This is a genomic window from Desulfomicrobium apsheronum (assembly GCF_900114115.1).
GTDB classification, from domain to species: Bacteria; Desulfobacterota; Desulfovibrionia; order Desulfovibrionales; family Desulfomicrobiaceae; genus Desulfomicrobium; species Desulfomicrobium apsheronum.
Genome location: NZ_FORX01000007.1, coordinates 1 through 56,900 on the forward strand (window position 1 = coordinate 1; position 56,900 = coordinate 56,900).

The window sequence follows — 56,900 nt, forward strand, 5'->3', positions numbered from 1 at the left end:
AACTGACGAACGTCTGAAAGACATCAGCGACCTTTCGGATTCTTTTCAGCACACTGGCACCCACCAGCCTTTTTTTCGTTCATGATACGTTCAAAAATTGTAGATTTTCCTTTTTGAATAACATCCTGCTCAATATCGTCGGATGTATAGCCAAAACAATAGCATACGAGTTCTGACATAATCAAACTCCTTAAAGAAATTTTCCGATGAATGCATGATTTTCTCTGAATTGATTACGGCCAGGATGACGGCGATGTCAATTTTTGGCTCTGACGTCGGAAGGAATTTTTCAACACGCTGTTAGGACGTCATCCGGCATGGAAACGACGGGGGAATCCGTTTCCTCGCGAGACATGTTCGCCAAGGTTGCAAACGCTGAGTCCACCTTTGAACGGATTATGCGAAAAGCTGGCGGCGCCCCTCTGGCGACCGTTTCCGCGACAGATAGAGCTGCGGCCTCCCATCTTGTCGAACTGGACGAGATGCAGCGCCAAAGCGCCATCCGCGAGCGCCTGAATATGGCCAAAATCAAATTCGACAATCCGTCATGATCGCTTTTCTCCTGTCTTCGGAGAATCTCCCTTTCACCATCGCGTTGAGCGTAATGCTGGGTGTAGCTCTTCTTGAAGGGGTAAGCGCATTTTTTGGCATGGAATTTTCGGAAGCCGTCGAAACCATAATTCCTTCGGACATTGGGGTGGATGCCACATCCGGGGACGCCTCATCGGGGCTTTCGAAATTTCTTTGCTGGTTCAGGATTGGGCAGATGCCTGTCCTGATTCTGATTATCGTCCTGCTCACCTGTTTCGGCTTGATTGGCCTGGCGCTTCAAGGAGCCTTCTTCGGCATGACTGGCCGTTTTCTCCCGGGATTTCTTTCAGTTCCAGCAGTCTTTGTCAGTTCTCTGCCAGTGGCCCGGACGCTGTCCGGCTGGCTCGGCAGAGTTCTGCCACAGGATGAAACGGAAGCCGTTTCCGAGCAGACCTTTATTGGCCGCATCGCAGTAATCACTCTTGGAGTCGCGGCATCCGGCATGCCCGCGGAAGGCAGACTAAAAGATGCGCATGGGCTCACGCACTACATCCAGATTGAACCCATGGAGCCAAGCGACCGATTCAAGAGAGGCGACGAGATCCTTCTGGTCACACGCAGCAGTCACGTTTTCAAAGGAATACCAAACCCCACTCCAATGCTTTCACAAGCGCAAACCACTCTCTCAAGGAAATAGCCATGGACAACCTCATTTTCATCGCTTCCGTGTCGGTTTCTGTCCTCGTCGGCATGATCACCATCGGCCTCATCATGGCCCGCCTTTACAACAGAGCCAGCAAGGAAGTGTCTTTCGTGCGCACTGGCTTCGGCGGCCAGAAGGTCATCATGAATGGTGGCGCGCTGGTCATCCCGATCCTGCATGAAATCATCCCTGTAAACATGAACACCTTGCGCTTGGAAGTCCGCCGCTCCAACGACCAGGCCCTGATCACCAGGGACAGGATGCGCGTCGATGTAGCTGCGGAATTCTATACGAGAGTCAAGCCATCCGAAGAATCCATCGCCATGGCAGCCCAAACCTTGGGATACAAGACTCTTGAGCCCATGCAACTCAAAGAGCTGGTCGAGGGCAAGTTTGTTGATGCGTTGCGCTCGGTCGCCGCCGAAATGTCCATGGAAGAACTGCACGAAAAAAGAACGGAATTCGTGCAACGCGTCCAGAACGTGGTTTCAGAAGATTTGACCAAAAACGGGCTGGAACTCGAGACGGTCTCGTTGACTGGGCTGGACCAGACTTCGCGCGAATTCTTCAATCCTGACAACGCCTTCGATGCTGCGGGTCTCACGCGATTGACCATGGAAATTGAAGAAAAGCGAAAGACCCGCAACGATGTCGAACAAGACACGAATGTAGCCATTGCCAATAAAAATCTGGAGGCAGAGCAAAAGCAACTTCAGATCGCCAAAAACATGGAATACGCGCGCTTGGAGCAAGAGCGAGAGATCGAGATTCGTCGCGCATCGCAGGCAACGGAAATCGCAAGAGAGCGAGCCCAGAAAAAGCAAGAGGCAGATGAGGCGCAAATCCAGGCCAAACGGCAAGTGGACATGACCACTATATTGGCCGAGCGGGCCGTAGAAGAAGAGCAGATCGAAAAGGAGCGCAATGTCAAAGAACGCGACATCTCGCGAATCAAAGCTTTGGAGTCGGCAGAAATTGAACGCATGAAAACCGTGGAACTCGCCGAGCAGGACAAGGAAATCGCGTTGGCGGAGAAATCCAAAGCTAAAAGCGAAGCGCGAGCTGAGGCTGATAAAGCCCTGGCTCTGGCCGTAAGGGAAGAAGAAGCGGTCAAGACAGTTCGTGAAACAGCCGAGGCAGAACGCGTCAAGGCCGTAGACTTGGTGCAGGCAAGAAAGCTTGCCGAACGCGACGCCATAGCGGTTTTGGTTCAGGCCCAAGCGGATAAAAAAGCTGCGCTCGACAGGGCGGAGGCCTCGCGCATCCAGGCCACGGCAGAAGCCGACAGAAAACGCATTGAAGCTGAAGGCGAGGCCGAGGCGATGATTCTCTCCGCCAATGCCGCTGAAAAGCAATACCAGGTGGACGCCGAGGGCACTCTGGCGCTGAACGAAGCTGCCAACAAGCTCTCCCAGGAACAGGTCAGATTTGAACTAAAGAAAAAGCTCATCGCACATCTTCCTGAAATAATAAGAGAAAGCGTACGACCCATGGAAAAAATCGAGGGCATCAAAATCTTCCATCTGGAGGGTATGCCCGGTTCGAATGGCCACGTTCAAGGGGAAGCCTCAACAAACTCAACAAATCTGGCAGACCAGGTCGTTAACAGCGCCTTGCGGTACCGCGGACAGGCACCTCTCCTTGACTCCCTGCTGGCCGAAATCGGTCTTAAACCCGGCGATATCAACGGACTGACCGCCCCAATCGGAAGTATGGCAAATGATTTCAAAGACTCGGCTGCCTTGGAAATCAAGAATGTCGAAGCATGATTTCCGCGAGGGCTTCGGCCCTCGCCTTATCAATGATCATGTTACTGTAAAAGGATGTCACCCCTTTAGAGGATTTATTTAGACTATAAATACATTGAGAAAAAATGATAAAAAAACTTTTTTGGCTAAACAAAAAAATTACTAATCATATAATTAGAAAATGAATTATTCTGAAAATATAGAAGTAATTTATAGGAATTGATCAAAACAATATTACTAAAGATGTTAACATGGATTCATTAATACAATTAAAAAATATTTTGATAATAATAAAAATAGTTTTAGTTATATCATTTGTTTTTGTCATGCTTTGGAACAACAAAAATAAATAATACATAATAAAAAAAACTGCAACTATTTCAAGAAAAAGAGGATTCATAGTCAGAATATTGTCATGGCCTCACGAAACACCGGCACGAAACAACACTTTACGACTAGACAAATAACACTAGACACAAAACTATTGAAGCAGAATTGCTATCGTGCAAAAAAATTCATCCATGTATCAGCAACAATCTGCATTAAAAGCAACTTCATGTTTTAACTTTGCCTTAATTTTTTAATGGAGATTCAGAATGACATATTTTACTCAAATAATATTCTGTATTGTTTTGATAGCAACCATTTTATTATTAATTATATATTTAACAAAGACTAAATCTTTAAATACAAAAGCATATCAAATATTAAATAAAAATATTAAATTAAAAAACGATAATAAAAAATTTTTAATATTACAGAAACAAAAAAGTGATATTAAGACAAAACAAATCAACGCAAAATCAATAAAGAAAATATATGAATTAAATAGTTTCAAAAATAATAAAACTGAAGTTAAAGTAAAATGTAATATGTCTATAAAAAATTCAAAAAGTGAAACAATAGCGATCTTGATAAAATTCTTGAACGAAGAACCATTTGCATCTTTTATAAACCCTTGGAAAAACCTACTTAGTCACACAAAAAAATCTTATAGTATCAACTATACAAACTATATAGTTTACCAAATAATTTTCTTGTCATTTATATTAATGTTTGAATTAGCTATATTTGGTAAATATACAGTAACAAATATATACATCGTAACTTCTGCATTTTCATTAATACTCTCTGAAATCAAAAATTAAAATGATACACATAAAGGAAAAAACAGACGCTGTACATGCAATTCTAACAAAAAAATTAATGCTCAAATAATTAAAAATTCAAAACAAAGTTATCATTTTATAAAACTAAGCATCTGACTCAGTTTTATAAAATGACAATACAATAGATGAAAAACCAAAGGAGCAACAAGATGGACAAGACATTTCTCATATTAATATGCGCATTCTCAATGGTAGCTCTTTTGATGATCTTATCAAAAATAAAAAAAAACAACACATCTATAAAAAAATCATATTTATTCGATAAAAACAAAACAGAAAACTATATAAATTTCAAAAAAGATTCTTCAAAAAAATCAAGAAAATACGATATTTCAAACGCAAAAGAAGCATCAAAAAGCAACGATTCAACTTTTACAACTTCTATCTGTAAAGAAAAAATAATAGAACTTACAGATACAGATATTTTACAAGAAGATGAAGCAAAAACAAGAGACAACATATATACAAGTAAAAAAAGTATAAATTTAAATATAGAAATATCTAAAACAAAAGATTTCATCAAAGTCCTGACACCTAAATTTGCTAGCGAATTCTACACCATGGCATACGGACCTTCACCCGATATCTTACCATCTTCTATCACTTATTGCCACCATGCTAAAGACAATAATACAGAAGACACAGACTTTCTTATACGAGAACTCGTGACAGATGGATTGAATGGAAGTTTTTATGCTCTAAGCATGGCTGCAGTAATACACGCAGTGACACCAGACTGCCCGCAGCGTTCAAGAATTGAACTCATCGCTCCTTGGATTATCCGACACGTAGGCGAATCCGAGGGGCACTGGCTTCTTGGGGTTTTTGCGTTGCACTACCTCGCGTCGACCATTCAGAACGGCCGGGTTGCAACAGCCAGTTTTGCATTGGAACACCTCTCCAAAAGTTCGCTCGCCGGAAACTATAAAGGCATACTTTTCCCGCCGTATCTCAACGCCCCAGGCGCTGATTACCCGTTGCCACCGACAGACTACAGCCGACTCCTTTTGCCTAGCGACATGGACAATGAACTTCGGTCCTTCTGGCACTGGTGCCATCGCGCGGCAGATCTTGGCAATCCCTGGGCCAACGAAACAATTGCCAGCCTGCTCTACGCAAAACCCGACCCTGACCGTCCGATCAAAGAGCAAAGCCGCTTGGCCGTGTACCATCTTGAGAAGGCAGCCAGGAGCGGTCATAAACTCGCCGCCCTGACTTTGGGCGGCTTGTTTCATACTGGAAAAATAGAAGAAGAGTATAATACGTTGCTCATAGCAAACCGTGACATCCACAAGGCTTTTTTCTTCTATTCCCTGTTTACACGGCTTAAATGCGGCGGCGCGTACTTCCGACACGATGACGTTCGTTCGAACCTGCTGGCCGAAATGCATGCGCAAAAATATCTTTCCGACGATCCTTTGACCGGGAACCCACCGGAGATGACCAGTTTCGAGTACGAATCCATCCTCAAAGACACCAAAACAGTCTATGAAGAGTTCGAGGCCAAGAAGTTTGAAGAAAACGCAGCCCAAGAAGACCTTTACAACAAGGCCCGAAAAGCCCTGCCTGAACTCAGAGCCGAATTGGAAGCTGTGAGTGTGAGAGTCGGGGATGTGCTGTAGACCAACCCGTTCCTGTATCCCTGTTGATGTCGGAGTAAGCAATCGGGTCGCTAGAAAAATATTGTAGTGCTCATCATCAATATCAAGCAAAACAATGGAAATATTGTCCTCCGTCGTCCGGGACGGTGGACAAAAGGCCGGGGGAGCTCCAAAAATTACACGCCAACGCGCTTCATTAGCCCGGCCGCAGGGCAAAAAAAAACCCTGCCAGGCAGGGTTTAGAGGCTCAGATCGACGCGACTACCATCTGGGCCGGCGCTCACGCTCGGGACGGGGACGGGCTTCGTTGACCTTCAGGGAACGTCCGCCGTAATCGGCGCCGTCCAGAGCAGCGATGGCTTCTTCAGCGCCGCTCTCCATTTCCACAAAACCAAATCCGCGGGCTCTGCCTGTCTCACGGTCGGAAATGAGTTTAACGTTTGCAACTTGGCCGTACGTTGCGAACAGCGTTTCCACATCCTGCTCGGTGGCACTCCAGGGCAGGTTTCCGACATAAATGTTCTTCGACATGATGCACTTGTCTCCTGTAAAAAAACTGAAAAATCCAGGTTGAGTCTCCCATCGGATCTGTCGCGCCTTTGGGCCAAAACCCTTCCCGTCTCCTCGTACCTCGCACCAACCGAAATGGTTGATACATGGCTATGGAAAATACGTATTTCTAAAAAAAGAGGCAAGAGTTTATTTGAAAAGTTCTCTTGAAAAAGATGCCTTTTTTCGATCTTTTCAAACACGCCCGATTCCGGCATTTCCCCGGGAGCATTCTCCATTTAAAATTGTAAAAAATAACGATTTTCATTACCGATTAACAATGCCAAGCGCTGCCTCACCTTCCGGCACTCTTTTCGCCATCAAACGCTACGCCCTGCATGACGGGCCGGACTTGCGCGTGACCATTTTCCTGAAGGGCTGCCCCCTATCCTGCCTGTGGTGCCACAACCCCGAAGGCATCAAGGCCGCTCCAGCCATCCTGGCCCTGCCGGACAAATGTGTCGGCTGCGGAGAATGCATGGAAGCCTGCCCGCAAGGCGCCCTGCGTCCCGGACCGGTCGGCGTGATCAGAAACAGCGAGATCTGCACCGTCTGCGGCACCTGCGCCGAGGTATGCCCAGCCCTGGCTCATGAAGCCGTGGGCAGGACATGGACCGTGTCCGAAGCAATGACAGAGATAAAAAAAGAGATCCCCTTTTTTGCCGGAAACGGAGGCGGGGTGACGTTTTCCGGCGGGGAACCCTTGGCCCAACCCGATTTTCTTGAGGCCTTGCTTGTGGCCTGCGGGAACCTGGACCTGCACCGCGCCGTGGACACCAGCGGCTTCGCATCCGCCGAGACGATCTCGCGCATTGCCCGGCACACGGACCTTTTCCTTTTCGACATAAAGCACATGGACCCGGACACCCATCGCCGGGTGACAGGCGTGTCCAATGCCCCGATCCTTGCCAATCTGCGCCTGCTGGCAGAATTGGGGGCGCGAATCGGGCTCAGGCTGCCGCTCATACCGGGAATCAACGACGACGCGGAGAACATCCGCCGCACAGGTCTTTTGGCCGTATCCCTGCCGGGGATACGCGATATCGCCGTGCTTCCCTACCATGCCTCGGCCCGGGGGAAATACGCCAAACTCGGAATGTCCTATCCCGGAGCCGCCATCAAACAGAGCGATCCGGACAGCGTGGATCGTGCCGTGGATATTTTGCAGCATTGCGGGCTCGAGGTCCGCATCGGAGGATAGGCAGATGAACCAGAGAATCGAGCACCTGCGCGAAGAGAGCTTCGCCGCCGAACCATCCATTTCCATCGAACGCGCCCTGCTCGAAACCAAATTCTACCTCGAGAATTACGGCAAGCATTCCCTGCCCGTGCTGCGCGCCCTTGTTTTCAAGGATCTGTGCGAAAAAAAGACCATTTATCTTGGCGACGGCGAACTGATCGTGGGTGAACGCGGTCCCGCGCCCAAGTGCGTGCCGACCTTTCCGGAACTGACCTGCCACTCGGCCTCGGACCTGCGCGTGCTCGCGACCCGGCCCATGACCCGCTACCATGTCAGCGATGAGGATGTCGAAACCTACGAACGCGAGGTCATCCCCTACTGGACCGGCCGTTCCATGCGCGAACGCGTCTTCTCCCAGATTCCTGACGAATGGCGGGCAGCCTACGAAGCCGGCCTCTTCACCGAGTTCATGGAACAACGCGCCCCCGGCCATACGGCCCTCGACGGCACGATCTACGAATGGGGCATGCATGATTTCAAGGCGCGCATCGCCGAACGCATGAGCCGCCTGGACTATCTGAACGATCCCCTGGCCTCGGACCGCGCCGAGCAGCTGAAGGCCATGGACATCGCCTGCGACGCGGCCATCGTCTTTGCCCTGCGCCATGCCGATCTGGCCTGGGAAAAGGCCAAGACCGAGCCCAACCCCGCGCGCAAGGCCGAACTCACGCGCATCGCCGAGGTCTGCCGCCGCGTCCCGGCCCAGGCCCCGCGCGACTTCTGGGAAGCCCTGCAAATGTACTGGTTCGTGCACCTGGGCACCATCACGGAACTGAACGGCTGGGACGCCATGACCCCCGGCCATCTCGACCAGCACCTTACCCCCTTCTACGAGAAAGGCCTGGCCGACGGCACCCTGACCCGCGAAACGGCCAAGGAGCTGCTCTGTTGCCTGTGGATCAAGGTCAACAACCACCCCGCCCCGCCCAAGGTCGGCGTCACGGCCAAGGAGAGCGGCACCTATAACGATTTCACCAACATCAACCTCGGCGGCCTGAAACGCGACGGCTCTGACGGGGTCAGCGAACTCTCCTATCTCATTCTTGAAGTTGTCGACGAGCTCAAACTCCTTCAGCCCCAGACCAGCGTGCACATCAGCCAGAAGACGCCGGACCGCTTCCTGAAAGCCGCCGCCCGCGTCATCAAAAACGGCTACGGCTACCCGTCGATCTTCAACACCGACGCCGTGGTCATGGAACAGATGCGCGTCGGCAAAACCGTGGAAGACGCCCGAGAAGGCGGCTGCTCTGGCTGCATCGAGACCGGGGCCTTCGGCAAGGAAGCCTACATCCTGACCGGCTATCTAAACGTGCCCAAGGTGCTGGAACTGGCCCTGAACGACGGACGCGACCAGCTCACCGGCCGCCAGATCGGCCCCCGGACCGGCGACGCCCGTGATTTTTCGAGCTTCGACGACCTCTACGACGCCTTCACCCGCCAATTGGACTGGGTCGTGGACCTCAAGGTGCGCGTCAACAACTACATCGAACGCATGTACGCCACCCACTCCCCCGCACCCTTCCTTTCCACGGTCATCCACGACTGCATCGAAAAGGGCCGGGACTACGACGGCGGCCCGCGCTACAACACCAACTACATCCAGTGCTGCGGCATCGGCACGGTCACGGACAGCCTGTCCGCCATCAAGACCCAAGTCTTTGACGCAGCGACCGTCTCCATGCCCAAACTCACCCAGGCGCTACAGTCCAATTTCGAAAATTCCGAAGCCCTGCGCCTGAAACTCTGGAACAAGACGCCCTTCTTCGGCAACGATGACGATCGGGCCGACGACATCATGCGCCGCGTCTACGATTCACTCTTCACGGCCATCGACGGCCGCCCCAACACCAAGGGCACCGAATACCACTTGAACATGCTCTCCACCACCTGCCACGTCTATTTCGGCAAGATGCTCGGCGCCTCGGCCAACGGCCGCCTGGCCGGGCTACCCGAATCCGACGGCACCTCGCCCTCCCACGGCGCGGACAGGAACGGCCCCACGGCCGTGGTCAAGTCACTCTCGAAAATGGACCAAATCAAATCCGGCGGCACTCTCCTCAACCAGCGATTCCTGCCAGACGTCCTCAAAACCGATCAGGACCTGGACAAGCTCGCCCAACTGGTGCGTACCTATTTCCGCCTCGGCGGCCACCACATCCAGTTCAACGTGGTCGACACGGCCACCCTGCGCCAAGCCCAGGCCAGCCCCGACCAACACCGCAACCTGCTGGTCCGCGTAGCCGGATACAGCGACTACTTCGTGGACCTGGATCTGGACCACCAGGAAGAAATCATCCGGCGCACAGAGCAGGAAACGGCGTAGGCTGAAAAGATGCCTCCGGCGGGCAGGGGACTCGTCCCCTGCACCCCATTCACATCCTCCTCAACCCATCAGCATCGCCCCCAGACCCCGTCCCCATCCTTCTCAACCCATCCGCATCGCTTCAACCCGTCCGCATCGCCTCAAGCGGGTCGGCGTGGTCCGGGCGAGGACTGTCGGCTGTTTGACTGAGCCAGGCATCGTTTGCTTCCCGGCCGCGTGCCGGACAACGCGCGCAAGGATGCCAAAAGCTCAAGGACGGGAAGCATTACGAGGCCCGCGAAGGAGTTCCGGCAGACCTCGCCCGAACCGCACCGACCCGCGCCCCCCCCAACCAGCGTCAAATCCACACCGCCTACACACGGAAACTTCCCCCCAGCACCCCGCCCCCATCCTTCTCAATCCTTCCACATCACCTCAAGCGGGTCGGCGTGGTCCGGGCGAGGGCTGTCGGCTGTTTGACTGAGCCAGGCATCGTTTGCTTCCCGGCCGCGTGCCGGACAAAGCGCGCAAGGATGCCAAAGCTCAAGGACGGGAAGCATTACGAGGCCCGCGAAGGAGTTCCGGCAGCCCTCGCCCGGACCGCACCGACACGCGCCCCCCGCATCCAGCGCCAAATCCACGCCTTCGACAAACAAAAACCTCGCCCCCCAGCACCCTTTCCCCTTCCTTCACAACCCATCAGCACCCCTCTCAACCCGTCCACATCACCTCAAGCGGGTCGGCGTGGTCCGGGCGAGGGCTGTCGGCTGTTTGACTGAGCCAGGCATCGTTTGCTTCCCGGCCGCGTGCCGGACAAAGCGCGCAAGGATGCCAAAGCTCAAGGACGGGAAGCATTACGAGGCCCGCGAAGGAGTTCCGGCAGACCTCGCCCGGACCGCACCGACCCGCGCCCCCCGCATCCAGCGCCAAATCCATGCCTTCGACAAACAAAAACCTCGCCCCCAGACCCCGTCCCCATCCTTCTCAACCCATCCGCATCGCCTCAACCAATCCGCATCACCTCAACCGTGTCGGCGTGGTCCGGGCGAGGACTGTCGGCTGTCTGACTGAGCCTGGCATCGTTTACTTCCTGGCCGCGTGCCGGACAAAGCGCGCAAAGATGCCAAAATCTCAAGGACGGGAAGCATTACGAGGCCCGCGAAGGAGTTCCGGCAGACCTCGCCCGGACCGCTCCGACACGCGCCCCCCGCATCCAGCGTCAAATCCACGCCGCCACCTCCCCGACACGCGCTCCAGCCCGTTCCGCCCAGAGAATCGATCGTTCCGATTCCGCCAACCTTCTTGCATTTTCCGGCTTTTTGGCCCATGCCAAGGACGATTTTTCGCCATAGTGGCCAAACCCGTTTCTTCTCATCCATCATCAAGGAGGCTCCATGAAACGCATCCTGCTTTTCGCCGTTTTAGCTCTGGCTCTGTGCGCGACCACCGCTTCAGCCAAAAAGCTGGTCGTGGCCACGGATACCAATTTTCCGCCTTTTGAATTCAAGGACCCCGAGAGCGGCAAGCACACCGGCTTCGACGTGGAGCTTTGGGACGCCATCGCCAAGGAAATCGGCGCCGAGTACGACCTGCAGCCCATGGACTTCAACGGCATCATCCCCGGCCTGCAGTCCGGCCAGGTTGACGTTGGCATCGCCGGCATCACCATCAAGCCCGAACGCGCCGAAGTCGTCGACTTCTCCGACCCCTACTACAACGCGGGCCTTCTGATCCTGGTCAAGGCCGACAACGAAGACATCACCGACGTGAAGGCTCTGGCCGGCAAGATCGTGGCCACCAAGCTCGGCACCACCAGCGAAGACTTCGCCAAGAAGGAAGCCGGAGCCAAGGAAGTGAAGCTTTTCCCCAACAATGACGCCATGTTCATGGAACTGCTCGCCGGCGGCGCTGATGCGGTCATCTTCGACTCCCCGGTAATCTCCGAATTCGTGCGCACCGTGGGCAAGGGTCAGGCCAAGATCGTCGGTCCCCTGTACATGGGCCAGTCCTACGGCATCGGCTTCCCCAAGGGCAGCGATCTGGTCACCAAGACCAACGCCGCGCTCCAGAAGCTCAAAGACAGCGGCGCCTACCGCGAACTGTACATCAAGTGGTTCGGCACCGAGCCCAAGTAATCCCTTCAAATCATCCATGGAGGCAGGATCTTCCTGCCTCCATTTCGAGACACCCATGGCCTTTCAATTCGAACCAAGCGTCGTTGTCGACACCTTGCCCATGCTCATGCGCGGAGTCTGGTACACCATCTACCTGACCGTCGGCGGCCTGTTTTTCGGCTTTCTTCTCGGAGTGGCCACGGGCCTCATGAAGCTGGCCCGCCCCTTTTTCGTCCGCAAGCTCGCCGATCTCTATGTGGAACTCATTCGCGGCACGCCCATGCTGGTGCAGGCCATGTTCCTCTATTACGGCGTGCCCATGGCCGTGGGTCTGCGCATCCCGCCGCTCATCGCCGGAGTCATCGTCATTGCCATCAACTCCGGAGCCTACATCGCCGAGATCGTGCGCGGTGCCATCCAGTCCATCAATGTCGGACAAACCGAAGCAGGGCGCTCCATCGGCCTGACCCGGGCCCAGACCATGCGCTACATCATCTGGCCCCAGGCCTTCAAACGCATGATCCCGCCGCTGGGCAACCAGTTCATCATCAGCCTCAAAGACACCTCGCTGCTGATGGTCATCGGCGTGGGTGAGCTGCTGCGGACCGGCCAGGAGATCGTGGCTGTCAATTTTCGGGCGTTTGAAGTCTATATGGCCGTGGCCATGGTCTATCTGGTCATGACCATGAGCATCGCCAAGGCCCTGAAAATCCTTGAGAACAGACTCATAAACAAGACCAGCGGAAAGCGCGCATGATTGAAATAAAGAACCTGCACAAGAAGTTCGGTGATCTGGAAGTTTTGAAAGGAGTCAACCTGACCGTAGCCTCGGGAGAGGTGGTCTGCATCATCGGACCGTCAGGCTCGGGCAAGTCGACCGTGCTGCGCTGCATCAACCGGCTGGAGACACCGACTGCGGGCACGGTGATCGTCGACGGGCACGATATCATGAACCCACGGACAGACATCAATTACGTGCGCACCGAAGCGGGCATGGTCTTTCAGCAGTTCAACCTCTTCCCGCACATGACCGTGCTCGACAACGTGATCCTCGGACCGGTCAAGGTCCGCAAAATGCCTCGTGCCGATGCCGAGCACCTGGGCCATGACCTTTTGGCAAAGGTGGGCCTGGGCTCCAAGGCCCTCGCCTACCCGGAGCAGCTCTCGGGGGGCCAGAAGCAGCGCGTAGCCATCGCCCGCGCCCTGGCCCTGCAGCCCAAGGTCATCCTCTTTGACGAGCCGACCTCGGCCCTGGACCCGGAACTTGTCGGCGAAGTGCTGGAAGTCATGAAGAAGCTGGCCGCCGAGGGCATGACCATGATCGTGGTCACGCATGAGATGGGCTTCGCCCGCGAGGTGGCGGACAGGGTCATCTTCATCGACGAAGGAGTGATCCAGGAAGAAAACACCCCGCAGGAATTTTTCAACGCGCCCAAAAATCCCCGCCTGCGGGACTTTCTGGGCAAGATCGTGGGTACCTGCCGGGAAATGTAGGTTCAGGGCAACTGGGCCCGGCCCACCAATTGCGCAAAAATGGTCGGCATTGGCGCTTCAAGGGTCATGCGTTGACCCGAGAACGGATGCGCGAAGCTGATTGAAGCAGCATGCAGCGCCAGGCGGGAAAAATTGTCGCCCTTGCCTCCGTATTTCCGGTCACCGGCCACAGGATGCCCCAGATCCGCCATCTGCACCCGGATCTGGTGCTTGCGTCCAGTCAGCAATTCAATCCTCAAAAGCGAATATCCTCCCTTCTCCTTGACCACGGTCCAGGCGGTCTGCGCCAACTTGCCGAGCCTGGCGTCGCGAGTGGAATAGACCTTGTGCACACCGCTCTCCACCAGATGGGAGATGACCGTGCCCGAGGCCTTGTCCATTTGCCCGTGCACCACGGCAGCATAGATCTTGGTGGTATCCCCCCACTGATCCTGCAGGGTGCGCTTGGCCGCCTCGGTCTTGGCGAAGAGCAAAATCCCCGAAGTCTCCCGATCCAGGCGATGGACAATGAAAATCCTGTACCTGGACTTGGCGTTGCCCTTGCGCACGTAATCGGTCAGGGCGTAATAGGCGGTACGCGTCTTCTCCGCCTCCGTGGCCATGGTCAGCATCCCGGCGGGCTTGTCCACGACGATGATGTCCCGGTCCTCGTGAATGATATGAAGCCCCGGAGGCAAATGCCTTGAGCCGGAGCGAGCTTGTCCACTCATTGGTTGTCCTTGAAGGAAAGTGTTGCAGAATTTTTTGACGCCAAGGCCAGCTTTGCCCACGATGCGCGCCAACCGATCGGAAAAAGAGGCAAAAGTCCAGGCCAAAACCCGTCAACTCTCGCGCACGAACCCCTTGGACTTGAGTTTGTGGGCGTATTGGGAGTGCAGAGGCCGGATCAGGTTGAGCCTTTTTTCGGCTCTGGAGGCGAAGATGTTGTCTCCGGCGGCCAGGACCACGCCGGTCTGGCCGTCTTGGGTCAGATAGACATCCGGGGCCGCGTCGAGGACCAGGATGCGCAGGTCGTTCTCGAACGGCAGGACCATGGGTCTGAAGGCGTGCAGGAATGGACAGATGGGAGTCAGGGCGAAGACGTTGAGCTCCGGGTAGATGAGCGGTCCGCCTGCGGAGATGGAATAACCCGACGAACCGGTGGGCGTGGCCACGATCATGCCGTCGGCCCGCACAGTGCCAAGGTGGTCGTTGCCGTACCACATGTCCAGCCTGATCATGCGCGCCAGGCTTCCGCAGCTGATGACCAGATCATTTATGGCGTAGCCCCGATAATACTCCTGACCGCGCCGGAGCACATGAAAGCTGATGACCAGCCGCTGGGACATGTCGTACTCCCCACGCAAAATGAGCGTCAGGGATTCGCGCCAGTCCGTGGGCGAAAGCTCCGTAAGAAACCCGACTTTGCCGAGGTTCAGGCCCAGGATCGGGATACCCATATCCTGCACGGCCCGGGCCACGGCGAGCAGTGTGCCATCGCCGCCCAGGGTCAGGATCATGTCCGCATCCCCCCAGGTCGAGACGCAGTGGACCTCTTCCTTGGAAGATGCGACAATCCGTGCCGAGCGCCCCTCGCCCACGAGCCAGCGCCGGATTTGCCGGGCCATGTTGGCCGCCAGCTCGTTCTCGACGTTATGGACAATGACTATTTTGCTGATGATTTTTCCCATTTGCGGGAGTGTAAGCAAAAGGTCTCGCGTATTCAAGGAGAGGGGCAATGTGAGTTTGCGGCGAGCCTTGGGCGTGGACAAACTTTTTTGCAAATAAAACTAAAGTTCGCTGACAAGTGGCCGATAGGGAGAAGTAAGAGGTATGCCCTGTGACAGTGAATCCCTTTCTCGTCAAAAACGTGATGCGCACGTACGACCAGCACCAAGAAGCGGGTCGACGCATTGCCAGGTTCAAGAAATACATGGACCGCGCCGGGCAAGAGGATTCCGTTTCCATTTCCAAGGAAGCCAAAAGACGCCAGCTGGTCGAAAAGGTCGCAGGCGAGATCGTGAACAACCTCATCGGATCGGACACCACGAACCCGGTCGTTCGTGAAATCAAGACACAGATGGCCAAGGAATTCGGACAGGATGTGCTTTTCAGGTACCCGTCCGACGGAAGCGGCCTTCAGATACTGAAAAAAACAGACCAGGGTGTCGCGGAATTGACCAACGGCGAAAAGGATGCTTTCATGCGCCGGTTGTGGGAAATCGCCTTGACCCGGGTCAACGAAACAATGCTCTAGGCCTTGTTCTTGGGGGGCGCGTCTCGTCCACGTGAGGATAAAGCCAGTGCGGCCGGAAACCCCGGCAGGAGCGGAAAATGTCGATCAACACCATCAAATCTTTCAGCGGCTACGAATCGCAACGACTGGACCAGCTGGAGCAGCAGCGCCAGGAGCACCAGAAGACCGTTGCCAATCAGGACAGCGGTTCCGACCGCATCTCCATCTCCGATGAAGCGCGGCTCAAGGTGAGCATGCTCAAAACTGCCCAGGAAAGCGACGGGGTGCGAGCCGACAAGGTCGCCGACGTGAAGGCCCGGATAGAGGCGGGAGAGTACAGTGCTAACGGTAAGGATATCGCGGCCAGCCTGCTCAGACAGGAGCTTGACATCTGGGGCTGACCCATTTGCGACTCGACAGAAAAAGCCTGACCGGTGACCCGGCCAGGCTTTTTTTCATGAATTGGCCAAACGCCTGTCCTCGTTTCCAAGGTCGCGCAGCAGGACCTGGGACGGAAATCCCGATTCCACTTGCGGGGACTGAAGCCCCAGGCGTTCCTGGACATTGACGCAGATGGGCCCGGTCAGATTGAGGGTACTCCCTTGCGGGTCGCCCTTGGGCACGGTCACGCTGACCAGGATGACCAGGTCGTGGATGCTGCGCACCTTCAAAATCCGCTCTTCGGCCGCAGCCAGCCGAATCTCATAGTTCGGTAAGAATGAGAACGGATCGGCGAGCATCATGCCCATGCTCGGCATTTCAATGCATTGTAAAAAATGAAAGGGTGTTCCGGGCTTGAACTCCACCAGGGCGAATTCCCGCAGGGACTCGAAACCGATGATGCCGCGCGGAAACCGGATGGTCTTGTCTGCGGAAATGACCAGCTGCCCGATGCGTGAATTTATTATTTGTCTTTGCTTGTCCATATTGCTGCCGCCATCATCAGATCGTTGTTGTCGAGTTCCAGGGCCGAGGCGTTCTGGGTCTGCACCTTGAGATAAATTTCTTCCCGGTAGACCGGCATGTGTTCCGGCACTTCAAGGCCCAGTTTGATCTGCTGTCCCTTGATGCTTAAAATCGTGATCTTGATGTCATCACCCACATGCACGCTTTCTCCGGGGCGACGAGAGAGTATGAGCATAACCCCTTCCTACAGATAATTGACCAGGCTCATCTTCATGATCATGGACGAGGATTTGAGGACCGCCTCATAAGACAGCTGCTGGTTGGCCAGTTCCGTCAGAAGCGTGGCCAGATCCGCATCCTCCACATTGCTCATGCGCTCGGTTTCGTTGAGTTTAAGGCCGGAGAGGACAGTGTCGGCCACGTCGAGCCGGTTTTCCCGCGCACCCACGGAGGCCAGCTGGGTGGTGAAATACTGATGACCCGCCTTCAACCCGTCCAGAGCCTCGGCACATCCTTGCTGGTTGTTGTTTTCAAGGGCGGCCACCAGCTTTCCCACGGTGACCATGATGTTCTTGCCCACGTCGGAATCCGAGAACACCGGCTGCGTCCCGTTTTCATAGTAGCCGCCAAAAATTTCCGCACCGATATTGTTGAGCTGCAAATACTGCCCGGCGGAAATCTCCACGTTGTGGGCCGCCGTCTGGGGGTGGATGACGAACTGGTCGCCAGCCTTCAGGTCGGACGCACCGGGCCTGTTTGTAAGAACAAGCTTGCCTCCCGGTACCAGAAGCTCGGAGGCGTTGGTGCCAGTCAGAGACGCGGAACGATCGTCGGACCAGCTCGTCCCGCCATCCGTGCTGTATTTGTAGGTAATCTTGGAATCGCCAAAATCGACCTTATTGATGCGCACCATCACGTCATTATCGAAAAGCCCGCGCCCCTCGGCATTGATCGTGGAGCCCATCTGCAACACGCCTGTGGAGCCGGCCTTCACATCAAGTTGTGTTCCGACAAGATTTGTTCCTGACAGACTCACTGTTCCGTAAGGCGTTTCGACCACACAGGATGATGTTGCCGGTATCGACGTAATCAAAGGATCACCAGCCCCGTTGCCAAGGGGAGTTGCGGTAATCTTTAAATTTGCCGCATTGTCGGGATCCACCACCACGGTCACTCTTACATCCCGCTCGAACCCACCAAGAGGCTCCGCCACAACATCAAGGCCTCCTGCGGTATAAACCACCGCCGACTGGGATTCGTGATCCCCCTTATACACCGCCGTAGGCGCGATGGTCAGCCAGGATCCCGTTTCGGTCGAAACGTTTGTTTCAGGCGATGGCCAGACTTGATATTTCGGCCCCAGATTAAGATCAATCCCGCCCAAATCCAGCGTGCCATCCGCACCCACTGTTCCCTTTGTCCAAGTTGTGCCGCCGTCTTTGCTGTAGCGGTATTCCCCTCCAGCTGCGTCGACGGGACCTGGACCCGCCCCCAAAAACTGGACCGCAATACTACGACTACTCTGGCCCGTGACCAGACCAAGACTTTTTCCGTCCTGATCATAGACCATGAGCGCCTCCTCGAAGGCGCTCCCCTCGAACTTCTGTCCCCCGAAAATGGATTTGCCTTCGAAACGGGTGTTGCCCAGATTGACCAGCTGGCTGAAAAGCTGACGGACCTCGTAGGAGGTGGCCTCGCGGTCTGAAGCGGTCATTGTGCCGGAAGCGCCCTGTTCGGCCAGACCCTTGAGTTTGGTCAAAATGGTGCTGACCTGAATCATGGATTCATCGGCCAGGCCGAGCCAGCCCTTGGCCGTGTCTATATTGGAGCGATACTGGTCGATGGAAGCCAGGGAAGAACGGTAATTGAGCACGCGGGCAGTGCCCACCGGATCGTCGGAGGGTCTGTTGATACGCTTCTGGCTGGAAGCCTGCATGTTCAAATCCATGAGCTTAGACTGGGTGTCCTGCAGGTTGTACAGAAAATTGCTGTACTGGTTACGAAGAGATACGCGCATGTCCCGCCTCCATTAGTTCTTGAGCCCCAGCAGCACTTGCAGCATGGACTCGGCGGTGGTGATCAGTTTCGCAGCCGCAGTATAGGCGTGCTGAAACTTGATCAGGTTGGTCATTTCCTCGTCCAGATTCACGCCCGAGACGGATTCCTGCCGCGATCTCAGGTCATTTGCCAGGGCCTGCTGGTATTCATAATTGAACTTTGAAGACTGCGTGTCCGAGCCCGCTTTGGCCACCAGTGTGGAATAATATTCCCCCAGGGTCTGGCGGGTCGTACCTTCGCTTACGGTGCGCGTGGTCACGGCCTTGTTCTGCAAGGCGGCAAGGGCGGCGGATGTGGTGTTGTCGCCCTCGTTCATCTCCCCGGCGCCGTTAATGTGACCGGTATTGATGCGCGCAGTGTTGCCGCGCACATCATTGTTGAGTGACAGGCTCCTGGCGTTGGAACCATCGAAAAAAGTATTGATGCCCAAGGCGGCAAGCAGGCCGGTGGAATCGGAACCAAAGGCGAAATCATAGCCGTCTGCGGCTTCGATCTGCAGATGGTTGTCCAACACGGAGGCCGTGAGCTTGCCGGGAAAAACTCGCTTTATAGCTTCAACAACACGGTCGAGGGAATGATCTTGGGCAACGAAATTTTGCACCCCGTCATCCGCGCTGAAATCCAAAGCCGAAAACTGCACCAACGCTCCGGTATTTTTGTCGTAAACCCCGATCATGAGGTTACCGTCTTCCAGTTTGTCGCCAAATGCCGACCCAGCACCGGTTTGCAGGGAAAGCTCGCTGCTCGTCACCCCGTAGGTTCCAATGACTTCTTCGAAGCGTTCAAGCCCAGTGCCCTGGGAATGGATACGGTTGACTTCCCAGGCCAGGCCCTTGGCAAAGGCGTCCAGCTTTTCGATATAACTACCCACGCTCGCATCACGAAACTGGAAGTACCCGGCCAGGGTGCCCCCGGTCAGACGACGTTCGTTATCTTCGCCGTTGGGCATGATCTGGGGAGTGATGTTGATCCTGGAAGAAGTGGTCTCGTACCAGAACAAAGACTTGTTGGGCAGTATCTGAAAACGATCGTCTTTCTGCAATGTATCCATACCGACGTCCCCATCCGGAAACGTCAGAGTGCCCTTGCCGTCGGGCAGCAGAAAAGCCTCTCCTGTGTAAGTAAATTCACTGCCACCCGCTTCATTAGTCATCCAAGTCTTACCGCCATCCACAGACACACTGAACTTCAACATGTCTTCTTCCGCAACAGGCGGCACTGGGGGCACAGACACATTGTTCAAAATTTTTATAGTGTATTCGCTGGAACTTTCCCCGTCAAAAGTCGGCAACCCGTTATAGGTAGAGGTGCTTTTCAAATTCGGAATAGACGACGGAGAATCGAAAGCCAACCGAAAGGCACTGACGCCGTCAACCAGGGTATGCCCGGCCTGGGTGGTGATGGTCACATTGCCAAGGCCGTTGTCGATATATCTGATATCGATCTTTTCGGCCAACTTCCGAACCAGAGTCGCACGCTCGTCGCGCAGTCCGTTGGCGTTGTTCTTGCCAGTCTCCTCGGTCACGGTGATCTGCTTGTTCAGCGCGGCAATGCTTTCAAGAAGTGTATTGATCTCGGAAACTTCAGCACGAATGGTATCATCGGTCTGAGATTGCAGACGCTGCAGATCGCCGTAGACAACCCCTATGGCCTGTTCCAGATTTGAGGCATGGCCGAGCAAGGCGGCCCGCACGCTCTGATTGTCGGGACTGGTGGCCAGGGTCTGCCAATCCGCCCAAAATGCGGACAAGGCCGAGTTGACCCCTTGCGCGTTGGATTCGTTGAAAATCATTTCAACGTTCTGCAGATTCTCGTAGAGCTTCTGCCAACGCTGCTGCTCCGAACTTTTGTCATTGTACATGATCTCGGTGAACTCATCGAAATAACGGATGACTTCGGCCGCGTTGACCCCTGTACCGAGCTGGCCCGGAGTATAACTGATGTAGTAGCCATCCTCGAAGCGCACCGCCTGACGGCTGTAACCTTCGGTATTGGCGTTGGAAATGTTGTTGCCGACGACCTCGATGGCCGACTGGTTGGCAAAAAGGGACTGCTTCCCGATATTGAACAGGGATGCGATGCCGGGCATCAGAGCCTCCCGCGCACCAGAGTCGCCGTGGCCGTGCGGTCCTGCCACGTCCCCTTGGCCGAGTAGGTGTTGCGCTCCCTCGGTGCGACCTGATTCTGAAAATGGCTGAGCAGCACGCCGCTCTGCTTCCAAAGGGCCATGGCCAGATCGGCGTTGATCGAGGCCAGCTGGCCGCTGTCCTGCTCATGCGTGATGATCTTGGCCCGCCACGTTTCAAAGATGCGCCTGTCCGCAGCAGACAGGGTCTCCAGAAAAACAGCCAGATTGGTCATGCCCGCCGATTGCAGACGATGGACCAGAGCCTCGCGTTCGCGCACGAGCTGCCTGATCAGGTCCTGGATGCACATCTCAAGTCCCGTCACCTGATCCGGCGCGCCCGCCCGCAGCAAGGAGTATTCCTCGCGCAGGAGCTGGCAGAGAAGCTCTGTGCCTTTTGCCTGACGAATGAGACTGCCGAGAATGATCTGTTGCATATCGTGCTTCCTTAAACATGAGCGGTAGTGAAAATTAAGGCCGAGGCAGGAAATCCCTGCTTGGCGCACCCTTCATTTTCCTGATCATTGCAAAATGCCGACCAGCATGCATCAGGCCCTCCAAAGACGGCGTCAGAAGCCCTTTCCCGCCCCGGACGCAGGCTTCAGCGCCCGGCCCATCGGCAAGAATTTCCCCGTGGCCATGCGCACTAGGGGCCGTCCTCGCCGTCCATGCGCACAACGCGCAGGGCATCCTCAAGGTCAGTGGGCATGATCTTCGCCTGAGCCTCTCCGGACGGCGACCTCTGCTCGATACTTCGCGCCAGCATTTCGGCCTCGTGCTGAGCCGTGATCGCGGCCAGCGTGCGCGGGGGCACTGCCGCAGCCTGCGCTCCGGACGGGGCCTTGCCGCGATCCGCCATGTTCAGGGGATGCAAAGGAGCCGTCGAAGTCGTGTCCCGACTGGCATTGACCAGACGCTCGGAAAGATTCGCATAGAGCATGTCGGACAAGCCGATGCCCCCGCTTTGCGACATCTTGACCGAGAGCTCCTGGTCAAACATGGACAGATAGCTCTCTTCTTCCTTGGAATGGAGCATCCCTTCCTTGGGCACGGAAGCGCGCATCTGCTTCCAGATCTGACCAATGAACACGGCCTCGAAGTCCTGGCAGGCCTTCTTGAGCTTGACCTCGTCCAGGCCCTTTTCCGGCTGCACCCGGGAGCGCAGATCCCGCAGGCGCTCCTGCAGGCTTTGCGTCGAATCAGGTTCGGGCAGGGCCGTGGTGATAATCTCGTTCATACCGCCTCCGCTGGCTAGAGGACCTCAAGATCGGCATGCAGGGCGCCCGCCGATTTCATGGTCCGCAGAATGGAAATGAGGTCCCGGGGCGTGGCGCCAATGGCATTCAGGCCATCCACCAGCTCCTGGATTGAAGCCCCGGCCATGAGGACGAGTCGCCGCTGCTCTTCGCGCACGCCGATCTCGGTGGACGGAGTGATGGCCGTCTGACCCGGGGAGAACGCTCCGGGCTGGGAAACCTGGGGCTGCTCGGACACGACCACGTTCAGATTGCCGTGGGAAACGGCAACCCGGGACAGGGTGACGTTGGAACCCAGAACCACGGTGCCGGTCTTTTCATCGACAACCACCTTGGCCCGGCTGTCGGGCTGTACTTCCAGATTTTCAAGAGAGGCCATGAGCGCGACGATGTTCCCCTGATACTGGGGAGGAATTCCGAGCCTTATGGAAGAGGCGTCCTGGGCGTGGGCGTACTGGCCGCCGATGGCCTTGTTCAGGCTGTCCGCGACCTGCTTGGCCGTGGAAAAATCCTCCACGCCCAGCTGGATGGTGATGTCCTTTTGCTCGTTGAAGCTGAAAGGCACGCTGCGCTCGACCACCGCGCCGCCGGGGATGCGGCCCACGGTGGTGATGTTCTTGGTCGCCGTGGCCGCGTCTCCTCCGGCCGAAAACCCGCCCACGGCCAGGGAACCCTGGCACAGGGCGTAAATACTGCCGTCGATGCCCTTGAGCGGGGTCATGAGCAGCACGCCGCCAAGCAGCGAGGACGCGTCCCCCACGGAGGAGACCGTCGCGTCGAGCCGGGACCCCGGTCTGGACGAGGCCGGCATCTTGACCGTGACCATGACCGCTGCGACGTTTTTGGGCTTGAGCGCTGCCCGGTCGACCTTGACCCCCATGTTTTCAAGCATGTTGGCCATGGACTGGATCGTGAACTGCGAGCTGCTCTTGTCTCCGGTTCCCGGCAGGCCGACCACCAGTCCGTAGCCGACGAGGTCGTTGGAACGCACCCCGCCGAAGCTGGCGATATCCTTGAGCCGCACGGCCCCGGCCGGCATGGCCAAGCCCACTGCCAGGCCAAGGGCAAGAAGCAGGAAGGCGAAGCGTCTGGTTTTAGAATGGCCACACATTGTCAAGTATCCTCGCAAGCCACCCGGGGCGTTGTTTGTCGGCCAGGACCCCCTCGCCGTAAAGTTCGATGCGCGCTTCGGCCAGGCTGGTGGACATGATGGTGTTGTCGGCGTCGATGTCCCGATCCCGGGCCACACCCTGCACCAACACGATCTGGGTCTCGCCGTTGACCCGCGTCTCGCGGGCCCCGACCACTTCCATGAGTCCGCCGCCGAGAACCCGGGTCACCCGGGCGGCCACGGTGGTGGTGAGGGAACTTTCGCGCTTGGTTTCGCCGTCGCCCTCGAATCCGCTGGTGGAACTGGCGCTGACCAGGGACTCCGGTCCCACGGTCGCATCGGGAATCAGCGGCAGCTGTTTTTGACCCAGATAGGCGCTCACGCCCAGATCCATGGAACTCGCCCTGTCGGCCGTGGTCGAGGCCTTGCTCTTGGACAGCGTAGTCTCCACCACCTTGATGAGCAGAATGTCGCCGACCCTTTTGGCCCTGGCGTCGGCAAAGAGCATGGTCGCCCCGTCCGGATCAAAGAGCGAGCCAGGGTTCTGGGCCTCTGAGACCCGCTCCTGAGGAGGAGGCGTGACCACGGCCGCAGGCATGGGCGGACGGCTTGTGGTCCGGCATCCGGTCATGGCCAGCACGGCCAACGTGAACATCAAAAATCGTTTCTGCATATTTCCTCCCGGCCTACGGCACACGCACCGTTTCGGCATCGACAACCTGCGCGGCCACCACTCTGCGGCTCTGCATGTTTCGGACCCGGATGGTGTTGCCGATGCCGCCGTCCTCGAGACTTTCGACCGGCACGGTCAATTTGAGTGTCTGCCCCGCATAGACCAGGGTCAAAATCTGTCCCTTGGCCACCACAGGAATGAATTCCACCGCGTCGGCGCTGATGACCTGTCCCTCGCCTACCGCAGCGGTCATGCGCAGGGGCAGATTGCCTCCATCCCAGGGTGCTCGCGCCATGTAAGCCAGATTCTTGCGCGCAAAACCCACCAGTCCCGGCTCCAGGATGTCACCCCTGTTCAGGACGCGGGCGGCGCAAGGGACGGTCTTCCAGACATCGGCGAAAACCGTACCCGTGAAGCTCTGCACCGGGCGCCCGTCTTCAGTCACGGCCTCAAGGCGCAGGCTGATCCGCCCCGGTGCGGGAGTGCCCACGGGAACGACACGAACCTGAACCGGCCCCTTTTCGGAGAGAAAGAGATAATCCGCCATGCGATGCTCGCGAATTTCCACTTCGCCCCCATGATGGGCCAGGGCGTTCGTCAAAATTTTGTCGATGGCCGGACGCAACGCCAGGGTGCTGAGCACCTGCCCTCCGCGCTGGACTTGAACCTGATCGGGAACATCCACAGGTGGCAGGGCCGTTCCGAAGCGCTGCACGATCAGTTCCCGCAATCTGGATCCGTTCAGGTTGGCCCTGGCGCCATCGAACTTTGGCGAGGCCAAAAGGGGCACCGTGCCGATGGCGGCCAGCAGGGTCTTGGCGTCCTCGCCCTCGGCCTGGGCCAGGTCGTTCAGGGTGATGGCCGGTCCGTCCACGCACACGGCCCCGGCCACGATCAGCCGGCCCTGGGCCACGGCCAGGCAGGGGCAGAGCAGAAGAACGAACAGAGCCACAAATAAACGCATGAGCTACCTCTTCAGCTGATTGGCGGTCTGCAGCATCGTGTCGGCCGTGGTGATGGACTTGGAGTTGGCCTCGTAGGCGCGCTGGCCCACGATCATGTTGACCATCTCCTCCACGATCTCCACGTTCGACATCTCCAGAAATCCCTGAGCCAGGGTGCCGGCATTGTTCTCGCCGGGCACGCTTTCCACCGCCTCGCCGGAGCCGTCGGTCTGCACATAGAGGTTGCGCCCCATGGCCTTGAGACCGGCGGGGTTGACGAAGGTGTAGACCGGAATGTCCGTGCCAGCGATCTCCTCTCCGGCCTTGTCCACGCAGGTCAGGCGGCCGTCCTCGGTCACGACGATGTTCTGCGTCTCTGGCGGGACGATGAATTCAGGCTGCAGGGGATGCCCGTTGTCGGTCACGATGCGTCCGTCGCTGTCGAGCTTGAAGGCCCCGCTTCTGGTGTAGGACTCCTCACCGCTGCGATCGACGCGGAAAAAACCGTCGCCCTCGATGACGAGGTCGAGCTGGTTGCCCGTATTCTGGAAATCGCCCTGTGAAAATATCTTGTGCACGGACACGGGCCGCACGCCCATGCCGACCTGCATGCCCACGGGCAAGCGATCGCCTTCCTGGTTGGAAGAGCCCGCGATCTTCATGTTCTGGTACATGAGATCCTCGAACTCGGCCCTGTTCTTCTTGAACCCGGTGGTGTTCACGTTGGCCAGGTTGTTGGCCGTGACATCGAGATTGAGCTGCTGGGCGATCATGCCCGAGGCGCTGGTCCATAAAGCGCGAATCATATCTTCTTCTCCTTGCGGGATCACCCGCGCCCATCCTGCGTCCCGCGATCAGGTCGCGGGCGGCAAGCCTAGGGATATTATCTGGGCGCACCGACCTCTGCGATGGCCTTCTTGTCTTGCTCGAACGAACCGCTGATCATCTTCTGGTAGGCCTCGAAAGCGCGCATGGCTTCGATCATGTTGACCATCTCCGAGACCACGTTCACGTTGGCCGCCTCCAGAAAGCCCTGCTCCACGGTGGAATCCTCGGCCGGAATGGCCTGTGCGTCCGCCCCCGGGCGAATGCGCAGCAGGGAATTGCCCACCTTTTCCAAAGCGCGAGGGTCCTCGACACGGACCAGGTCGATGGTGTCGACAATCTCGCCGTCAACGGAAAAACCGCCATCGGCGTCAATAAGCACGGCACCCCCTTCCGCTATCTGCAGGGGACCGCCTTGGCCCAGGAGCTGATTGCCATGGGCGTCCACGACAAAACCCTCGGCCGAGCGATGGTACACGCCCTGACGGGTCAGAAATTCCCCTTCGGGCGTCTGGACCCGGAAAAAACCGTCCCCCGCGATGGCCAGGTCAAGCGGGTTGCCCGTGCTCTTCATGGGTCCCTGGGACATGTCGATGACCGCCTCGGAGATCCGGGGCTGCGCCAAAAGATTGGGCTGCGGCCAGGGTACCTTCTCGTTCAGGGTCGTGTTAGGGTCGACCATGTCATGGGCATAGCGGCGAAACGTATCCCGAAAGGCCAGTTTTTCGCTCTTGAAACCCGTGGTGTTCACGTTAGCCAAATTATTGGCGATGCTATCCAGTCGATGTTGCTGTGTAAGAGCCCCGAATACGGCGCTATAACTGCTGTCTTGCATGGGGGGTCCTCCTTGGTAACGCTCATTGAGCAAATACCAGGCCACTTGAAATGCATGACCGCCTGGTCCACAAGGGCCTTGGGAAAAAAACACTTGACTGCCATCCCCCCCCTCATGCAAGGGAAACGGTTGCAGAGCGGGTGTAGCTCAATGGCAGAGTACAAGCTTCCCAAGCTTGGAGTCGCGAGTTCGACCCTCGTCACCCGCTCCACTCCTGTATGTGGTCATACTGATTTTCGGTAGCTGATGGGGGTGGGCCTTTTCGTGGTCCACCTTTTTTTTTCCGATAGGCTTATACGATGGACAAAAACGAAATACACGCGCGGCTCATGGAAATGGTGACTCCCCTGTGTCAGGCCCGGGACCTCGAAGTCTGGGGTATCGACCTGCTTTTCGCGGCCGGGGGACGGCACAGGATCGTACGAGTCTATCTGGACTCCGAACACGGGGTCGGCATCGACGAGTGCTCGGAGGTCAGCAAACATCTGAGTCTGGCCTTGGACGTGGAGGACATCATTCCCGGAGCATTCACCCTGGAAGTGTCCTCGCCCGGTCTTGAGCGGCCTTTTTTTTCCTTGGAGCAGATGCAGGCCTATGTGGGACAGACGATGCGCATCCGCCTGGAAAACCCGCTTGAGGGCAGAAAAAATTTCAAGGGGCGCCTGCTCGGTATGGAACCGCCCATGTTTACGCTGACCGACGACAGCAATACATTTGAATTGAACTGGGACGATGTGGGCAAGGCCAACCTCGTCTACGAGCCCTTTGATCAGGGCAAGAAACGATAAATTTCGGAATACGGCGGGTTGTTTCCGCACGGAGAACGGAGGACGTTCATGAATTTGGAACTCAAAAAAGCCATTGACCAGATCAGCAAGGACAAGGGCATCGACCGTGAAATGCTGATCGACACACTGGAAGAAGCCATTCGGGCCTCCGTGACCAAAAAATACGGCGACAAGATGGATATCGAGGTCACCTTCAACGAAGAGACCGGCGAGATTGAAGTCTACCAGTTCAAAATCGTGGTCGAAGAGGTCGAGGATACCGACACGGAGATCCTCATGGTCGAAGCCATCAAGCACGACCCCAACGTCGAGCTTGACGACGCCATCGGATTTCGCCTGCAGGTCGAGGATCTTGGCCGCATCGCCGCCCAGAGCGCCAAGCAGGTCATCATCCAGCGCATGCGCGACGCCGAACAGGAAATCATCTACGAGGAATACAAGAACCGCAAGGGCGAAATCGTCAGCGGCATCATCCAGCGCCGTGACCGTTCCGGCTGGATCATCAACCTCGGCCGCACCGAGGCCCTCCTGCCCAAGGACAAGCAGATTCCGCGTGAACGCTTCCGTCAGGGCGACCGGGTCGAGGGACTCATCATCGACGTACGCAAGGAAGGACGCGGGCCGCAGATCATCATCACCCGCTCCGACCCCGAGTACATGACCGCCCTTTTCCGCCGTGAAGTGCCCGAAGTGGCCGACGGCACCGTAAACATCATGGGCGTGGCCCGTGACCCGGGCCTGCGCGCCAAGGTCACCGTCCTGTCCCAGGACTCCAATGTTGATCCGGTCGGCGCCTGCGTCGGCATCCGCGGCTCGCGCATCCACAGCATCGTGCAGGAACTGCGCGGCGAGCGCATCGACATCGTGCTCTGGAGCCCGGACATCGCCACCTACGCGGCCAACGCCCTGTCTCCGGCGCGCATCTCCAAGATCGCCATCGACGACGAGGAAAAATCCCTGGAAGTCGTGGTACCCGAGGATCAGCTGACCCCGGCCATCGGCAAGAAGGGCCAGAACGTCAAGCTCGCGGCCAAGCTTCTGGGTTGGAAGATCGACATTTTCACCAACAGCCGCTTCAATAAGGTGCACAAGAACCGCCACCTGCTGGAACAGCTGGCCAGCGCTGCCCAGGTCTCCGTCGCGGACTTCACCGAAGCCGGCTTCGATTCCCTTGAAGCCATGGCCGCCTGCACCAACGAGCAGTTGCTCGACATCCAGGGTATCAGTGAAGAAAACATCGGCGCCCTGCGCGGAGCATTGAACCTCCTCATCAGCCAGAACCGGGAAGAAACCCCGGAAGAATCCGAGGAATCGGAAATAAAAGGCGCGGTCGAAGGGGAAGATGCTGATTACGCGGACGGAGACGAAGCATAGATGATCCCAGCGGACGACAAGACCGCCTGCGCGCAAGGACCGATACGCATGTGCGTGATTTGCAGGCAGCGCTTTTCCAAAGAAGAACTATATAGATTTACCTGCCCTGTTCACGGAGAGCTCACTCTGACCGCTGACAGCACCGGAAAAACACCGGGACGGGGTTTTTATCTTTGCCGCGATGCGGCGTGCCGGAACAAATTCGAGCGATTCAAGGGCTGGCAGAAGAAATGTAAGGGGGTTGGGCATGTCCACTAGATTGCGGGTGAGAGACCTTGCCACGGAGCTTGATATCTCCAGCAAGGATTTGATGACGTTATTGCGGGAACTCAAAATCCCGGCCAAGAGCCATATGAGCAGCCTGACCGACGAAGAAGTCGGACAGGTCCGCAATCACCACCAGAACCGGGCCACCGCGCCCCAGGTCGTGGACACGCGCGCCACCTCGGGCGTCATCGTGCGCAAGCGGCACAAGGTCACTGCCGCCGAGGCCGAAACCCGGGAAACGGACGGCGAAGCACAGCCCAAGGACGAAACTCCCGCCGAGACCTCGGCAGAAGCGCCAGCCAAGACCGTGACGGAAACGGCCGAGGCGACCGAAAAGCCAGCGGCGCGCAAGCCTTCGAGGGCGGTCATCGTCACTCCGGCGCGCATCATCGAGGAAGTCCCCAGCGCCAAGGCCGCTCCCGAGGAATCCGCTAAGGAAGAGACGCCTGTGGCCGAGGCTCCGATCGTCGAAGCTCCGGCTTCCGTCGAAGAGGTCCCTGCCGAGCCGGTGGCCGCCGAATCGGCCGAGGCTGGTGACGCAACCGCCGAAAAGACCGCCCAGGCTTCTGCCGAGACTCCCGGTGAAACCGGAGACGAGACAACTGCGGAAACCGAAGGCGAGTCCGAAGAAGCCAAGCGCGCCCGCAAGAAGACCAAGAAAGCCAAGCCCGCTCCTCCGTCCGTTCAGGTCAAGATCATCTCCCGGCCCACCATCGTTGAATTTCCCGATACCCGAGTGGACGGCCAGCCGGTTCGTCCCATGGGACCGGCAGCGCGCCCCATGGGTCCGGCAGGCTATACTCCGCGTCCTTCCGGACCGGGAGGACGTCCCTCCGGCCCAGGTGGTCCCGGCGGTCAGCGCCCGAGTGCACCACGCCCCTCCGGTCCGGCCAACGTCGGCGCTCCGCCCCGTCCCGCCCCTGAGACCGAGGGCGCCAAGGACAGCCGCGGCAAGAAAAAGAAGGGTCGCCGCACGGTGGAGGCAGCCGATCTGTACCGCAAGGAAGAATTCTCCATGGGCAAGGGCAAGAAGGCCCAGCGCGCCGAGGCACGCAGAGCCGGTGGAGCCAGGGCCCAGGCGCAGAACACGCAGCCGCTCAAGGCGTCCAAGCGCAAGATTCGCATTGACGACACCATCAGGCTGACAGACTTGGCCCATCAGATGGGCATCAAAGCCCAGGACCTGATCAAAAAACTGTTTTCCCTGGGTGTGATGGCCACCATCAACCAGTCCCTGGATTTCGACACGGCCCTGCTCCTGGCCGCCGAATTCAAATATGAAGTGGAAAGGGCCGGATTCTCCGAAGACGATTTCCTGCTGCCCAAGGAGGCCGACAAGGCAGAGGATCTGAAGCCTCGTCCTCCTGTCGTGACCATCATGGGCCACGTCGACCACGGCAAGACCTCGCTCCTGGACGCCATCCGCTCGACGAGCGTGGCATCGGGCGAAGCCGGCGGCATCACCCAGCACATCGGCGCCTACCACGTGGCCACGTCACGCGGCGAGATCGTCTTCCTGGACACCCCCGGCCATGAGGCCTTCACCACCATGCGCGCCCGTGGCGCCAAGGTCACGGACATTGTCGTCCTGGTCGTGGCCGCCGATGACGGCGTCATGGAGCAGACCAAGGAAGCCGTCAGCCACTCCAAGGCGGCGGGCGTGCCCATCGTCGTGGCTGTGAACAAGATGGACAAGGAAGGGGCCGACCCCGACCGCGTCAAGCGTGAACTGTCCGATCTTGGGCTCATGCCCGAGGATTGGGGCGGTGACACCATCTTCGCCCATGTTTCCGCCAAGAAGCGCGAAGGCCTGGACGAATTGCTCGAACTTATCCTGCTGCAGGCCGAAGTGCTCGACCTCAAGGCCAACCCGGACAAGCCCGGCCGAGGCCACGTGGTCGAGGCCAAACTGGACAAGGGTCGTGGCCCCGTGGGCACAGTTCTCATCCAGGAAGGCCAGATCACCCAGGGCGACGCCTTCGTGTGCGGCCTGATCAGCGGCAAGGTCCGCGCCATGTTCGATGACCAGGGCCGGCAGATCAAGACCGCCGGACCGGCCATCCCGACGGAGATCCAGGGCTTTGAAGGTATCCCCGAGGCAGGCGACGAGTTCGTCATCGTCAAGGACGAGAAGGTTGCCCGCAAGATCGCCGAAGAACGCCGCGTCAAGCATCGCGACAAGGAACTGGCCAAGGAATCCAAGGTCACCCTCGAAAGCTTCCTGGCCACCAAGGCCGGCGAAGAGGCCCAGAACCTGAACCTGCTCTTGAAAGCCGACGTGCAGGGTTCCCTTGAAGCCATCTCCGAGGCCTTGCGCAAGCTGTCCACGGACGAGATCAAGATCGCCCTCATCCATGGCGGCGCTGGGGCCATCACCGAATCCGACATTCTGCTGGCATCGGCCTCCAACGCCATCATCATCGGGTTCAACATCCGCCCCACGGCCAAGATCAAGGAAGTGGCAGAGCAGGAAAAGGTCGATATCCGCTTCTACGACATCATCTACAAGCTCGTGGATGACATCAAGGCGGCCATGTCCGGCATGCTCTCTCCCGACATCAAGGAAGTGTACCTCGGCCAGGCCGATGTGCAGCAGGTGTTCAGCGTGCCCAAGATCGGCAACATCGCGGGCTGCATGGTCAGTGACGGCAAGCTCAAGCGCAACGCCAACGTCCGTCTGCTGCGCGACGGCGTGGTCATCTACACCGGCAAGCTCAGCTCCCTGAAACGATTCAAGGATGACGCCAAGGAAGTGACCAAGGGCTACGATTGTGGCGCTGGCCTTGAAAACTTCAATGATATCAAGATTGGAGATATCATCGAAGCCTTTGAACTGGTCGAGGAAGCCCGGACCATCTAGGGCCGGGCGGCCGTGAGGACCGACTGCGGTCCTCACGGAACTGAAACCGAGGCATGGATCCCCGCCTGCGCGGGGATGACGCAAAGGCCGTGCGCGTCACATTCATGTCATTCCCGCCCAGGCGGGAATCCATGCCTTTCATTTTTTTTGCTTGTTGGACTCACGAACGGTACGCGGCCATGATCATCGGCACCCTGCGCCTCGAATTCCGCCTGCACGGCGTTTTTTCCTTGAAGGAAAAGCGAAAAAGCGCCAACAGCCTGAAGCAGAAGCTGCGCAACACCTTCAATGTTGCCGTGGCCGAAACCGAATCCCAGGACTCCCATCAGATCCTGGTTCTCGGGGTGGTCACGGTCTCCAACGACACTGCGCACGTGCACAGCCGACTGTCCAAAGTCCTGGCCATGGTGGAAGCTTCCACCGCCGACGAGCTTGTCCATGCCGACATGGACGTATTTGGAGCCTGATTTTTTATGCAAAGAAGCAATTCGAGACGCGCCATCCAGATGGGCGATCAGATCATGCAGGTCCTGGCCTCGCTCCTGATTCAGGAAGTCGAGGACCCGACACTTGCCCTTGTGACCATCACCGGAGTGCGCCTGAACCGGGATTTCAGCATTGCCGAGGTCCTCTACACCCACCTGCGCGGACGCGCGGCAGAGCCCGAGATCACCAAGGCGCTCTACCATGCCAAGGGTTTTTTGCGTTCGCGGCTGAGCAAAGAGCTCAATCTGCGCGGCATCCCGGACCTGCGCTTCAAGTGGGACACCTTTCTCGAAGACATGGTGTACGATGCCCCTCCTGAAACAGATAGCTGAACAACTACGGGACGCGGACAATTTTCTTGTCCTCGCGCACATTTCCCCGGACGGCGACGCCCTGGGCTCCATGCTGGCCATGGGAGAACTTCTCGACGCCCTGGGCAAGAAGGTCGTCCTCTTCAACGAGTCCGGCATCCCCCTTCGCTTTGAATGGCTCGCTCCCAAACGCGAGATCCTGACCCGTTTGCCCGAGGAAGAGCCGGACAACCTCATAGTTCTGGATTGCGGCAGCGCCGAGCGGGCCGGAGAACTCATCGCGCCTTGGCTCAAGACCAAAAACGTGTTCAACATCGACCATCACTTGGGCAACCCCATGTTCGGCACCGTGAATTGGGTCGAACAGCGCGCGTCATCGGTGGGCGAGATGGTCGGAATGCTGGCCCGAAAGCTGGGAGTCCCGCTGGTGGGCCTTTTGGGCGAGTATGTCTATCTGGCGCTCATTTCCGATACCGGGGACTTCTGTTTCAACAACACCCGCCCCGAAACCCTGGAAATGGCCGCCGAAATCCTGCGCCTGGGCCTTTTGCCCGGACCGTTCCACGAACAGAAGCAATCCACCGGAAAGCTCAGCCAGCTTCAGATGCGCGGCACCGTCCTGCAACAGGCCCGCCTGTACGCGGACGGACAGATCAGCCTCATCTGCTTCACTCGTGAACTCTTCGAACAGACGGGGACAGGCCCCGAGGATACCGAAGGGCTGGTCAACACCGTCCTCTACGTGAACGGGGTGCAGGTGGCCATCAGCCTGCGCGAGGAAGAACAGGGCATCAAATTTTCGCTGCGCTCCAAAAGCAGCACCAACGTGCAGGCCGTGGCCTTCCGCTTTGGCGGAGGCGGTCATCGCAACGCCGCCGGCGGGACCCTGCTCATGGACATGGAGCAGGCCAAGACGACCATGATCCAGGCCGTGACCGAGGAACTGGCAAACTCATGAGCGCGCCGTCACTGAAACAACTTGACGGAGTGCTGGTTTTGCATAAACCGGGAGGTCCCACTTCGGCGGATTGCCTGAATCAGATCAAGCGCCACCTGGGGCAGAAAAAAATCGGCCACGCCGGCACCCTCGATCCCATGGCCACGGGCGTACTGCTGGTACTGCTCGGGCAGGGTACCAAGCTGGCCAACTATCTGGTGGATGGCCGCAAGACCTACCGGGGCCGCCTGATCCTGGGGCAAACCACGGACAGCTACGATACGCAAGGCAAGGTTCTCGCCGAAGCGCCATGGGAGCACCTGGACCCGGAGGCAGTGCGAGCCGAGGTGCTCGGCTGGAAGGGAACCATCAGCCAGGAAGTGCCCCCGGTATCGGCGGCCAAGCACCAGGGCAAACCCCTGTATGCCTTGCACAGGGCCGGCCAGGAAGTTCCGGTCAAGGTCAAGGATGTAACAATTTTCGATTCGCAGCTGCTCTCCATGGAGCTGCCGAGTCTTGATTTTCGAGTCACCTGTTCCGCAGGAACCTACATCCGCTCCCTGGCCCACAGCCTGGGGATGCGACTTGGGTGCGGAGCGGTGCTCAGCGAACTGGAGCGGGAGGCAAGCCACCCGTTCACCCTCGCCCAGGCTCATGATCTGGAAAAAGTGCTGGAAAGCAAGGATCAGCTCCACGAGCTGGTCCTGCCCATGACCCAGGCCCTGCCCCACTGGCCCAAGCTCGTGCTCAGTCACGAACAGGCCGCGCTGGTGCAGAATGGGGCATGGCTGCCGACGAGCCTTTTTCCCGATTATCCGGCCCAGGAAGGGGACCGGGCTCTCATGCTCTCCGCCGAAAGGGCCCCCCTGGCCCTGATGGAAGCGGGCATGCGCGCGGGAGTCCTGTCATGGGCCATCCTGCGTGGGCTTTGGCAAGCCTGAAGGCTCTGGTTCGCAAAGTGGATATGGTCAGGTGGAAGAAACATGATAACCGGAGGATATGGCTGTGGTCTTAACCCCTGAACGCAAGGCTGAAGTTGTAAAGGAATATGGCAAAACCGAAACCGATACCGGGTCTCCTGAAGTACAGGTAGCCCTGTTGACCGAACGGATTACGTACCTCACTGACCACTTCAAAGGTCACAAGAAGGACTTCCATTCCCGCACAGGTCTGCTGAAGCTCGTCGGCAAACGCAGACAGCTTCTGAATTACCTGAAGAACAAAGACATTCAGCGTTACCGCGATCTGATCGCGAAACTCGGTCTGCGCAAGTAGACAGCTTCAAGGCGGGACCAACGGTCCCGCCTGCCCTTTTTTTTTGAACCGCGCTCCCGGCAGCATCACATGCCTGCGGTTTTGTGTTTAGTGCATGGCCCAACCCCGGTTGAACCATGCACTAAACACCAAACCCGCCGCCCGCTGCCCTCGACAGGGAGTGCCCAAACCATCACGAGGCAAATCATGGCAGCTTTTCAGACCACAAGACGCACCATTCCCATGGGCGACAGTGAAATCATCATCGAACACGGCAAGCTCGCGCTCCAGGCCAGCGGCGCCGTGACCGTGCAGTGGGGCGACACCGTCGTTCTGGTCACGGCCACCCACCAGGCCCTGGACCGGGTCGTGGATTTTCTTCCCCTGACCTGCAACTATCAGGAAATGCTCTATTCCGCAGGCCGCGTTCCCGGCAACTACTTCCGCCGCGAAGTGGGCCGCCCCAGCGAACACGAGACCCTGACCTCCCGGCTCATGGACCGTCCCATCCGTCCGCTCTTCCCCAAGGGCTGCACCAACGAGATCCAGGTCATCGCCACGGTCATCTCCTCGGACAAGGAGCGCTCCGCCGACATCCTGGCCATGCTCGGCGCTTCCACGGCCCTGCACATCTCCGAGATCCCCTTTGCCGGACCCATCGCGGCCATCCGCGTGGGCTACCGCGACGGGCAGTTCCTCTTGAACCCCACGGCATCCGAGCTCGCCACAAGCCAGTTGAACATGATCCTGGCCGGTTCGCGCGACGCGGTGGTCATGGTCGAAGGCGGGGCCCAGTTCCTGTCCGAAGACATCATGACCGAAGCCGTGGCCTGGGGCCACGCCCAGCTTGGTCCCCTGCTTGATGTTCAGGAAGAGCTGCGCAAGGAACTTGGCAGAGAGAAGTTCACGGTCACTCCCCCGGCCGAGGACGCAGAACTGATCGCCGTCGTGGCCGAACTCGCCACCGCGCCCCTGACCGAGGCCCTGGCAGTGCCCGGCAAGATGGACCGCCGCGATGCCAAGAAGAAGGTCAAGCAGAATCTGATGGAAGCCCTGGTAGCCAAATTTGCCGAAACACCCGAACGCGTCAGGGGTGTCGGCGAGATCATGGAAAAGCTGGAAAAGAAGATCGTTCGCCAGCGCATCATGAAGGACAAGATCCGCATCGACGGCCGCGACCTGACCACGGTCCGCCCCCTGATCATGGAAGTGGGTTTCCTGCCCCGCACCCACGGATCGGCCATCTTCACGCGCGGCGAAACCAAGGCCCTGTGCACATGCACCCTTGGCAGCACCCGCGACGAGCAGCGCATCGAGACCCTGGCCGGCGACACGTCCAGACGTTTCCTCATGCACTACAATTTCCCGCCCTACAGCGTGGGTGAAGCGCGCATGCTGCGTGCTCCCGGACGCCGCGAAATCGGCCACGGCGCCCTGTCCGAACGGGCCCTGAATCCCGTCCTGCCTGCGCCGGACGCCTTCCCGTTCACCATCCGCGTCGTCTCCGACATCATGGAATCGAACGGGTCGTCCTCCATGGCATCCGTCTGCGGCGGCACCCTGGCACTCATGGACGCGGGCGTGCCCATCAAGACTCCCATCGCTGGCATCGCCATGGGGCTCATCAAGGAAGGCGACGAGTATCTGGTCCTGACCGACATTCTCGGTGACGAAGACCATCTCGGCGACATGGACTTCAAGGTCGCGGGCTCCCGTGACGGCGTGACCTCCATCCAGATGGACATCAAGATCGCGGGCATCCCGGCCGAAGTCATGCAGAAAGCCCTGCATCAGGCCAAGGACGCACGCGTGAACATCCTCGACCAGATGGAAGCGCTCATCGCCGCGCCCAGAGGCGAGCTGTCCAAATTTGCACCGCAGATGGACATCGTACACATCTCCCAGGACAAGATCCGCGAAGTCATCGGACCCGGCGGCAAGAACATCAAGGCCATCTGCGAAGCCACGAGCGCCGACATCGATATCGACGATTCGGGCAAGATCTCCATCTTCGCTCCGGATTCGACTTCCCTGGCCAAAGCCCGGGAAATGGTCCTCTACTACGACCAGAAGGCCGAGCTGAACAAGGACTACGACGGAATCGTCAAGAAGATCATGGACTTTGGCGCCTTCATCGAAATCCTGCCCGGACTTGAGGGCCTGTGTCACATCTCCCAGCTTGCCCGCGACCGGGTCAACGTAGTGACGGATGTGGTTCAGGAAGGCGACGCCATCCGCGTCCGGGTCATCGACATCGAACCTTCCGGACGCATCAAGCTCAGCCGCAAGGCCATCATTCTGGAAGAACTGGGTGAAGAACCCGAACCGGTTCAGCCCCGCTCCGACCGCCCGCGCAACGACCGTCCGCGAGGCGGCGACCGAGGCGGAGACCGCGGTGGACCACGTCGTCGTTAATTAAAATCAAAAAAACCCGGAATTTCCGGGTTTTTTTTTGGCTCTCATTTTGCCGGTCATCCATCGGTTATTGAATCGTCGTCTGGTGTACCCCGGAATTTCCCGCCCAACTCGGAGCGATTCATCCCTCCGATACCAGCGAGAAAGTTCCTACAAGTCCCAAGGTCCGCTGGCGACATGACCTTGAGACGCGTCGGCTGTCTGACCGAGCCAAGCATCGTTTGTTGAATCGTTGCCGAGTGTACCGACTGGATTTTTTGTCCTGCACGCAACGATTCAACTCTACGAGGCCAGCGAGGGAGTTCCGGCGGGGCTCAAGGCCATGTCGCCAGCGGGCCGCGTATCACAAAATCAGCCGTGTTTTTTTAGATTTTTATATTTTGCCCTGTACCCAACGGTTCATCCCTCCGAGACCAGCGAGAAAGTTCCTACAAGTCTCAAGGTCCGCTGGCGACATGGTCTTGAGACGCGTCGGCTGTCTGACCGAGCCAGGCATCGTTTGTTGAATCGTTGCCGAGTGTACCGACTGAATTTTTTGTCCTGCACGCAACGATTCAACTCTACGAGGCCAGCGAGGGAGTTCCGGCGGGGCTCAAGGCCATGTCGCCAGCGGACCGCGTATCGCCAAGAGGTGTCTTATTTTGATATTTCTCTTCCTGAGCCCTTTACCGCTCCCGGTCCAACTTGACGAACCGCCCCCCCCTCAACTCATCCAATAATACACGGCTCCGCAGAAAATCAGGCTGGTCACGCGAAATCCCTGACTGCAAATGATGAGTTCCAAGGCCAGCTTCGGCTTGAAGATCCCTGCGTAGTAGGGAAACTGATGCCGGAAGGCCCGCATGGGTGAAGACAGGACGTTCCCGACAATGAGCGCGATGACCACGTCGCGCACGGACATGGACCCGGCGTCGAGCAGGGCGCCGGCGGCGGCCATGCCGGCCGAGAACTCGGCAGCCAACTGAAAGACAATGATGCCCATGGCCTTGGGGTGCAGCCAGGACATGGAGCTCATGTGCTCGGCCAAAAAATGCTCAACTACCGAAAACATGCCAAGCTTGTTCATGAAATGAACCCCGACATAAATGGGCGCGGTGATCATCACGATCTTTTTGATGCGTCGTCTGAAACGATTCCAGGTCTTCTGCAAGACCTGCCGCGCCACGAGCTTTTCCTGGGCGGGCATGTCCATGGCATGGCAGCGGTCAAGGCCGGTCAGCAGCATCCGCCCCACGAAAAGAATCAGAACCGTGCGCAGCAACGCCGCCCCCACGGTGATGCCCAGATAGACCACCGCTGCGGATTTGAGGATGGGCACGGTGATGAAGATCATGCTCGGCAGGTGCAAGAAATAGGTCGGCAAGCTGTTGAAGAGATTGGTAAGTATGAGTTCGCGACGGGACAGCCGGCCCTGGTCGTACGCTTCGGCCAGCATGGTGTTGGCCGTGACGCCGGAAACAAAGGCCACGGAAAAGCTGGCGGCGGAAATTTCGCACATACGCCCGATGCGGGTCAGGGGGTTGGCCAGACGCGCCATGAAACGGGTCCAGTGCATGGCCTCGATCAGGTTACCGACAAAAAGTCCCACGGACACAAGGCCGATCAGTTTGCACAGGGGCCACAGAATCTGTGCCCACAATTCAGCTGCGCTCATGCCTTGCGCCTCAGACTTTTAAACAAGTTTCGCCTCGCAGATCGGGACCACGCGAAAGCCGCGACTGCGCCGACTCCTGCGCCCACGGCGTTGGCCAAAGCGTCCCACGGATCAAGAAACCGCCCCGTGGGCAGGACACCCTGTCCGAATTCAAGCAGCAATCCAAGCCCGCCGGCAAGACAGAACTCCGACAGCCAGGACCGCCTCCAGGACGAAGGCCAAAAAAACGCCATCAGGGCATAAGCCAGGAAATGAACAACCTTGTCGCTTTGTTCCGGTGCACCGGAAATGGCCACCGGAACCAGGGAACCCACGATGAGGGCGAGCACGTAGGCCGCCCAGAAAAATTTGTGCAGGGAGATGACCGTATTTTCACGCATGGCCTCACCTATGCCAAAGGTCTGGACAGGGCAAGGGTTCGGCCTTCTTGTTATTTTGACGCCAAAGAACTATTGCGACGGCATGACAAATACGCCCACCATCTGGATAAACGCCGGTGAAACTTCCGGTGACCTGCATGGCCAGCTTCTGGTCCAGGCCCTGCGCGACCAGTGCCCGGACGCCAAATTCCTGGGCATGGCCGGACCGGCCATGCGTGAAGAAGGAGTTGAAGCCAGACTGCGCACAGAGGCCCTGTCGGTCATGGGTTTCACCGAGGTCCTGGCACAGTTGCCCAAAATCATGGGCCTCTTGCGGACCCTTGAAAGTCAGCTGACAACGTCCCGTCCAGACGTGGTGGTGGTCATCGACGCCCCGGATTTTCACTTCCGTGTGGCCCGAATCGCCCAGCGCCTGGGCATTCCCGTCGTCTATTACATCAGCCCCAAGCTCTGGGCCTGGCGGGAGGGGCGGGTTGCGTTCCTGCGCCGCCATATCGACCGCCTGGTCTCCATTCTCCCGTTTGAAGTCGAATTCTACGCCCGTCACGGCATGTCCATCGACTATGTCGGCCACCCCCTGCTCGACTCCATCAGAACGCCCCGGATCATGAATGTCCGTCGCCACGACAACCGCATCGGCATCCTTCCCGGCAGCCGCAAGCGAGAAATCACGTCCCTGCTGCCCATTTTCTCCCGCGCCGCCGCCCTGCTGGCCGCCCGCTATCCGGATCTGGAATTCGTGCTGCCCGTGGCTCCTGGCATGGACCGGGAACTGATCACCAGCTGCTGGATCTCGAAAACTCCGGTCACCCTGATCGAAAGCTCCACCCGTTACGAACTCATGCGCTCCTGCCGGGCCATCATGGCCGCGTCGGGCACCGCGACGCTGGAAACGGCCCTGCTTGAAGTGCCCACCGCCGTGGCCTACAGATTTTCCCCCCTTACCTATCTTTTGGGGCGCATGCTGGTGAAGGTGCCTTTCATCTCCCTGCCGAATCTCATCCTGGGCGAACCCGTCTTCCCGGAATTCCTACAAAACGATGCCAACCCTTCGGCCCTGGCCGCCGCCGTAGCGCAATGGATCGAAGACACGCCGTCCCGGGCCCGCGTCCTCGATCGGCTCGGCACCCTGCCGTCCCTGCTCGGCAACGGAGGAGCCGCTGAGCGCGCGGCAAAAATCGTCCTGGACACCATGCATAGGCCCTGAAAAGCCCGCCGTCACCCGGATGATGATCTTGTCGCAAACCTTGAGAAGCAAAGATCAGGCTTGACAATCGATTCTCCATTGTTCATCTACGCGGATAGGAACAAAACATGAAAAACATCACTGCCTCCATTTCCATTATTATTCTCATTTCCGTGATTCCAGGATCACGGTCGGGGGAGTGACGCGTCTGCACAAGCGGATATCCACAAAAGAGCAAAGCCCCCGACCGCAAGGTCCGGGGGCTTTTTTTCATGCGAAAAATGACAAACTCAGGCCCGTCGGGCATGCAACCATGAACACCAGGCCACACGGCCGGCGGACACCGCCAGGAATTCAATGAACACCATTCAAATCTACGACACCACCCTGCGTGACGGCACCCAGTCCGAGGAGCTCAATCTTTCGACAGAGGACAAGCTGCGCATCGCCACCAAGCTCGACCAGCTCGGGGTGGCCTACATCGAAGGCGGATGGCCCGGCTCCAATCCCAAGGACAAACGCTTTTTCGCGGAGATGCAGCAGTACCAGCTCAGCACGGCCAGGCTGGCGGCTTTCGGCTCAACCCATGCAGCCAAGGTCTCGGCGGACAACGACGCCAATCTGCTCGCGCTCATCGATTCCGGCGCTTCGGTAATGACCATCTTCGGCAAGACCTGGGACATCCACGTCACTGATGCCCTGAAAATCACCCTGGAGCGCAATCTCGAGCTCATCCGCGACTCCCTGGCCTTCCTGCGTCCCCACGCCAAAGAGCTCTTCTACGATGCCGAGCATTTCTTCGACGGCTACAAGAAGAACGCCGACTACGCCATCTCCTGCCTCGGCACGGCGCTGGATTCCGGAGCGGATCTCCTGGTGCTCTGCGACACCAACGGCGGCACCCTGCCGGAGGAGATCGCCGCCATCATGGACGCGGTGCGTACACGCCTGCCCGAAGCGCGCCTTGGCATCCACGCCCATAATGACTGCGAGCTGGCCGTGGCCAACTCACTGGCTGCCGTCCGTCACGGGGCCATCCAGGTCCAGGGCACCATGAACGGCTATGGGGAACGTTGCGGCAACGCCAACCTCTGTTCCATCATCGCCAACCTGGAACTCAAGATGGGATATTCCTGCCTGCCCGAGGGGCATCTGGAGCGTCTGACCGACACCTCGGCCTTTGTGGCCGAAGTGGCCAACCTGCGCTGCTTCAAGCGCCAGCCGTACACGGGGCAGTCGGCCTTCACGCACAAGGGCGGGGTGCATGTCGCCGCCGTGCGCCGCAACCCGCGCACCTACGAACACATCGAACCCGAACTGGTCGGCAACAAGCAACGCATCCTGCTCTCGGACCTGGCCGGGCAGTCCAACATCCTTTTCAAGGCCAAACAGTATGGATTCGAACTGGACAAGGGCGACCCGTTTGTCCTTGAACTGCTGACCGAACTCAAGAACCGCGAGGACCAGGGCTACGAATACTCGGCCGCCGAAGCATCCTACGAGCTTCTGGTCAACCGCGTGCTGGGACGGGCCCGCAACTATTTCAGACTGATCAGCTTTCGCATCATGGACTCGGTCTTCACCGAAGGAATGGACCCCTTCACCGAGGCCACGGTAATGCTGCGCGTCGGCGGCATGATCGAACACACGGCGGCCACGGGCAAGGGCCCGGTCAACGCCATGGACTGCGCCCTGCGCAAGGGTCTTGAGCGCTTCTACCCCAATCTTGGCGAAATGCGTCTCCTGGACTTCAAGGTGCGCGTCCTGACCGGATCGGTCCGCGAAGACGGGCACGGGGGGACAGCGGCCGTGGTGCGGGTGCTCATCGAATCGGGCGATCAAAAGAGCCGCTGGACCACGGTGGGCGTATCCTACAACATCATCGAGGCCAGCCGCCAGGCGCTGGAAGACTCAATCAATTACAAGCTCTTCAAGGACGACCAGAAAAAACTGACCCAGGCCATCCGGGAAATCTGACAACTGTTTGAAAGGCAAGGGTCGGGGCTTCTTCACCCGGAAGCGATGCCCTGCCGACTCGGAGGAACTGGATCCCCGCCTTCGCGGGAATGACATCGCGGCAGTGAGCGAGGCTTTGAATTGGTCCGATCGCCTGCACGTCTATCGAAGAACAACCCTGATCCGGGATTCACTGCGGTGTATGGCGGTTGGTCCGGGCAGGGGTCGCCAGCTGTCTGACAGAGCCAGGCATCGTTTGTTTCCCGGCCGCGTGACTGACAGTGCCCTGCCCGCTGCACAAAGTTCAAGGCCGGGAAGCATTACGAAGCCGGAGAGGGAGTTCCGGCAGACCTTGCCTGGCCAGTCCCGGAACGCGCCACCCGAAAAAAAAGCCCCGATTTCACGGGGCTTTTTCCTTTTGGCATGAGATCCGAAGTTTCAGATCCCAAGACTTTCCTTCATGTACTGGAAATCAATGATGGAGCTGACCAGCTGGGAGCCGTGCTGGATTTTGATCACGTCACGCAGTTTGTGCCGCGACAGGATGGCTTCCATCTTCTTGGCCACGGTGAAGGTGTCGTCGCGAACGACCACGATGGGCACTTCGAGGACCTCGGCCCGGGTCATGATGATATCGTTGGGATATAGATTGCCGGTCAGCACCAGGCATTGGCACTGCCCTTCCAGCGCGACCAGCTGAACATCGGAGCGGTCTCCGCCGACAATGATCGCGGACTTCTTGCTCTTGCGGAAATGGGTCATGAAATTTTCGACCTGCATGGTGCCGATCAGAAAATTCTCCACCACCCGCTCGGACTTGTCCTGGGCGGTAATGACCTTGCCGCCCAGACGGTCGGCCAAATCCGCGACCTTGATGGCACCCATGAGCGGATCGGACGGAATCTTGCCCAGGATCTTGATGCCCTTGCTCTCCATGAACGGATGCAGAAGCGAATCAAGCTCTTCCTTGAAGACCGGGGGAATGTCGTTCAGAAGCACGCCCAGAAGCTGCTCTCCGAGCAGTTCCTTCATGGCGATGAGATAGTCGTAATTGAGTTCTTTGACGTAGCGATCGATGATGATGGACTTGATGCCGAGGGACTTGACCACGCTGATCCCGTCCACACCGCAGTACTTGCCCGAATACATGCTGCCGGAACCGGCCACGATCATGACGTCCTTGTCCTTGCCAAGCTCTTCGTAGGCGGTCTTGATGCGCGGCATCAGATCTTCGCACTTGCCCGTGAAGGCCTTCATCTTGAAATCCTGATCCACGACCACGGGAGTGACCAGGGCGGGATTCTCGGAGAGACCCAGGATGTCCTGAACAAAAAACGCGTCGGCGTCGCCCAGCACCCCGTTCTTTTCCTGCGGCAAGGCACCCACCGGCTTCATGTACCCGACCCGGTAGCCCTCTTTTTGCAGCTTGAGCCCGATCCCCATGGCAATCATGTTTTTCCCGGAATAACCGGACGTCGCCCCTACATAAATTCCTACCATATTCCCTCCCGATCAGGACTGCGAAATTATTTTTTCGATCACGGCCCGACTATTCAGACTGAGGCAAAAGAGACATTCGCGCCCCGGCCACCCAGGCCCCCCTCGACGTGACCAGAACAGGATCGAATTCCAGGGTGTAAATTTCAGGAAAATCCAGAGTCATCTGCGACAATGTCAACAATACATCCTCAAGAGCCCGCAAGTCCAGCGCCTCACGTCCACGCTCCCGTTTGAGCAGGGAGAAGACCTTGAGCTCCCGCATCATTCCGGCGGCGTCATCCAGGGACAATGGCGCAAGACGCATCGAATACTCCCGGAAAATGTCCGCCTGGCTGCCCGACAGCCCGAAGCGGATCAGCGGACCGAACTTCGGATCGCGCTGGACCCGAATGCAAACTTCCGCCGGTTTGCCGAGAATCATTTCCTGGACCAGGCACCCTGAGACAAAGGCTTCGCTGCGCAAGCGCTGCACGCGCGAAGTCAATTTCATAAAACCCAGGCGAACCTCTTCGGAAGTCTGCAGATTGACCTCGACCCCGCCCACATCGCTTTTGTATTCGATATGCGGGGATGCAATCTTGAGCGCCACCGGGCAGGCCAGACGCTTGGCGATCTTGACCGCGCTCTTGCTGGTCCGGGCTAGCTCCGTGCGGGGGAAGCCAAGCTCATAAGCCATCAGCAGGGGCTGCACTTCAAAGCCGAACAATTCGGTCTTTCCGACATCAAGACAATCTTTCAGAAAACGCTCGGCTTTGGCCTTGTCCCGGCGGTAACAGACCTCGACCGGATAGGACTTGGTCTTCCATCCGGCATAGCGAAACATGGCTTCGAAGCTGGCCAGTGCCGCCTTGGGATTGGAATAGCAGGGCAGGCCGTGACGCTGCAGAAAACGTTTCTCTTCCACCACCCCTTCCTGGCCGATCAGGCAAACCGCAACAGTCTTGCCCTCCGCCCTGGGCAAGGCGGCCAGTTCGCGCACGATGGCCGGTAGATCCACGCCAAGCCCCGGAGCTATGACCAGCAGGGCCATCTGGATCTGCCGGTCGTGCAGCACCGTGTCCAAGGCCTGTGCATACTGAACGGGGGTGGCTTCCATGCCGATGTCCACAAGATTGGATGTCTGCGCATGGCGGGGAAGAACGTCGGCCAGACGGGCGGCCGTATCACGGCCGAGGCGCGGAAGGATGAGGCTGGTCCCGGCCATTCCGTCGGCGGCCAGAATCCCGGCTCCTCCGGAATTGGTGACGATGGCCAGATTCGGCCCCTTGGGCAGTGACTGGGTTCCGAACATGCGCGCCAGGTCGAAAAGCGTGGAGAGATTGTCCACCTGGATGATGCCCGCCTGCTTCAGTGCGGTCTGGTAGGCGCGCTCCGATCCGGTAAGGGCGCCCACATGGGAAGAAATTGCCTTTTGCCCGTGCTCGGTCATGCCCGCCTGCAGCATGATGACCGGCTTTTCATGGGTGATGGTCTGGCTGATGCGCGCAAATCGGCGGCCGTTGTTCATGCCTTCCAGATATCCGATGATGACGCTGGTCTGGGGGTCTTCGGCCAAAAATTGGAGCATGGACGCTTCATCGATAACCGCCCGGTTGCCAAGGCTTGCGAATTTGGAGAAACCGATCTCCTCGCTTGCGGCCCAATCCAGGATGGCATTGCACATGGATCCGGACGGCGAAAAAAAGGCGATATTACCCTGGCTGGGCAGACGGGAAATGAGCGATGCGTTCAGATGGTCTGCCCAGGAGGCCACGCCCAGACAGTTGGGCCCGAGCAGGGTCAGATTCCGGCGTTCGGCCAACTGGATGATGGATTCTTCGAGATAATAACCCTGCCCCCCGATCTCCCGGAATCCGGCGGAAATGATGATGACCGCCTTGATGCCCATGTCCGCGATCCATTCCAGCGCTTCAGGCACAAATTCCGGAGCAAGGCAGACCACGGCGAGGTCGATTCCTTTCAGATCGTCAAGGGTGCGCGGATCCTGTCCGGAGGTCCAATTGACGGGAACAATCCTCCCCTGATACCCCCAGCCTTCAAGATTGGAAAGCACGACACGGGCCGAGGCTCCTGCGTTGTCGAATGATCCGACAACCGCGATGGTTTGGGGAGAAAAAAGGGCGTGAAGATAATCGTCTCTCATGGAGAACCTTAATGTCACTGGAAGTTCCATCGGATGCACTGCAATCGCTGCAGAATGAAATCCATTATGAATTCAAGCAAGTCAAGCTTTTAATCCAAGCCCTCACACACAGCTCCCACGCCAATGAACACGGGTGTCCGCATAACGAACGGCTCGAATTTCTTGGTGATGCGGTTCTTGAGCTCGCCGTATCCCAGGAATTGTTTCGCAAATTTCCGGAAGTGCAGGAAGGCCATTTGACCAAAATGCGCTCCGCGCTGGTCAGTGAAGGGGCGCTCGCGCAGGCGGCCAGAAGGATTCATCTTGGCTCATGCCTGCTCCTTGGCCGCGGCGAGGATGTTCAGGGCGGGAGAGAAAAAAATTCCGTGCTGAGCGACGGACTGGAAGCGGTGCTCGGCGCCGTCTACCTTGACGGGGGGCTGGAGTCCGCGATCATGTGCGTCAATTTTTTGTTCGAGGGACAGTGGCCTGCGCCTCCGGAGACCTTCCGCCCGCGCGACTTCAAAAGCCTGCTGCAAGAAGCCACCCAGCGCATCTGGAAGGCCAGGCCTTCGTATGCGCTACGCGACAGCCATGGCCCGGAACACGCCAAGCAATACACCGTCGTCGTGACCATGCCGGACAAGACCGAGGTTGAATGGGAGGAGCGCAGCATGCGCAAGGCCGAGCAGGGCGCGGCCGAGCAGGCTCTGCTGCTCCTGCGGAAACGCTTCCCTGATCTTTCCGAACCGGGCGCATAAGGCCGCCTTCAACAGCAAAAGGCGTTGCAAGAAAACAAGCCGGGGCCAAACGCCCCGGCTTTGTCTTTGATCATTGCCTTTGCCGATGGAAACCCGATTAACCCTGCATGAGCTGCATGGCCATCTGCGGCAGCTGATTGGCCTGCGCCAGCATGGCCACGGCGGACTGGGTCAGGATCTGGTTGCGCACGAATTCGGTCATTTCCTGGGCCACGTCCACGTCGGAGATGCGCGACTCAGCGGCCTGCAGGTTCTCGGCCTGGATGCTCAGGTTGGTGATGGTGTTCTCCAGGCGGTTCTGCAAGGAACCAAGGCTGGCCCGGATATTGTCCTTGGAAACAATGGCTTCGTTGATGGCGTCGAGTGCCTCCTGCGCACCCTGCTGGGTGGAGATACTGAAGCCGCCGCCAACAGCCGGATCGGACTGGTTGCCGACGCCGAGCGCCGAAGCGGTGGAGTTGCCGATGGCGATGTAATAGTAGTCTTCCGCCGAATCGTTACCCGTGCCGAAGTGGATCTTCATGGCTCCCTGGGCCTGCAAGCCCCCGCCCTGGTGACCATCGCCCCAATTGGCAGCATTTGTTTGCGAGGATGAAAGATTGCCGTTGAGCAGATAAATTCCGTTGAAGTCCGTCGCATTGGCGATTCGGGTAATTTCCGAGGCCATGGCCTGGTACTCCGAATCGATGATCAGACGCTGATCCGAACCATAGGTGCCGGTGGCGGCCTGCGTTGCCAGTTCCTTCATGCGGATCAGCTTTTCATCGATGACGCCAAGGGCGCCGTCGGCCGTCTGAATCATGGAAATGGCATCGTTGGCGTTGCGGACGCCCTGATTGAGGGACGCGATATCGGCTCGCATCAACTCTCGGATGGCCAGGCCCGCCGCATCGTCTGCGGCAGTGCCCACGCGCAATCCGGAGGAAAGGCGCCGGGTCGAGGTTGCTAGACTGCTGTAGGAATTGGACAGGTTCCTGGCGGAATTCATCGCCATCAAGTTGTGATTTATGACCAAAGACATGTGAGATCCTCCTTACGCTGGTATGCACGCAACAATGCACACAGAATGCCATTTAAAATTTATTTATTATTTTCAATAATTTGGACATATATCTCGGATAAAACCTCGCCAAAGAGGTCAAAATTGCCTCTCTCGTCTAAAGTTTTCCGGCCGCCTGACGATTATAAATACGAACCCATCCATCCAAGAGGAGGCCTCGGCCATGAAAATAACCTCTCTCTCCTACGAGCCCCAGGAACTTCTGGCGCCCGTCGAGCAAACAAATCAGCTCAAATCCGACCTCGAAGACGCGGAGCGTGCCGTATCTGGCGGCCTTCAGGGTAGACAGTTCGGAGCGACGCCTGAAGAGTCGGAAGAAATTTCCGCGCAGAAATTGCAAAACCTGACCGAAGCGGTCGATTCCTACATGTCTTCCTTGGGTGTGAACCTGAAGTTCCACATCGACGAGCGAACCGACACGGTCCAGGTGGAGGTGCGCGATCCCGAAACGCAAAAGCTGATCCGCAAGATCCCCGCCGACGAGATGCTCGACCTGGCCGCTTCCATAGAAAAGATGGTCGGACTTTTTCTGGACAAAGCCCTTTAGACCGTTTGGTCCTCACAAAAAAACCCGCTCCGGGACTGCCGGAACGGGTTTTTTTTTCGTGGCGCAAACCTAAAAGACTAACGCTTGAGCTGGATAAGTACGGTCAGCATCTGATCCACAGTGGTGATGGTCTTGGAGTTGGCCTGAAAGCCCTTTTCCGTGGTGATCATCTTCACGAACTCCGTGGCCAAATCCACGTTGGACTGCTCCAGGGAGTTGGAGGCGATGCTGCCCTTGCCCCCGGTGTTGGCCAATCCGGTGACGGGCGGCCCCGAGGAGCGCGTCTCGGAGAAGAGGTTTCCGCCCTCGCGGTACAGGGCGTAGTTGTTGTTGAACGTGGCCAGGGTCACGGCGAAGAGCTGCAAAACCTGACCATTGGAGTACCGCCCGGTGATGACCCCGTCGCGGTCCACGGAGATGTTCTGCAGAAAGCCCGCAGTGTACCCATCCTGGGCCTGGAAGATGGTCGTGGAGCCGGTACTGTAGTTGGTGGATGACAGAGCGCTGGTTTCCTTGGCACCCAGGCCATTCATGTCGGCTAGGCCCGCAGAAGTCTGCGGTAAATCGGCCAACGCTTGAAGAGTGGTTTGGTTAGCGGGGTTCCATGAGTTAGACTTACTGCGAACGCCAAAATTTATCTCGATATTCTTCGTATTCTCCGCAACGGTTGCTGTTCCCGTAACGCTGCCATTAGCAGTCCCCAAGAAGTTAGCCGTGCATATGGGGTATCCGTTCGCAGAAGGATTGGCTATTCCCCACGAATCTTTATCGTCCGGGTTAACGACCGCTGGGTCATTCAAAGTAAACGCGGACATATTTTCCAATTCGCCGGCCGCGTTAAAAGTCAAGGTGCCAGTCATCAAAACACCTTTTTTCTCGATGAGTGCACCCGCGAAAACACGATTGTCGTCGCTCGGAGGAACCGCAACAACGTACTCCCAATATTTTTTACCACCAGACGCAGCAGTAACGTCCGCATCACCAATAGGATCCATGTACACGGTCAAGTTGTGAGAAGAGCCATTTTCATCATAAACTTTAATAGTGGTTTGATATGCGTAACTATCCTCAGCGAGGGGCTGTCCAGACTGTGCGTTGTACTTGTCGAACATTGCCGTAAACGGAGCATCATCAACGGCCGATTTGTCATCCGATCCAGAGTCTACGTTTACTATCAAATCTATCCGACTTGTAGCCTGGGGCGGAGACTGAAAATTCTCCAACTTCACGTCCTGGGGTACACCTTGAATCTGCACGCCGGTCGAGGGCTGTGCCGATGTATTCCCGCTGGCCGCAGCACTCGTATTCGCCTGCTGCACTTCCCACCCCTGCAGGCGGTAACCTTGGGGATTGACCAGATAGCCATCCTCATCAAAACGGAAATTTCCAGCTCGGGTGTAATAATTGATTTCCTGCCCGGCGGGCGAAACCATGAAGAAGCCGTTGCCGCCGACGGCCAGGTCAGTGGCTTCCGTGGTGTTCTCCAAAGAACCCTGGGAGAAATCGCCCATTACCGCGCCTACGGAAACTCCTCGCCCCACCTGCCCGCCCCCGGAAGCGGTGGTGATCTGCTGGCTCAGCGCATCCTCGAAATACATGCGCGAGCCCTTGAATCCTATGGTCGAGACGTTGGAGATGTTGTTGCCGATGACGGTCATATCCTCGCCATGAGCCTTGAGACCACTGGTCCCGGAGTACAGAGATGCTGACAAACCCATAACTACCCCCTTCTTGATTCACTGCAATGAGCTGTGAAGAAAATTTACTCTTCAGCCACAACCGGCTGGATGACCTTCTTGATGTCACTGAAACTGATCTTGCGCCCGTCGCTCAGGCGGAAGAAAGTTTCCCCATCGCCCTGTTCCAGAGCGGTCACGGTGCCGGAAACTTCCGTATCGACAAAAACCGTTGCCCCGGTTGGGCTTTCCGCTGAAAAATATACGTTGTACTGGCCGCTGTTGGCCGGATTCCCGTTGTAGTCCAGACCGTCCCAAGTAAATCCAAACTCCCCGGCCTGCATGGAGGAGAACTTCTCGGTGCGCACCATATTGTTGTTTTCATCGTAAACATTGGCGTAGACTTGCGCGGCGGCGCCAGCCAGGGTGAAGTAGACCGGAGTCACGTAATTTCCGCTCTTGGTGATTCCGTCTCCCGAAGCCGTGACTTCCTTGCCGATGTAGTTGACTGCGCTGAGCATGTCCTGCTGGGCGGTCTTGTCCGTGAGGGAGGTGATTCCCTCGGAAATATTCGTCATCTGCTCAAGGCTCGAAAACTGCGCCAGCTGGGCAATGAATTCCTTGTCGTCCAGAGGATTGAGCGGATCCTGATTCTGCAACTGGGTCACCAGAAGCTTCAAAAAGGCGTCCTTGCCCAGGACATCGTTCTTCGATGCCGTGTCCGCGCCGTAAAAACCGCCCTGCTGCTGCAAAATCTGATCGATCATGACCGCCTCCTCTCAGGCAAAAATATCCAGGCCGCTTTGGGAAAGTTTTTCCCTGTGCCCGCTATTTTGCACATCCCGGACCATACCGCCTGCCACCCGTTCCAGAGTGCGCCAACGCTTGGCCGACGAGGCCAATTCCTGGTTTTCCTGGTAGCGGTTGTGATTCTCGGAGCCCTGCCATTGCGACTGGCTCTGGGAATCGGCCAGTTGCGTCTGCACCTCAAGTTTCCCGACCTTGAGCCCCTGAGCTTCGAGCTGCGTGCGCAACTGTCCCAACTGCTCGTTCAAGGCCAGAGAGGTCTCCTGATTGCTGGATCTGAGCACGGCTTGCACTTCCTTGCCCCTCACCTGCAAAATGACGCTGACCTGCCCCAGATCGGCCGGATCAAGGCGAATGACCAGCTGCTTCACGCCCTGCCCCAGGTTCCTGAAGGCTCCGTTCTCAACCTGCTGATAGACCTCGGCGTTGCGCGCACTGACGGGTGCCTCCATCCTCTGCTGAAACTGACTCTGGGAAGTCTGGGCGGAGGCTGGGGTCAGCGTCTGAGATTCGGGTGCTGTCTTCGTGTTCCCGGCGACCTGGCCGGCGCGGGAGGTGGATGAGGATGTTTTTTCCCCGTCCTGCGTGCCGAAAAATCCCTGACGGGCATCAGGCTGCTTTTTCTCGCCCTTGGAATCCGCAGCCGCAGCGCTCCCGGCAGAAGCGGCTTCACCCTCACGCGCCAAGGAAGCCGCGTCCTGCGCTACCGGCTGACCGGAGCCGTCCCTTGCCGCAGCAGCTCTGTCGGCGGCAGCCAGCAGGCCAGTGCGCGTCACGACGCTCCCGTTGCGGGCGGCGCCGTCCTGATCCTTTGCGGCGGCATGCTTGCGCTCCGCGTCGGTGGCCACGGACTCTACGTGCCGATCCTGGGCCGAAAGAGCTTCTTCCGGGGTATCAAGGGCCGTGGAGCTTTTCCCCGCAGAACCCTCGGATGCCGCGACGCGGATTCCGGGTTGACCATGAACATCCGAAGACTGTTTCTCGCTACGGACCGGCCGAGTTCCGATCTCAGAGCCCTTGCCGTCCTTCAGCGCGACCGGAATCTCGGACTTGGGATCACCGCCCTGCTTGCGTTCCAGAGCTTCACCGGACGCGCCCTTCGCAGCTTCCGCCTCCAGGATCCGAGACCTCACCGCGCGCGACTGTCCGTCCTGCGCGCCATCCATGACGCCGTCTTTCACGGCAACGGAAGCATCGGCCTTGGCCTGGCTCTTTGCCAGGCTCTTGTCCGGGCTCTTGTCTGGGCTCTTGTCTGGGCTCATGCCCTCATGTCCCGCTGTCCGATGCGCTTCCAAGCGGGCCAAAAGGGCTTCGATCTTCTGCATCACAGGAGATGAGGCTTTCTGAGTCTTTTGTCCCAAATTTTCAGTGCCTTCGCTCCGTTTCCCGGCCGCAGTCAGCTCCGCCTTCAATTCCCTGATCTGCTCGCCCAGGGTCACGGCCAGTTCGCTGCGGGTCACGGGATCGCTCTTTTGGAATTGCCGAAGAAGTTCGTGCAGGGCCGCTATTTTTTCGGAAATGACGGAGCCATCGTGGTCCGCGCCCCGCGTCCTGACATCCTCGGCCAGGCTGTCGAGCAGCTCCTGCACCGCTACAGCGGTGGAGTCATCCGCATTGACCACGTCCCTGGCGCCGGTCTCTTTATCCAAGGCAGCGCTCTGGGCAGCGGATACGGAATCAGCCTGCCCGGATCCTGAGGCTTGGGGCTCCTGCACGGCAGCTTTTGCCGAGCCACCTGCGTTTTCTTCCACACGGCCACCTTCATGGTCGGCAGCGTCCGGACTTGCGGAGACGCTCTCTTCTTCAAACGAGGACGACTCGCGATAATCCGTGTCCCTCCCATCTTCGGCAGGAACATGATCCTCAGCAAAAAACTGGTCGTTACTGGCAGGCGGCTCGGCCTGGCTGGTTTGAGGGGGTACTTCGGCTGCATCCGGCTGATTCAGATGCGCCGAAAACAGATTATGAAAATCCTGACCGGGCCGGTTTTCCATCATTTCAAATGCGCCGCCGGCGCGAAAGGACTGTGCCCCACCAGACATGGATGCGGGAAAAAACTGCATTCTTCACCTCCTGCTGGAGGCAATAGATCAAAAGACGGGCCAAGCCCGAGCACGAAGGCCAAGGCGCCCACCCCAAAAGCAATTTTCCACCCGGAAAAACGCACCGTGTCTGTCCTACAAAAAACGCGTTTTCTGTCTTACAACGCCTTTTTGATTTACTTTTTTCTTCAGCCCATGTTAAAAAAAAATCGACTATCGCGTCATGGACTGTGCGGGGTTTTCGGAGCTGGCTTCTCCGAAAGCCCTTCGCTTCCCGAACACGGGCAGCACACGACAAACGCCCAGCGGCTTCCCGCTGGGCGTTCTTTTTGGTGCACTTGGCAAACGGGGCTTGAAAGCTCTCTTTACGCGAAGGGTGCAAAGCTCCTGTCCGTCCTTGAGATCCGCTTGGCCTTGACGGCAAAAGCGGACAATCTCGAACAGAAAACGGTAGTAGCGCGCGGAAAACAGATTGAAGCGCTGGGCGAACAGCCCGGCCAGATCCGTCCCGGCGTAGGTCAACCCGGTGCGCTCTCAATGAAATCCGAACGACATCTGCGCTTCCCTGGACGGAACTTCAAGCTCTTCAAGAAATCTGATGAAAAGCGGATAGGTGGCTTCGTTGAAGACGATGAAGCCCGTACCCACCGGGGTTCCCCCATCCGGGCCATCCGGGACCGAGACAGTGTGCGTGTGCCCGCCCAGATAATTTTCCTTCTCGAAAATGGTCACCTCATGGCTATCCTGTAAGAGGTGCGCTGCCACGATCCCGGCCACACCTCCCTCATGGTTGCAAATCTTGCCCTCCGGCACCTGTCCGCGCCTTCCGGTGCCGAGGCGACACGCACTGGCGCCGCGACCATCTTCATACGGGCCGACTTTGCTGGAAAACCCGCCCGCTGACGGGAGCAAGAACAAAAACGCCCGGTGACTGTCACCGGGCGCGATTATTTAGTTTTCAAAAAGCAGGGTTTTTCTTCAACCTCCGAATGAACCGGCTCCGATCACTTCCATAGCCTTGGTGTAGTGCACGCGAAGCTTACCCATCTTGTCACCCAGATCCTTCTCGACGGGTCCCATCTCCAGCGGACACTCAGCTTCGAGCTGGGCGGTTTTCGTCTCGATCTCGCGTACCAGAGCCTTTATCTCGGCGACAGCGTCAACCAGTGCTCCTCGGTCCTTGTCACCGAGATCCAAGAAACCCACCATCACATCATAAAGAGTCGCCTTCCATGCATTGAGTTCTCGCTCGACGCCTTTGCAATAGCCTTTTACAGCCAATTTTTTCGCTTCTTCAGTCGCACATCCATCAATTGCGGAACATGCAAAGCAGGGGCCTGGATAATCCATGTTTGCCATAGGTGCCTCCAAAAAGAGTTTGATGTTTGAGATCTATGATACGCGAAAACCATCTATCGTCAATGAAAACTGTTATTGAATTCCTAATGTCACACGCACTTCTGACAAGAGGCACGGCTCACTTTTTATCTTGGATGGTCAAAGCAGGGCAACTTGATGGGTTTATCCTCCCACGCATGCACCAGGCACAGGAAGCGCCTTGCCATGGCACCCGCAATCCGCGATGACCATGGCGCAAGCGCGGAGGTATAAAAATGCGATCCTGGCTCCACATAATCAGCCGACTGCGGCCCGCCACCATCCAGGCACATCTGATCCACATGGTGCTGGCCCTGGTCGTCATTCAGATTGCCGTCAGCTGGCACGTCATCTCCGGGCTGACCGAAGAAATGCTGCATGAACAGATCGGACAGACGGCCCTGCAAACAGCCCGGACCATCGCCCAGATCCCGCGCATCCGGCAGGCGCTGCTCGAAGGCGACCCGCAAGGGGAAATTCAAACCCTGGCCGAAAACATCCGCACCCAGACCGGTGCATCGTTCGTGGTCATCGGTGACAGCGCGCAGAAGCGCTATTCGCATCCGGTGCCCGAACGCATAGGTCAGACCTTTGTCGGCGGAGACACCGGACCTGCCTTGCAGGAAGGTAAATCCTATGTTTCGGAAGCGGTCGGGACCCTTGGCAGGTCCCTGCGAGGCATGACCCCGATCCTGGACGAGGACAAGGCCATCATCGGCTTCGTATCTGTCGGCTATCTATCCGAAAGCATTCATCGATCCATCTCGGCCCATCTGGACAAGCCGCTCATGTACATCATCGGCATGAGCGTGGTCGGCATCCTGAGCGCCGTGGTCATCGCCGGACGTCTCAAGAAACTGACCCTGGGCCTTGAACCGTCGGAAATAACCAGTCTGTATCTGGAACGCGTGGCCGTCCTGCAGACAATCCGCGAGGGGGTCCTGGCCATCGACCACTATGGCAACATCCGCGTCGCCAACCAGGCTGCGCGACGCTATGCAGGGCTGAGCCTCGATGAACGGTTTGCGGGCAGACCCGCCTCCGGCATCATCCCAGAGGCGGGTCTTGAGCAGGCTCTGCGCACGGGCCAATCCGAGTTTGACCAGGAACGAACCGTCAACGGCCAGGAACTCATCTTCAACATCGTGCCCGTCTTCCAGGACCAGAAAATTCAGGGCGTCGTGGCCAGCTTCAGACGCAAGGACGAGCTTGACCTCCTGGCGGCGGAGCTTTCACGGGTGCAGGAATACTCCGAACTGCTGCGCGTGCAGACCCATGAATATTCGAACAAGCTGCACACCATCGCCGGGCTCATTCAGATCGAAGCCTACCGCGAAGCCCTGGAACTGGTGGTCACCGAGTCCTCGGGCTACGAGGAATTCATCCGATTCCTGGGTGAATCCGTGCCTCATCCGGTCATTGCCGCCATCATCCTCGGCAAGTACAACAGGGCCAAGGAACTCAGGATCAATTTCGCCATCGACCGGGACAGCACCATGGCCGATGTTCCCAAATGGATTCGCCAGGAAAAGATCGTGACCATTGTCGGCAATCTCCTGGACAACGCCTTTGATGCGGTCCTGACGCAGTCGCAGCAACTGCGCATGGTCGAGATGTCCTTCACGGATCTTGGCAACGACATCGTCTTCGAGATCGAGGATGCCGGGCCGGGAGTTCCCGTGGACCAGCTTGAGCGGATTTTCGAGAAAGGGGTTTCATCCAAGGGCCGTGGACGGCGCGGAGTCGGGCTGTATCTGGTCCGCCAGCGCCTGGATGAACTGAACGGACAGATCATGGTCAGCCGCGGCAGCCTGGGTGGCGCTCTTTTCACCGTGGTCATTCCCAAGGAGCAGACATGATTACCAGGGTACTTGTTGTCGAAGACGACGTGCGCATCGCGGATCTGCATCGACGTTTCACAGAACGGGTCGAGGGCTGCGAAGTCGTCGGCATCGCCCATCGTCTGGACGACGCGCGGGACATGGCCGAAGCCCTTGAGCCGCACCTCATCCTGCTCGACCTCTATTTCCCGGAAGGCCCCGGCACGGATCTGCTGCGGGAAATCCGGGCCCAAAACCTGGAGATCGACGTCATCCTGATCACCGCCGCGCGCGAAGTCGGAACCTTGAAAGAGGCCCTGCGTGGCGGGGTATTCGACTACCTGATCAAGCCCGTCACCGCCGAGCGCTTCCATGAATGCCTGACCAAATTCTGCGCCTACCGGGAGCGCCTCGGACTTGGGAGCGCCATCGAGCAGCACGACGTGGACACGCTGCTGCATCCCGCAAGTCCCTGCCCGCCCCTGGGTGGCGGCTGCCTGCCCAAGGGCATAGACGGCCTGACCCTGGCCAAGGTGCGCGGCGCGTTCGAGCAAACCGAGCCAGCGGGTCGCAGCGCGGAGGATGTGGCCGAACTGATCGGCATCAGCCGTTCCACCGCGCGCCGGTATCTTGAATATCTCATCTCCGAAGGCACGCTTTACGCCGACGTGGTTTACGGCAGCGTGGGTCGACCCGAACGCCGCTATTTCAGTCGCTGAAAAGGTCTTCTCCACCGCCCCTGAAAGGGCCCCACGACGCCGTGAACAAAATGCGCTTAATCCACAAAATGGCGCTTTTTCTTTTTACGTTCCAAACCGTATTTTCCCCCCTCCCCGTCATATCCTCTTCTCATCAAAACTTGAGGTCCCTTCCCCGCGCGTCCGCGCCCATAACGTTTTTTGTTGACGGAGGAGTCATGAA

54 protein-coding genes and 1 tRNA gene (1 of these 55 running past the window's edge) are annotated in these 56,900 nt (G+C 57.7%); 30 read left to right on the forward strand and 25 right to left on the reverse strand.

Annotated features, from left to right (window positions below; genetic code table 11):
- Nucleotides 1-23: 23 nt before the first annotated feature.
- Nucleotides 24-179 (reverse strand): (2Fe-2S)-binding protein, encoded by a 156-nt coding sequence (locus tag BMZ40_RS08530; protein ID WP_092372871.1) that lies wholly within the window; start codon nt 177-179, stop codon nt 24-26.
- A gap of 174 nt (nt 180-353) precedes the next feature.
- Between BMZ40_RS08530 and BMZ40_RS08535 the strand changes: the two genes are divergently transcribed.
- From BMZ40_RS08535 to BMZ40_RS08555, 5 genes are all read left to right on the forward strand, one after another.
- The gene (locus BMZ40_RS08535; RefSeq protein WP_143075579.1) at nt 354-551 is read left to right on the forward strand and encodes a hypothetical protein; all 198 of its coding nucleotides are present in this window, start codon (nt 354-356) and stop codon (nt 549-551) included.
- A complete protein-coding gene (locus BMZ40_RS08540; protein WP_092374104.1) occupies nt 548-1,228 on the forward strand; it encodes a YqiJ family protein in 681 nt (226 codons plus the stop codon). The genes BMZ40_RS08535 and BMZ40_RS08540 overlap by 4 nt, the downstream gene beginning before the upstream one ends.
- Before the next feature lie 2 nt (nt 1,229-1,230).
- The gene (locus BMZ40_RS08545) at nt 1,231-3,003 is read left to right on the forward strand and encodes a flotillin family protein (RefSeq protein WP_092374107.1); all 1,773 of its coding nucleotides are present in this window, start codon (nt 1,231-1,233) and stop codon (nt 3,001-3,003) included.
- A gap of 575 nt (nt 3,004-3,578) precedes the next feature.
- Nucleotides 3,579-4,130 carry a hypothetical protein gene (locus BMZ40_RS08550; protein ID WP_092374110.1) on the forward strand — a complete coding sequence of 184 codons (552 nt, stop codon included), beginning with the start codon at nt 3,579-3,581 and terminating at the stop codon, nt 4,128-4,130.
- Between the two features lie 170 nt (nt 4,131-4,300).
- A complete protein-coding gene (locus BMZ40_RS08555; protein WP_092374113.1) occupies nt 4,301-5,773 on the forward strand; it encodes an SEL1-like repeat protein in 1,473 nt (490 codons plus the stop codon).
- Nucleotides 5,774-6,013: 240 nt separating this feature from the next.
- On the opposite strand, the gene BMZ40_RS08560 is transcribed toward BMZ40_RS08555, so the two are convergent.
- Entirely contained in the window at nt 6,014-6,283 is a 270-nt protein-coding gene (locus BMZ40_RS08560; RefSeq protein WP_015774533.1) for an RNA recognition motif domain-containing protein, read from the reverse strand.
- Nucleotides 6,284-6,581: 298 nt separating this feature from the next.
- Between BMZ40_RS08560 and BMZ40_RS08565 the strand changes: the two genes are divergently transcribed.
- The 5 genes from BMZ40_RS08565 (at nt 6,582) to BMZ40_RS08585 (ending at nt 13,451) form a co-directional block, all read left to right on the forward strand.
- Entirely contained in the window at nt 6,582-7,502 is a 921-nt protein-coding gene (locus tag BMZ40_RS08565) for a glycyl-radical enzyme activating protein (RefSeq protein ID WP_092374116.1), read from the forward strand.
- 4 nt (nt 7,503-7,506) lie between these two features.
- A complete protein-coding gene (hypD, locus tag BMZ40_RS08570) occupies nt 7,507-9,864 on the forward strand; it encodes a trans-4-hydroxy-L-proline dehydratase (protein WP_092374119.1) in 2,358 nt (785 codons plus the stop codon).
- Between the two features lie 1,373 nt (nt 9,865-11,237).
- Entirely contained in the window at nt 11,238-11,978 is a 741-nt protein-coding gene (gene glnH, locus BMZ40_RS08575) for a glutamine ABC transporter substrate-binding protein GlnH (protein WP_092374121.1), read from the forward strand.
- A gap of 55 nt (nt 11,979-12,033) precedes the next feature.
- Nucleotides 12,034-12,714, forward strand: coding sequence for an amino acid ABC transporter permease (locus BMZ40_RS08580; protein ID WP_092374124.1), 681 nt, complete (start codon nt 12,034-12,036; stop codon nt 12,712-12,714).
- Complete coding sequence (locus BMZ40_RS08585) at nt 12,711-13,451, forward strand: amino acid ABC transporter ATP-binding protein (protein ID WP_092374127.1); 741 nt, start codon at nt 12,711-12,713, stop codon at nt 13,449-13,451. The genes BMZ40_RS08580 and BMZ40_RS08585 overlap by 4 nt, the downstream gene beginning before the upstream one ends.
- Before the next feature lie 2 nt (nt 13,452-13,453).
- On the opposite strand, the gene BMZ40_RS08590 is transcribed toward BMZ40_RS08585, so the two are convergent.
- Complete coding sequence (locus tag BMZ40_RS08590; protein WP_092374130.1) at nt 13,454-14,161, reverse strand: RluA family pseudouridine synthase; 708 nt, start codon at nt 14,159-14,161, stop codon at nt 13,454-13,456.
- A gap of 111 nt (nt 14,162-14,272) precedes the next feature.
- Entirely contained in the window at nt 14,273-15,058 is a 786-nt protein-coding gene (locus BMZ40_RS08595) for an NAD(+)/NADH kinase (protein ID WP_177193084.1), read from the reverse strand.
- 218 nt (nt 15,059-15,276) lie between these two features.
- On the opposite strand from BMZ40_RS08595, the gene BMZ40_RS08600 reads away from it, so the two are divergent.
- Both BMZ40_RS08600 and flgM read left to right on the forward strand, forming a co-directional pair.
- Nucleotides 15,277-15,687: a DVU0524 family FlgM-associated protein gene (locus BMZ40_RS08600; protein ID WP_092374136.1), complete on the forward strand. Its 411-nt coding sequence runs from the start codon at nt 15,277-15,279 to the stop codon at nt 15,685-15,687.
- Nucleotides 15,688-15,764: 77 nt separating this feature from the next.
- Nucleotides 15,765-16,067, forward strand: coding sequence for a flagellar biosynthesis anti-sigma factor FlgM (gene flgM / locus BMZ40_RS08605; protein ID WP_092374139.1), 303 nt, complete (start codon nt 15,765-15,767; stop codon nt 16,065-16,067).
- A 54-nt stretch (nt 16,068-16,121) separates the two neighbouring features.
- Here the strand turns inward: flgM and fliW are convergent, their stop codons facing one another.
- From fliW to flgF, 11 genes are all read right to left on the reverse strand, one after another.
- On the reverse strand, nt 16,122-16,592 hold the full coding sequence (gene fliW / locus BMZ40_RS08610; protein WP_092374142.1) for a flagellar assembly protein FliW: 471 nt from the start codon (nt 16,590-16,592) through the stop codon (nt 16,122-16,124).
- The gene (gene csrA / locus BMZ40_RS08615) at nt 16,571-16,807 is read right to left on the reverse strand and encodes a carbon storage regulator CsrA (protein ID WP_092189101.1); all 237 of its coding nucleotides are present in this window, start codon (nt 16,805-16,807) and stop codon (nt 16,571-16,573) included. The genes fliW and csrA overlap by 22 nt, the downstream gene beginning before the upstream one ends.
- Nucleotides 16,808-16,816: 9 nt before the next feature.
- Nucleotides 16,817-18,589 (reverse strand): flagellar hook-associated protein FlgL, encoded by a 1,773-nt coding sequence (flgL, locus tag BMZ40_RS08620; RefSeq protein ID WP_092374145.1) that lies wholly within the window; start codon nt 18,587-18,589, stop codon nt 16,817-16,819.
- A 12-nt stretch (nt 18,590-18,601) separates the two neighbouring features.
- Nucleotides 18,602-20,719, reverse strand: coding sequence for a flagellar hook-associated protein FlgK (gene flgK, locus BMZ40_RS08625; RefSeq protein ID WP_092374148.1), 2,118 nt, complete (start codon nt 20,717-20,719; stop codon nt 18,602-18,604).
- Nucleotides 20,719-21,192 carry a flagellar export chaperone FlgN gene (gene flgN / locus BMZ40_RS08630; protein WP_092374158.1) on the reverse strand — a complete coding sequence of 158 codons (474 nt, stop codon included), beginning with the start codon at nt 21,190-21,192 and terminating at the stop codon, nt 20,719-20,721. The genes flgK and flgN overlap by 1 nt, the downstream gene beginning before the upstream one ends.
- A gap of 209 nt (nt 21,193-21,401) precedes the next feature.
- Nucleotides 21,402-21,992: a rod-binding protein gene (locus BMZ40_RS08635; protein WP_092374161.1), complete on the reverse strand. Its 591-nt coding sequence runs from the start codon at nt 21,990-21,992 to the stop codon at nt 21,402-21,404.
- Nucleotides 21,993-22,006: 14 nt separating this feature from the next.
- Nucleotides 22,007-23,122: a flagellar basal body P-ring protein FlgI gene (locus BMZ40_RS08640; protein ID WP_092374164.1), complete on the reverse strand. Its 1,116-nt coding sequence runs from the start codon at nt 23,120-23,122 to the stop codon at nt 22,007-22,009.
- The gene (locus tag BMZ40_RS08645; RefSeq protein ID WP_092374167.1) at nt 23,106-23,795 is read right to left on the reverse strand and encodes a flagellar basal body L-ring protein FlgH; all 690 of its coding nucleotides are present in this window, start codon (nt 23,793-23,795) and stop codon (nt 23,106-23,108) included. Before BMZ40_RS08645 ends, BMZ40_RS08640 begins: the two co-directional genes overlap by 17 nt.
- Nucleotides 23,796-23,808: 13 nt before the next feature.
- Complete coding sequence (flgA, locus tag BMZ40_RS08650; protein ID WP_092374170.1) at nt 23,809-24,759, reverse strand: flagellar basal body P-ring formation chaperone FlgA; 951 nt, start codon at nt 24,757-24,759, stop codon at nt 23,809-23,811.
- 3 nt (nt 24,760-24,762) lie between these two features.
- Nucleotides 24,763-25,545 (reverse strand): flagellar basal-body rod protein FlgG, encoded by a 783-nt coding sequence (gene flgG / locus BMZ40_RS08655; protein WP_092374173.1) that lies wholly within the window; start codon nt 25,543-25,545, stop codon nt 24,763-24,765.
- A gap of 77 nt (nt 25,546-25,622) precedes the next feature.
- On the reverse strand, nt 25,623-26,399 hold the full coding sequence (gene flgF / locus BMZ40_RS08660; protein ID WP_092374176.1) for a flagellar basal-body rod protein FlgF: 777 nt from the start codon (nt 26,397-26,399) through the stop codon (nt 25,623-25,625).
- Nucleotides 26,400-26,535: 136 nt separating this feature from the next.
- On the opposite strand from flgF, the gene BMZ40_RS08665 reads away from it, so the two are divergent.
- The 11 genes from BMZ40_RS08665 to pnp all read left to right on the forward strand — a co-directional run bounded on the left by BMZ40_RS08665 (nt 26,536) and on the right by pnp (nt 37,091).
- Nucleotides 26,536-26,610: transfer RNA gene (locus tag BMZ40_RS08665), tRNA-Gly, on the forward strand.
- A gap of 88 nt (nt 26,611-26,698) precedes the next feature.
- Complete coding sequence (locus tag BMZ40_RS08670) at nt 26,699-27,187, forward strand: ribosome maturation factor RimP (RefSeq protein ID WP_092374179.1); 489 nt, start codon at nt 26,699-26,701, stop codon at nt 27,185-27,187.
- A gap of 48 nt (nt 27,188-27,235) precedes the next feature.
- Nucleotides 27,236-28,561, forward strand: a complete 1,326-nt coding sequence (gene nusA, locus BMZ40_RS08675) for a transcription termination factor NusA (protein ID WP_092374182.1) — start codon at nt 27,236-27,238, stop codon at nt 28,559-28,561.
- A 48-nt stretch (nt 28,562-28,609) separates the two neighbouring features.
- Nucleotides 28,610-28,819: a YlxR family protein gene (locus BMZ40_RS08680; protein ID WP_092189540.1), complete on the forward strand. Its 210-nt coding sequence runs from the start codon at nt 28,610-28,612 to the stop codon at nt 28,817-28,819.
- Nucleotides 28,809-31,688, forward strand: a complete 2,880-nt coding sequence (infB, locus tag BMZ40_RS08685) for a translation initiation factor IF-2 (RefSeq protein ID WP_092374185.1) — start codon at nt 28,809-28,811, stop codon at nt 31,686-31,688. The genes BMZ40_RS08680 and infB overlap by 11 nt, the downstream gene beginning before the upstream one ends.
- A gap of 131 nt (nt 31,689-31,819) precedes the next feature.
- Complete coding sequence (locus BMZ40_RS08690) at nt 31,820-32,155, forward strand: DUF503 domain-containing protein (protein WP_425429356.1); 336 nt, start codon at nt 31,820-31,822, stop codon at nt 32,153-32,155.
- A gap of 6 nt (nt 32,156-32,161) precedes the next feature.
- A complete protein-coding gene (gene rbfA, locus BMZ40_RS08695) occupies nt 32,162-32,506 on the forward strand; it encodes a 30S ribosome-binding factor RbfA (RefSeq protein WP_092189544.1) in 345 nt (114 codons plus the stop codon).
- Nucleotides 32,481-33,443, forward strand: a complete 963-nt coding sequence (locus tag BMZ40_RS08700) for a DHH family phosphoesterase (RefSeq protein WP_092374187.1) — start codon at nt 32,481-32,483, stop codon at nt 33,441-33,443. Before rbfA ends, BMZ40_RS08700 begins: the two co-directional genes overlap by 26 nt.
- Entirely contained in the window at nt 33,440-34,363 is a 924-nt protein-coding gene (gene truB, locus BMZ40_RS08705; RefSeq protein WP_092374190.1) for a tRNA pseudouridine(55) synthase TruB, read from the forward strand. The genes BMZ40_RS08700 and truB overlap by 4 nt, the downstream gene beginning before the upstream one ends.
- Before the next feature lie 64 nt (nt 34,364-34,427).
- On the forward strand, nt 34,428-34,697 hold the full coding sequence (gene rpsO, locus BMZ40_RS08710) for a 30S ribosomal protein S15 (protein ID WP_092189546.1): 270 nt from the start codon (nt 34,428-34,430) through the stop codon (nt 34,695-34,697).
- 186 nt (nt 34,698-34,883) lie between these two features.
- Entirely contained in the window at nt 34,884-37,091 is a 2,208-nt protein-coding gene (gene pnp / locus BMZ40_RS08715) for a polyribonucleotide nucleotidyltransferase (RefSeq protein WP_092374193.1), read from the forward strand.
- A 703-nt stretch (nt 37,092-37,794) separates the two neighbouring features.
- Here the strand turns inward: pnp and BMZ40_RS08720 are convergent.
- Together BMZ40_RS08720 and BMZ40_RS08725 are read right to left on the reverse strand one after the other, a co-directional pair.
- A complete protein-coding gene (locus BMZ40_RS08720; protein ID WP_092374196.1) occupies nt 37,795-38,745 on the reverse strand; it encodes a hypothetical protein in 951 nt (316 codons plus the stop codon).
- A complete protein-coding gene (locus BMZ40_RS08725; RefSeq protein ID WP_092374199.1) occupies nt 38,742-39,125 on the reverse strand; it encodes a VanZ family protein in 384 nt (127 codons plus the stop codon). The genes BMZ40_RS08720 and BMZ40_RS08725 overlap by 4 nt, the downstream gene beginning before the upstream one ends.
- An 82-nt stretch (nt 39,126-39,207) precedes the next feature.
- Between BMZ40_RS08725 and lpxB the strand changes: the two genes are divergently transcribed.
- Together lpxB and cimA are read left to right on the forward strand one after the other, a co-directional pair.
- Nucleotides 39,208-40,332 carry a lipid-A-disaccharide synthase gene (lpxB, locus tag BMZ40_RS08730; protein ID WP_092374457.1) on the forward strand — a complete coding sequence of 375 codons (1,125 nt, stop codon included), beginning with the start codon at nt 39,208-39,210 and terminating at the stop codon, nt 40,330-40,332.
- A 336-nt stretch (nt 40,333-40,668) separates the two neighbouring features.
- On the forward strand, nt 40,669-42,288 hold the full coding sequence (gene cimA / locus BMZ40_RS08735; RefSeq protein ID WP_092374202.1) for a citramalate synthase: 1,620 nt from the start codon (nt 40,669-40,671) through the stop codon (nt 42,286-42,288).
- Between the two features lie 417 nt (nt 42,289-42,705).
- Here the strand turns inward: cimA and BMZ40_RS08740 are convergent, their stop codons facing one another.
- Nucleotides 42,706-43,767, reverse strand: a complete 1,062-nt coding sequence (locus BMZ40_RS08740) for a phosphotransacetylase family protein (RefSeq protein ID WP_092374205.1) — start codon at nt 43,765-43,767, stop codon at nt 42,706-42,708.
- 49 nt (nt 43,768-43,816) lie between these two features.
- On the reverse strand, nt 43,817-45,910 hold the full coding sequence (locus BMZ40_RS08745) for an acetate--CoA ligase family protein (RefSeq protein ID WP_177193085.1): 2,094 nt from the start codon (nt 45,908-45,910) through the stop codon (nt 43,817-43,819).
- 11 nt (nt 45,911-45,921) lie between these two features.
- Here BMZ40_RS08745 and rnc point away from each other — a divergent pair, with 11 nt between their 5' ends.
- Nucleotides 45,922-46,650 (forward strand): ribonuclease III, encoded by a 729-nt coding sequence (gene rnc, locus BMZ40_RS08750; protein WP_092374212.1) that lies wholly within the window; start codon nt 45,922-45,924, stop codon nt 46,648-46,650.
- Between the two features lie 97 nt (nt 46,651-46,747).
- On the opposite strand, the gene BMZ40_RS08755 is transcribed toward rnc, so the two are convergent.
- Nucleotides 46,748-47,671 (reverse strand): flagellin N-terminal helical domain-containing protein, encoded by a 924-nt coding sequence (locus BMZ40_RS08755; RefSeq protein WP_092374215.1) that lies wholly within the window; start codon nt 47,669-47,671, stop codon nt 46,748-46,750.
- A 202-nt stretch (nt 47,672-47,873) separates the two neighbouring features.
- Here BMZ40_RS08755 and BMZ40_RS08760 point away from each other — a divergent pair, with 202 nt between their 5' ends.
- Nucleotides 47,874-48,257, forward strand: a complete 384-nt coding sequence (locus BMZ40_RS08760; RefSeq protein WP_092374218.1) for a flagellar protein FlaG — start codon at nt 47,874-47,876, stop codon at nt 48,255-48,257.
- Between the two features lie 77 nt (nt 48,258-48,334).
- Here the strand turns inward: BMZ40_RS08760 and BMZ40_RS08765 are convergent, their stop codons facing one another.
- From BMZ40_RS08765 to BMZ40_RS08785, 5 genes are all read right to left on the reverse strand, one after another.
- Nucleotides 48,335-49,975, reverse strand: a complete 1,641-nt coding sequence (locus tag BMZ40_RS08765; protein WP_092374221.1) for a flagellar hook protein FlgE — start codon at nt 49,973-49,975, stop codon at nt 48,335-48,337.
- Between the two features lie 44 nt (nt 49,976-50,019).
- Entirely contained in the window at nt 50,020-50,700 is a 681-nt protein-coding gene (locus BMZ40_RS08770) for a flagellar hook assembly protein FlgD (protein ID WP_092374224.1), read from the reverse strand.
- A gap of 12 nt (nt 50,701-50,712) precedes the next feature.
- Nucleotides 50,713-52,491, reverse strand: a complete 1,779-nt coding sequence (locus BMZ40_RS08775) for a flagellar hook-length control protein FliK (protein ID WP_245751066.1) — start codon at nt 52,489-52,491, stop codon at nt 50,713-50,715.
- Between the two features lie 825 nt (nt 52,492-53,316).
- The gene (locus BMZ40_RS20165; RefSeq protein ID WP_425429357.1) at nt 53,317-53,595 is read right to left on the reverse strand and encodes an NAD(P)-binding protein; all 279 of its coding nucleotides are present in this window, start codon (nt 53,593-53,595) and stop codon (nt 53,317-53,319) included.
- Nucleotides 53,596-53,760: 165 nt separating this feature from the next.
- Complete coding sequence (locus tag BMZ40_RS08785) at nt 53,761-54,141, reverse strand: hypothetical protein (RefSeq protein WP_092374230.1); 381 nt, start codon at nt 54,139-54,141, stop codon at nt 53,761-53,763.
- Between the two features lie 254 nt (nt 54,142-54,395).
- Between BMZ40_RS08785 and BMZ40_RS08790 the strand changes: the two genes are divergently transcribed.
- The 3 genes from BMZ40_RS08790 to BMZ40_RS08800 form a co-directional block, all read left to right on the forward strand.
- Nucleotides 54,396-56,018 (forward strand): ATP-binding protein, encoded by a 1,623-nt coding sequence (locus BMZ40_RS08790; RefSeq protein WP_092374233.1) that lies wholly within the window; start codon nt 54,396-54,398, stop codon nt 56,016-56,018.
- The gene (locus BMZ40_RS08795; RefSeq protein ID WP_092374236.1) at nt 56,015-56,698 is read left to right on the forward strand and encodes a response regulator; all 684 of its coding nucleotides are present in this window, start codon (nt 56,015-56,017) and stop codon (nt 56,696-56,698) included. Before BMZ40_RS08790 ends, BMZ40_RS08795 begins: the two co-directional genes overlap by 4 nt.
- Nucleotides 56,699-56,895: 197 nt before the next feature.
- On the forward strand, nt 56,896-56,900 hold the 5' end (the start) of the coding sequence (locus tag BMZ40_RS08800) for a TRAP transporter substrate-binding protein (RefSeq protein WP_092374239.1). The gene runs 967 nt beyond the window's last position; 5 of the gene's 972 nt are visible here — the first part of the coding sequence; its start codon is at nt 56,896-56,898; the stop codon falls past the right edge of the window.

What these genes read in the sequence shown, in the direction of transcription:
- BMZ40_RS08530 (WP_092372871.1), bottom strand. Translation starts at nt 179, where the DNA reads ATGTCAGAACTCGTATGCTATTGTTTTGGCTATACATCCGACGATATT.
- BMZ40_RS08535 (WP_143075579.1), top strand. Translation starts at nt 354, where the DNA reads ATGTTCGCCAAGGTTGCAAACGCTGAGTCCACCTTTGAACGGATTATG.
- BMZ40_RS08540 (WP_092374104.1), top strand. Translation starts at nt 548, where the DNA reads ATGATCGCTTTTCTCCTGTCTTCGGAGAATCTCCCTTTCACCATCGCG.
- BMZ40_RS08545 (WP_092374107.1), top strand. Translation starts at nt 1,231, where the DNA reads ATGGACAACCTCATTTTCATCGCTTCCGTGTCGGTTTCTGTCCTCGTC.
- BMZ40_RS08550 (WP_092374110.1), top strand. Translation starts at nt 3,579, where the DNA reads ATGACATATTTTACTCAAATAATATTCTGTATTGTTTTGATAGCAACC.
- BMZ40_RS08555 (WP_092374113.1), top strand. Translation starts at nt 4,301, where the DNA reads ATGGACAAGACATTTCTCATATTAATATGCGCATTCTCAATGGTAGCT.
- BMZ40_RS08560 (WP_015774533.1), bottom strand. Translation starts at nt 6,283, where the DNA reads ATGTCGAAGAACATTTATGTCGGAAACCTGCCCTGGAGTGCCACCGAG.
- BMZ40_RS08565 (WP_092374116.1), top strand. Translation starts at nt 6,582, where the DNA reads ATGCCAAGCGCTGCCTCACCTTCCGGCACTCTTTTCGCCATCAAACGC.
- hypD (WP_092374119.1), top strand. Translation starts at nt 7,507, where the DNA reads ATGAACCAGAGAATCGAGCACCTGCGCGAAGAGAGCTTCGCCGCCGAA.
- glnH (WP_092374121.1), top strand. Translation starts at nt 11,238, where the DNA reads ATGAAACGCATCCTGCTTTTCGCCGTTTTAGCTCTGGCTCTGTGCGCG.
- BMZ40_RS08580 (WP_092374124.1), top strand. Translation starts at nt 12,034, where the DNA reads ATGGCCTTTCAATTCGAACCAAGCGTCGTTGTCGACACCTTGCCCATG.
- BMZ40_RS08585 (WP_092374127.1), top strand. Translation starts at nt 12,711, where the DNA reads ATGATTGAAATAAAGAACCTGCACAAGAAGTTCGGTGATCTGGAAGTT.
- BMZ40_RS08590 (WP_092374130.1), bottom strand. Translation starts at nt 14,161, where the DNA reads ATGAGTGGACAAGCTCGCTCCGGCTCAAGGCATTTGCCTCCGGGGCTT.
- BMZ40_RS08595 (WP_177193084.1), bottom strand. Translation starts at nt 15,058, where the DNA reads ATGGCCCGGCAAATCCGGCGCTGGCTCGTGGGCGAGGGGCGCTCGGCA.
- flgM (WP_092374139.1), top strand. Translation starts at nt 15,765, where the DNA reads ATGTCGATCAACACCATCAAATCTTTCAGCGGCTACGAATCGCAACGA.
- fliW (WP_092374142.1), bottom strand. Translation starts at nt 16,592, where the DNA reads ATGGACAAGCAAAGACAAATAATAAATTCACGCATCGGGCAGCTGGTC.
- csrA (WP_092189101.1), bottom strand. Translation starts at nt 16,807, where the DNA reads ATGCTCATACTCTCTCGTCGCCCCGGAGAAAGCGTGCATGTGGGTGAT.
- flgL (WP_092374145.1), bottom strand. Translation starts at nt 18,589, where the DNA reads ATGCGCGTATCTCTTCGTAACCAGTACAGCAATTTTCTGTACAACCTG.
- flgK (WP_092374148.1), bottom strand. Translation starts at nt 20,719, where the DNA reads ATGCCCGGCATCGCATCCCTGTTCAATATCGGGAAGCAGTCCCTTTTT.
- flgN (WP_092374158.1), bottom strand. Translation starts at nt 21,192, where the DNA reads ATGCAACAGATCATTCTCGGCAGTCTCATTCGTCAGGCAAAAGGCACA.
- BMZ40_RS08635 (WP_092374161.1), bottom strand. Translation starts at nt 21,992, where the DNA reads ATGAACGAGATTATCACCACGGCCCTGCCCGAACCTGATTCGACGCAA.
- BMZ40_RS08640 (WP_092374164.1), bottom strand. Translation starts at nt 23,122, where the DNA reads ATGTGTGGCCATTCTAAAACCAGACGCTTCGCCTTCCTGCTTCTTGCC.
- BMZ40_RS08645 (WP_092374167.1), bottom strand. Translation starts at nt 23,795, where the DNA reads ATGCAGAAACGATTTTTGATGTTCACGTTGGCCGTGCTGGCCATGACC.
- flgA (WP_092374170.1), bottom strand. Translation starts at nt 24,759, where the DNA reads ATGCGTTTATTTGTGGCTCTGTTCGTTCTTCTGCTCTGCCCCTGCCTG.
- flgG (WP_092374173.1), bottom strand. Translation starts at nt 25,545, where the DNA reads ATGATTCGCGCTTTATGGACCAGCGCCTCGGGCATGATCGCCCAGCAG.
- flgF (WP_092374176.1), bottom strand. Translation starts at nt 26,399, where the DNA reads ATGCAAGACAGCAGTTATAGCGCCGTATTCGGGGCTCTTACACAGCAA.
- BMZ40_RS08670 (WP_092374179.1), top strand. Translation starts at nt 26,699, where the DNA reads ATGGACAAAAACGAAATACACGCGCGGCTCATGGAAATGGTGACTCCC.
- nusA (WP_092374182.1), top strand. Translation starts at nt 27,236, where the DNA reads ATGAATTTGGAACTCAAAAAAGCCATTGACCAGATCAGCAAGGACAAG.
- BMZ40_RS08680 (WP_092189540.1), top strand. Translation starts at nt 28,610, where the DNA reads ATGTGCGTGATTTGCAGGCAGCGCTTTTCCAAAGAAGAACTATATAGA.
- infB (WP_092374185.1), top strand. Translation starts at nt 28,809, where the DNA reads ATGTCCACTAGATTGCGGGTGAGAGACCTTGCCACGGAGCTTGATATC.
- BMZ40_RS08690 (WP_425429356.1), top strand. Translation starts at nt 31,820, where the DNA reads ATGCCTTTCATTTTTTTTGCTTGTTGGACTCACGAACGGTACGCGGCC.
- rbfA (WP_092189544.1), top strand. Translation starts at nt 32,162, where the DNA reads ATGCAAAGAAGCAATTCGAGACGCGCCATCCAGATGGGCGATCAGATC.
- BMZ40_RS08700 (WP_092374187.1), top strand. Translation starts at nt 32,481, where the DNA reads ATGCCCCTCCTGAAACAGATAGCTGAACAACTACGGGACGCGGACAAT.
- truB (WP_092374190.1), top strand. Translation starts at nt 33,440, where the DNA reads ATGAGCGCGCCGTCACTGAAACAACTTGACGGAGTGCTGGTTTTGCAT.
- pnp (WP_092374193.1), top strand. Translation starts at nt 34,884, where the DNA reads ATGGCAGCTTTTCAGACCACAAGACGCACCATTCCCATGGGCGACAGT.
- BMZ40_RS08720 (WP_092374196.1), bottom strand. Translation starts at nt 38,745, where the DNA reads ATGAGCGCAGCTGAATTGTGGGCACAGATTCTGTGGCCCCTGTGCAAA.
- BMZ40_RS08725 (WP_092374199.1), bottom strand. Translation starts at nt 39,125, where the DNA reads ATGCGTGAAAATACGGTCATCTCCCTGCACAAATTTTTCTGGGCGGCC.
- lpxB (WP_092374457.1), top strand. Translation starts at nt 39,208, where the DNA reads ATGACAAATACGCCCACCATCTGGATAAACGCCGGTGAAACTTCCGGT.
- cimA (WP_092374202.1), top strand. Translation starts at nt 40,669, where the DNA reads ATGAACACCATTCAAATCTACGACACCACCCTGCGTGACGGCACCCAG.
- BMZ40_RS08740 (WP_092374205.1), bottom strand. Translation starts at nt 43,767, where the DNA reads ATGGTAGGAATTTATGTAGGGGCGACGTCCGGTTATTCCGGGAAAAAC.
- BMZ40_RS08745 (WP_177193085.1), bottom strand. Translation starts at nt 45,910, where the DNA reads ATGAGAGACGATTATCTTCACGCCCTTTTTTCTCCCCAAACCATCGCG.
- rnc (WP_092374212.1), top strand. Translation starts at nt 45,922, where the DNA reads ATGTCACTGGAAGTTCCATCGGATGCACTGCAATCGCTGCAGAATGAA.
- BMZ40_RS08755 (WP_092374215.1), bottom strand. Translation starts at nt 47,671, where the DNA reads ATGTCTTTGGTCATAAATCACAACTTGATGGCGATGAATTCCGCCAGG.
- BMZ40_RS08760 (WP_092374218.1), top strand. Translation starts at nt 47,874, where the DNA reads ATGAAAATAACCTCTCTCTCCTACGAGCCCCAGGAACTTCTGGCGCCC.
- BMZ40_RS08765 (WP_092374221.1), bottom strand. Translation starts at nt 49,975, where the DNA reads ATGGGTTTGTCAGCATCTCTGTACTCCGGGACCAGTGGTCTCAAGGCT.
- BMZ40_RS08770 (WP_092374224.1), bottom strand. Translation starts at nt 50,700, where the DNA reads ATGATCGATCAGATTTTGCAGCAGCAGGGCGGTTTTTACGGCGCGGAC.
- BMZ40_RS08785 (WP_092374230.1), bottom strand. Translation starts at nt 54,141, where the DNA reads ATGGCAAACATGGATTATCCAGGCCCCTGCTTTGCATGTTCCGCAATT.
- BMZ40_RS08790 (WP_092374233.1), top strand. Translation starts at nt 54,396, where the DNA reads ATGCGATCCTGGCTCCACATAATCAGCCGACTGCGGCCCGCCACCATC.
- BMZ40_RS08795 (WP_092374236.1), top strand. Translation starts at nt 56,015, where the DNA reads ATGATTACCAGGGTACTTGTTGTCGAAGACGACGTGCGCATCGCGGAT.